This is a genomic window from Hydrogenophaga sp., assembly GCF_026125785.1.
GTDB lineage: Bacteria > Pseudomonadota > Gammaproteobacteria > Burkholderiales > Burkholderiaceae_C > Hydrogenophaga.
In genome coordinates, this window is sequence record NZ_JAHCKL010000004.1 from 169219 (window position 1) to 224694 (window position 55476).

The 55476-nt window shown below is 65.7% G+C and carries 55 protein-coding genes and 1 pseudogene (2 of these 56 cut by a window edge); 29 read left to right on the forward strand and 27 right to left on the reverse strand.

From position 1 onward, the window contains the following. Positions 1–245, reverse strand: the 5' portion of a protein-coding gene (locus KIT53_RS06465; RefSeq protein ID WP_297749652.1) for a pitrilysin family protein. It extends 1048 nt beyond the left edge of the window; the window shows 245 of its 1293 coding nt (coding positions 1–245); the start codon lies at positions 243–245; its stop codon lies beyond the left edge, outside the window. Between the two features lie 86 nt (positions 246–331). Further along, on the reverse strand, positions 332–1639 hold the full coding sequence (locus KIT53_RS06470) for a pitrilysin family protein (RefSeq protein ID WP_297749436.1): 1308 nt from the start codon (positions 1637–1639) through the stop codon (positions 332–334). A gap of 176 nt (positions 1640–1815) precedes the next feature. On the opposite strand from KIT53_RS06470, the gene ftsY reads away from it, so the two are divergent. Continuing rightward, positions 1816–2823 carry a signal recognition particle-docking protein FtsY gene (gene ftsY / locus KIT53_RS06475; protein ID WP_297749439.1) on the forward strand — a complete coding sequence of 336 codons (1008 nt, stop codon included), beginning with the start codon at positions 1816–1818 and terminating at the stop codon, positions 2821–2823. A gap of 7 nt (positions 2824–2830) precedes the next feature. Here the strand turns inward: ftsY and KIT53_RS06480 are convergent, their stop codons facing one another. Both KIT53_RS06480 and KIT53_RS06485 read right to left on the reverse strand, forming a co-directional pair. Next, positions 2831–3040 (reverse strand): zf-HC2 domain-containing protein, encoded by a 210-nt coding sequence (locus KIT53_RS06480; RefSeq protein ID WP_297749442.1) that lies wholly within the window; start codon positions 3038–3040, stop codon positions 2831–2833. Continuing rightward, positions 3037–3615 (reverse strand): sigma-70 family RNA polymerase sigma factor, encoded by a 579-nt coding sequence (locus KIT53_RS06485; RefSeq protein WP_297749443.1) that lies wholly within the window; start codon positions 3613–3615, stop codon positions 3037–3039. The genes KIT53_RS06480 and KIT53_RS06485 overlap by 4 nt, the downstream gene beginning before the upstream one ends. 187 nt (positions 3616–3802) lie before the next feature. Here KIT53_RS06485 and KIT53_RS06490 point away from each other — a divergent pair, with 187 nt between their 5' ends. The 7 genes from KIT53_RS06490 (at position 3803) to KIT53_RS06520 (ending at position 8834) form a co-directional block, all read left to right on the forward strand. Continuing rightward, a complete protein-coding gene (locus tag KIT53_RS06490) occupies positions 3803–4084 on the forward strand; it encodes a DUF2282 domain-containing protein (protein WP_297749446.1) in 282 nt (93 codons plus the stop codon). A gap of 23 nt (positions 4085–4107) precedes the next feature. After that, positions 4108–5034 (forward strand): DUF692 domain-containing protein, encoded by a 927-nt coding sequence (locus KIT53_RS06495; RefSeq protein ID WP_297749449.1) that lies wholly within the window; start codon positions 4108–4110, stop codon positions 5032–5034. Then, positions 5031–5849, forward strand: a complete 819-nt coding sequence (locus KIT53_RS06500; protein ID WP_297749452.1) for a DNA-binding domain-containing protein — start codon at positions 5031–5033, stop codon at positions 5847–5849. Before KIT53_RS06495 ends, KIT53_RS06500 begins: the two co-directional genes overlap by 4 nt. Continuing rightward, positions 5846–6325: a DoxX family protein gene (locus KIT53_RS06505; RefSeq protein ID WP_297749455.1), complete on the forward strand. Its 480-nt coding sequence runs from the start codon at positions 5846–5848 to the stop codon at positions 6323–6325. Before KIT53_RS06500 ends, KIT53_RS06505 begins: the two co-directional genes overlap by 4 nt. Positions 6326–6385: 60 nt before the next feature. Then, the gene (locus KIT53_RS06510) at positions 6386–7225 is read left to right on the forward strand and encodes an undecaprenyl-diphosphate phosphatase (protein ID WP_297749458.1); all 840 of its coding nucleotides are present in this window, start codon (positions 6386–6388) and stop codon (positions 7223–7225) included. A 139-nt stretch (positions 7226–7364) separates the two neighbouring features. After that, a complete protein-coding gene (locus KIT53_RS06515; protein WP_297749460.1) occupies positions 7365–7982 on the forward strand; it encodes a hypothetical protein in 618 nt (205 codons plus the stop codon). Positions 7983–8024: 42 nt separating this feature from the next. Further along, complete coding sequence (locus tag KIT53_RS06520) at positions 8025–8834, forward strand: DUF4399 domain-containing protein (protein ID WP_297749463.1); 810 nt, start codon at positions 8025–8027, stop codon at positions 8832–8834. A gap of 6 nt (positions 8835–8840) precedes the next feature. Here KIT53_RS06520 and KIT53_RS06525 read toward each other — a convergent pair whose 3' ends face one another. The 3 genes from KIT53_RS06525 to KIT53_RS06535 form a co-directional block, all read right to left on the reverse strand. Further along, a complete protein-coding gene (locus tag KIT53_RS06525) occupies positions 8841–9230 on the reverse strand; it encodes a RidA family protein (protein WP_297749465.1) in 390 nt (129 codons plus the stop codon). 11 nt (positions 9231–9241) lie between these two features. Further along, a complete protein-coding gene (gene selD, locus KIT53_RS06530) occupies positions 9242–10324 on the reverse strand; it encodes a selenide, water dikinase SelD (RefSeq protein WP_297749468.1) in 1083 nt (360 codons plus the stop codon). Between the two features lie 77 nt (positions 10325–10401). Further along, positions 10402–11499: a PQQ-dependent sugar dehydrogenase gene (locus KIT53_RS06535; protein WP_297749655.1), complete on the reverse strand. Its 1098-nt coding sequence runs from the start codon at positions 11497–11499 to the stop codon at positions 10402–10404. Positions 11500–11651: 152 nt separating this feature from the next. Here KIT53_RS06535 and KIT53_RS06540 point away from each other — a divergent pair, with 152 nt between their 5' ends. Together KIT53_RS06540 and KIT53_RS06545 are read left to right on the forward strand one after the other, a co-directional pair. After that, a complete protein-coding gene (locus KIT53_RS06540) occupies positions 11652–12878 on the forward strand; it encodes a CoA transferase (RefSeq protein ID WP_297749471.1) in 1227 nt (408 codons plus the stop codon). A gap of 5 nt (positions 12879–12883) precedes the next feature. After that, positions 12884–13570, forward strand: a complete 687-nt coding sequence (locus KIT53_RS06545) for a TetR/AcrR family transcriptional regulator (protein WP_297749474.1) — start codon at positions 12884–12886, stop codon at positions 13568–13570. A gap of 15 nt (positions 13571–13585) precedes the next feature. On the opposite strand, the gene KIT53_RS06550 is transcribed toward KIT53_RS06545, so the two are convergent. Continuing rightward, positions 13586–14716, reverse strand: a complete 1131-nt coding sequence (locus tag KIT53_RS06550) for an acyl-CoA dehydrogenase family protein (RefSeq protein WP_297749478.1) — start codon at positions 14714–14716, stop codon at positions 13586–13588. A gap of 201 nt (positions 14717–14917) precedes the next feature. Between KIT53_RS06550 and KIT53_RS06555 the strand changes: the two genes are divergently transcribed. The 5 genes from KIT53_RS06555 to rpoH all read left to right on the forward strand — a co-directional run bounded on the left by KIT53_RS06555 (position 14918) and on the right by rpoH (position 20906). Next, complete coding sequence (locus KIT53_RS06555) at positions 14918–16381, forward strand: benzaldehyde dehydrogenase (RefSeq protein WP_297749481.1); 1464 nt, start codon at positions 14918–14920, stop codon at positions 16379–16381. Between the two features lie 47 nt (positions 16382–16428). Continuing rightward, entirely contained in the window at positions 16429–17421 is a 993-nt protein-coding gene (locus KIT53_RS06560; RefSeq protein WP_297749484.1) for a tripartite tricarboxylate transporter substrate-binding protein, read from the forward strand. A gap of 28 nt (positions 17422–17449) precedes the next feature. Continuing rightward, a complete protein-coding gene (locus KIT53_RS06565) occupies positions 17450–18625 on the forward strand; it encodes an enolase C-terminal domain-like protein (protein ID WP_297749487.1) in 1176 nt (391 codons plus the stop codon). Further along, positions 18622–19785: a CaiB/BaiF CoA-transferase family protein gene (locus tag KIT53_RS06570; protein WP_297749490.1), complete on the forward strand. Its 1164-nt coding sequence runs from the start codon at positions 18622–18624 to the stop codon at positions 19783–19785. The genes KIT53_RS06565 and KIT53_RS06570 overlap by 4 nt, the downstream gene beginning before the upstream one ends. A gap of 173 nt (positions 19786–19958) precedes the next feature. Then, positions 19959–20906 (forward strand): RNA polymerase sigma factor RpoH, encoded by a 948-nt coding sequence (gene rpoH / locus KIT53_RS06575; protein WP_297749493.1) that lies wholly within the window; start codon positions 19959–19961, stop codon positions 20904–20906. 46 nt (positions 20907–20952) lie between these two features. On the opposite strand, the gene lysS is transcribed toward rpoH, so the two are convergent. The 9 genes from lysS to KIT53_RS06620 all read right to left on the reverse strand — a co-directional run bounded on the left by lysS (position 20953) and on the right by KIT53_RS06620 (position 31489). Further along, positions 20953–22491: a lysine--tRNA ligase gene (lysS, locus tag KIT53_RS06580; protein ID WP_297749495.1), complete on the reverse strand. Its 1539-nt coding sequence runs from the start codon at positions 22489–22491 to the stop codon at positions 20953–20955. Positions 22492–22582: 91 nt separating this feature from the next. Continuing rightward, entirely contained in the window at positions 22583–23299 is a 717-nt protein-coding gene (locus tag KIT53_RS06585) for an ABC transporter ATP-binding protein (RefSeq protein ID WP_297749498.1), read from the reverse strand. Positions 23300–23315: 16 nt separating this feature from the next. Further along, entirely contained in the window at positions 23316–24086 is a 771-nt protein-coding gene (locus KIT53_RS06590; protein ID WP_297749502.1) for an ABC transporter ATP-binding protein, read from the reverse strand. A gap of 14 nt (positions 24087–24100) precedes the next feature. Then, a complete protein-coding gene (locus tag KIT53_RS06595) occupies positions 24101–25186 on the reverse strand; it encodes an ABC transporter ATP-binding protein (protein WP_297749505.1) in 1086 nt (361 codons plus the stop codon). A gap of 18 nt (positions 25187–25204) precedes the next feature. Continuing rightward, on the reverse strand, positions 25205–26134 hold the full coding sequence (locus tag KIT53_RS06600; RefSeq protein WP_297749508.1) for a branched-chain amino acid ABC transporter permease: 930 nt from the start codon (positions 26132–26134) through the stop codon (positions 25205–25207). 230 nt (positions 26135–26364) lie between these two features. Beyond that, a complete protein-coding gene (locus KIT53_RS06605) occupies positions 26365–27663 on the reverse strand; it encodes a replication-associated recombination protein A (protein ID WP_297749511.1) in 1299 nt (432 codons plus the stop codon). A gap of 21 nt (positions 27664–27684) precedes the next feature. Continuing rightward, a complete protein-coding gene (gene lolA / locus KIT53_RS06610) occupies positions 27685–28323 on the reverse strand; it encodes an outer membrane lipoprotein chaperone LolA (RefSeq protein ID WP_297749514.1) in 639 nt (212 codons plus the stop codon). Positions 28324–28373: 50 nt separating this feature from the next. After that, positions 28374–30722, reverse strand: coding sequence for a DNA translocase FtsK (locus KIT53_RS06615; RefSeq protein WP_297749517.1), 2349 nt, complete (start codon positions 30720–30722; stop codon positions 28374–28376). A gap of 92 nt (positions 30723–30814) precedes the next feature. Next, positions 30815–31489, reverse strand: a complete 675-nt coding sequence (locus KIT53_RS06620; RefSeq protein ID WP_297749519.1) for a Crp/Fnr family transcriptional regulator — start codon at positions 31487–31489, stop codon at positions 30815–30817. Between the two features lie 156 nt (positions 31490–31645). Between KIT53_RS06620 and trxB the strand changes: the two genes are divergently transcribed. The 3 genes from trxB (at position 31646) to rpmG (ending at position 33216) form a co-directional block, all read left to right on the forward strand. After that, positions 31646–32593, forward strand: a complete 948-nt coding sequence (gene trxB / locus KIT53_RS06625; RefSeq protein WP_297749522.1) for a thioredoxin-disulfide reductase — start codon at positions 31646–31648, stop codon at positions 32591–32593. 206 nt (positions 32594–32799) lie between these two features. Then, positions 32800–33033 carry a 50S ribosomal protein L28 gene (gene rpmB, locus KIT53_RS06630; protein ID WP_056269541.1) on the forward strand — a complete coding sequence of 78 codons (234 nt, stop codon included), beginning with the start codon at positions 32800–32802 and terminating at the stop codon, positions 33031–33033. A 12-nt stretch (positions 33034–33045) separates the two neighbouring features. After that, the gene (rpmG, locus tag KIT53_RS06635) at positions 33046–33216 is read left to right on the forward strand and encodes a 50S ribosomal protein L33 (RefSeq protein ID WP_066268084.1); all 171 of its coding nucleotides are present in this window, start codon (positions 33046–33048) and stop codon (positions 33214–33216) included. Positions 33217–33348: 132 nt separating this feature from the next. Here the strand turns inward: rpmG and KIT53_RS06640 are convergent, their stop codons facing one another. Both KIT53_RS06640 and KIT53_RS06645 read right to left on the reverse strand, forming a co-directional pair. After that, positions 33349–34575 (reverse strand): fatty acid desaturase, encoded by a 1227-nt coding sequence (locus tag KIT53_RS06640; RefSeq protein WP_297749528.1) that lies wholly within the window; start codon positions 34573–34575, stop codon positions 33349–33351. 163 nt (positions 34576–34738) lie between these two features. Further along, entirely contained in the window at positions 34739–36007 is a 1269-nt protein-coding gene (locus KIT53_RS06645; protein ID WP_297749658.1) for an RsmB/NOP family class I SAM-dependent RNA methyltransferase, read from the reverse strand. A gap of 34 nt (positions 36008–36041) precedes the next feature. On the opposite strand from KIT53_RS06645, the gene KIT53_RS06650 reads away from it, so the two are divergent. Beyond that, positions 36042–37661 (forward strand): peptide chain release factor 3, encoded by a 1620-nt coding sequence (locus KIT53_RS06650; RefSeq protein WP_297749531.1) that lies wholly within the window; start codon positions 36042–36044, stop codon positions 37659–37661. A 24-nt stretch (positions 37662–37685) separates the two neighbouring features. On the opposite strand, the gene purN is transcribed toward KIT53_RS06650, so the two are convergent. Beyond that, positions 37686–38279 carry a phosphoribosylglycinamide formyltransferase gene (gene purN, locus KIT53_RS06655; RefSeq protein ID WP_297749534.1) on the reverse strand — a complete coding sequence of 198 codons (594 nt, stop codon included), beginning with the start codon at positions 38277–38279 and terminating at the stop codon, positions 37686–37688. 26 nt (positions 38280–38305) lie between these two features. On the opposite strand from purN, the pseudogene KIT53_RS06660 reads away from it, so the two are divergent. The 3 genes and pseudogenes from KIT53_RS06660 (at position 38306) to KIT53_RS06670 (ending at position 41413) form a co-directional block, all read left to right on the forward strand. Further along, a pseudogene (locus KIT53_RS06660) lies at positions 38306–39012 on the forward strand (YceH family protein). A gap of 90 nt (positions 39013–39102) precedes the next feature. Further along, a complete protein-coding gene (locus tag KIT53_RS06665; RefSeq protein ID WP_297749538.1) occupies positions 39103–40284 on the forward strand; it encodes an acyl-CoA dehydrogenase family protein in 1182 nt (393 codons plus the stop codon). Positions 40285–40294: 10 nt separating this feature from the next. After that, positions 40295–41413, forward strand: a complete 1119-nt coding sequence (locus tag KIT53_RS06670; RefSeq protein ID WP_297749542.1) for an acyl-CoA dehydrogenase family protein — start codon at positions 40295–40297, stop codon at positions 41411–41413. Positions 41414–41435: 22 nt separating this feature from the next. Here KIT53_RS06670 and KIT53_RS06675 read toward each other — a convergent pair whose 3' ends face one another. Continuing rightward, positions 41436–41993 carry an HNH endonuclease gene (locus KIT53_RS06675; RefSeq protein ID WP_297749545.1) on the reverse strand — a complete coding sequence of 186 codons (558 nt, stop codon included), beginning with the start codon at positions 41991–41993 and terminating at the stop codon, positions 41436–41438. Between the two features lie 146 nt (positions 41994–42139). Between KIT53_RS06675 and KIT53_RS06680 the strand changes: the two genes are divergently transcribed. The 5 genes from KIT53_RS06680 (at position 42140) to KIT53_RS06700 (ending at position 49687) form a co-directional block, all read left to right on the forward strand. Next, a complete protein-coding gene (locus KIT53_RS06680) occupies positions 42140–43219 on the forward strand; it encodes a bifunctional riboflavin kinase/FAD synthetase (RefSeq protein ID WP_297749547.1) in 1080 nt (359 codons plus the stop codon). A 117-nt stretch (positions 43220–43336) separates the two neighbouring features. Continuing rightward, positions 43337–46204: an isoleucine--tRNA ligase gene (ileS, locus tag KIT53_RS06685; protein WP_297749550.1), complete on the forward strand. Its 2868-nt coding sequence runs from the start codon at positions 43337–43339 to the stop codon at positions 46202–46204. A gap of 2 nt (positions 46205–46206) precedes the next feature. Further along, complete coding sequence (lspA, locus tag KIT53_RS06690; RefSeq protein WP_297749553.1) at positions 46207–46722, forward strand: signal peptidase II; 516 nt, start codon at positions 46207–46209, stop codon at positions 46720–46722. Between the two features lie 70 nt (positions 46723–46792). Then, the gene (locus KIT53_RS06695) at positions 46793–48463 is read left to right on the forward strand and encodes a Na/Pi cotransporter family protein (RefSeq protein WP_297749556.1); all 1671 of its coding nucleotides are present in this window, start codon (positions 46793–46795) and stop codon (positions 48461–48463) included. Positions 48464–48538: 75 nt separating this feature from the next. Continuing rightward, positions 48539–49687, forward strand: a complete 1149-nt coding sequence (locus KIT53_RS06700; protein WP_297749559.1) for an aminotransferase class V-fold PLP-dependent enzyme — start codon at positions 48539–48541, stop codon at positions 49685–49687. A 12-nt stretch (positions 49688–49699) separates the two neighbouring features. Here KIT53_RS06700 and KIT53_RS06705 read toward each other — a convergent pair whose 3' ends face one another. Genes KIT53_RS06705 through KIT53_RS06725 form a run of 5 tightly spaced genes read right to left on the reverse strand, consistent with a single transcriptional unit; the run spans position 49700 to position 53609 of the window. Next, positions 49700–50269 (reverse strand): nuclear transport factor 2 family protein, encoded by a 570-nt coding sequence (locus tag KIT53_RS06705; RefSeq protein ID WP_297749562.1) that lies wholly within the window; start codon positions 50267–50269, stop codon positions 49700–49702. Positions 50270–50318: 49 nt separating this feature from the next. Further along, the gene (locus KIT53_RS06710) at positions 50319–51287 is read right to left on the reverse strand and encodes a tripartite tricarboxylate transporter substrate binding protein (protein WP_297749565.1); all 969 of its coding nucleotides are present in this window, start codon (positions 51285–51287) and stop codon (positions 50319–50321) included. 27 nt (positions 51288–51314) lie between these two features. Continuing rightward, positions 51315–51725, reverse strand: a complete 411-nt coding sequence (locus tag KIT53_RS06715) for an OB-fold domain-containing protein (protein WP_297749568.1) — start codon at positions 51723–51725, stop codon at positions 51315–51317. Further along, positions 51722–52906 (reverse strand): thiolase family protein, encoded by a 1185-nt coding sequence (locus tag KIT53_RS06720; protein WP_297749571.1) that lies wholly within the window; start codon positions 52904–52906, stop codon positions 51722–51724. Before KIT53_RS06720 ends, KIT53_RS06715 begins: the two co-directional genes overlap by 4 nt. A gap of 10 nt (positions 52907–52916) precedes the next feature. Continuing rightward, positions 52917–53609: a nitroreductase gene (locus KIT53_RS06725; protein WP_297749574.1), complete on the reverse strand. Its 693-nt coding sequence runs from the start codon at positions 53607–53609 to the stop codon at positions 52917–52919. 115 nt (positions 53610–53724) lie between these two features. On the opposite strand from KIT53_RS06725, the gene KIT53_RS06730 reads away from it, so the two are divergent. Then, the gene (locus KIT53_RS06730) at positions 53725–54042 is read left to right on the forward strand and encodes an NIPSNAP family protein (RefSeq protein ID WP_297749578.1); all 318 of its coding nucleotides are present in this window, start codon (positions 53725–53727) and stop codon (positions 54040–54042) included. A gap of 49 nt (positions 54043–54091) precedes the next feature. Beyond that, on the forward strand, positions 54092–55087 hold the full coding sequence (locus KIT53_RS06735; protein WP_297749581.1) for a tripartite tricarboxylate transporter substrate binding protein: 996 nt from the start codon (positions 54092–54094) through the stop codon (positions 55085–55087). 44 nt (positions 55088–55131) lie between these two features. On the opposite strand, the gene KIT53_RS06740 is transcribed toward KIT53_RS06735, so the two are convergent. Beyond that, positions 55132–55476, reverse strand: the 3' portion of a protein-coding gene (locus KIT53_RS06740) for a DUF2889 domain-containing protein (RefSeq protein WP_297749584.1). 252 nt of this gene lie beyond the right edge of the window; the window shows 345 of its 597 coding nt (coding positions 253–597); the start codon falls outside the window, past its right edge; the stop codon is at positions 55132–55134.

The following is a 55476-nucleotide window of genomic DNA, read 5'->3' on the forward strand; positions in this document are numbered from 1 at the left end:
AGCTGGTTTTCGTCCAGGGCGGGCAACCTGCCCTGTGCATTCACACCCGCTCCCGACAGCAGGCCGGCGGTGGCGCTGGCCAGGCCGGCCTGGGCGGGTGGATCGCGCCGGCTGCCGCCGTCGAAATCCAGTTGCACGTCGAGCATGGGAATCTGCGGACTTTCGACAAGGTAGACGCGCGCACCACTGGCATGCGTCCAGTGCGCAATGGGAATGGCGGCCTGCGCCAGGGCGCAGAAGAACATGGAGAGGGCAGCAACGCTCCAGATGCACCATCTGGGCTGGGCAAAACGGTGGTGGGTTGGCATGGGGTTCATCGGCAAGGCATTCATCAATGCCGGCTGAGTGCGGGCCTCGCGCCGGCAGGGCGCGTCGGCGATGCGTCGCGCCTGGAGGCATCGGGCACCAGCACCGCGGTCGTGAGCTGTTCGTCGGAGAAATGGCGCTGCGCCACGGCCTGTACCTGCTCCGCCGTGACCGCGCGCAAACGGGCCATGAGCCGAGCCGCGGCATCCAGCCCCAGTCCATTGACCCAGTAGCTGCCCAGTTCGCGCGCCTGGTTCACCACGGAGTCCAGCTTGTACACCTCACCAGCCGTCCATTGCGTCTTCACGCGCCGCAGCTCGGCCTCGCTGATCCCGTCGCGGGCGATCCGCTGCACTTCGGCCTTGAGGGCCGCCTCGGCGGCAGCGGCACTCAGTCCACGCGCCGGCACGGCGCTGAGCGTGAAAACCTGCGGACCACGGCCCATCAGGCCATAGGAGGCGCTGGCACTGTCCGCCACGCGCGGTCCGCCGCCCTCACCCTGAACCAGCGCGCGGTCCAGGCGCGCGCCACTGTAGCCGTCCAGCACGGCCGCGAGTACCGTGAGCGCCAGGGCGTCCTGGTTGTCGCGGTCTTCATCGGCCAGTCCGGTCCAGCGCGGCACCTTGTAGACCAGCGCCACCATCGCCTGCTCGGCCACGGCACGGTACTCCATGCGGCGCGGCCCGGCCTGCGCGGGCTCCTCGCGCGGCTTGCGCGGCGGCAGGGCCCGTGCGGGAATCACGCCGTAGTACTTGCGGGCGAGGGCCAGCACCTTGTCCACATCCACATCTCCCGCCACCACCAGGGCGGCATTGGCCGGCGTGTACCAGCGCTGATGAAAGGCCCGCACGTCGTCAGGCGTCATCGCGTCGAGATCGCTCATCCAACCAACGATGGGGCGGCGGTAAGGGTGGGCCTGGAACACCATGGCATTGAGCGCTTCGTACATGCGCGCACGCGGGGACTCCTCGGTCCGCTGCCGGCGCTCTTCCTTGACCACTTCGATCTCGCGGCGGAACTCCTCGTCTGCCCACTGGTTTCGCGCAAAACGATCGGCCTCCAGTTTCATCACGTCCTCCAGGCGCTCGGCGGGCACCTGCTGGTGGTAGGCCGTGGCATCGCGGCTGGTGAACGCGTTTTCGCGACCGCCCAGTGCCGCCACACGGCGAGAGAACTCGCCGGGCGCCACATCGGGCGTGCCCTTGAACATCATGTGCTCCAGCGCGTGCGCCACGCCCGACGTGCCATCCACCTCGTCCATGGCCCCCACGCGCACCCACAGCATGTGCACAGCCGTGGGTGCGCGGTGGTCGGGCCGCACGATCACGGTCATGCCGTTGTCCAGCGTGAAGGATTGGACCCGCTCCGAAGTCTCCCGGCCCTGCGCCAGGCCCGCCACCGGCCACAAAAGAGCCCAGGAAAGCAAAAGGAAAAGGAGGGTCCCCAGACGGGTGAGGGGCGGGCTGGGGTCGCGTTTCATAGAATGCAATGGATTCTAGAGATTCCCAAATGTTCTCTTTCTTCCGAAAAAAGACTCCCTCCCCGCCCCCCCCTGCCGATCCCGCGCCAACGGCGGTTGCTGCGGCACCGGCACCCGCCGCGAACGAGACACCGGCCACGCGCCAGGGCTGGCTGGACCGCCTCAAGGCCGGCCTGCGAAAAACCGGCTCGGGCATTGCCACGGTGTTCACAGGCACGCAGATCGACGAAGCCCTGTACGAAGAACTGGAAGCGGCACTGCTCATGGCCGACACTGGCGTGAAAGCGACCACGCACCTGCTGGACGACCTGCGCCGCCGAGTGAAAGAGAGCAAGGCCACCGAGCCGGCCGCCGTCAAAGGCTTGCTGGCCGATGCCATCGCCGATCTGCTCCAGCCGCTGCAGAAACCGTTGGTGATTGGCGAGCACCGACCCACTGTGATCATGGTGGCCGGTGTCAACGGCGCCGGCAAGACCACGTCCATCGGCAAACTCACACGCCATCTGGCCGACGAAGGTGCCTCGGTGCTGCTGGCCGCGGCAGACACCTTCCGCGCCGCCGCGCGCGAGCAGCTCGCGGTCTGGGCCGACCGCAACACGGTGGAGATCGTGACCCAGCAAGGTGGCGACCCCGCCGCGGTGAGCTTCGATGCCGTCACGGCCGGCAAGGCGCGCGGACGCGACGTCGTGCTGGTGGACACGGCGGGCAGACTGCCCACACAGCTCCATCTGATGGAGGAATTGCGCAAGATCAAGCGGGTGGTGCAGAAGGCCGACCTCACGGCCCCGCACGAAGTCCTGCTGGTGATCGACGGCAACACCGGACAGAACGCGCTGAACCAGGTCAAGGCCTTCGACGATGCCTTGCAACTTACGGGGTTGATCGTCACCAAGCTGGACGGCACGGCCAAGGGCGGTGTGCTGTGCGCCATTGCGCGCGAAAAACCGGTGCCCGTCTACTTCATCGGGGTGGGTGAAAAACTCGAGGACCTGGAAACCTTTGACGCGCGCGAGTTCGCGCAAGCCCTGTTGGCCTGAGCCCGTCTCAGAGTTCTTCGTCGCTGTAGCGGCGCCACTGCCCCATGGCGCTGCGCATGAGCTGAAGCTGGCGCTCGAACCGGGGGCACGCAGCGCATACCGCCAGGTGCAGCCGCAAAGCCAGGCGATCCAGAATGGGCAAGGCACGGTCCTCCCTGGCAATCAGCAGGGCGCTGACTTCCTTGCAGGTACGGCGCAGCGGATAGCGGGCTTTCATGGTGTGCGGGCAAACCAGTGCAGTTCCAGACACTCGCGCAGGCGCAGGCGCGCGCGGTGCAGTTGCACGTAGAGATTGGTCGGCGTGAGAGACAGTTCCTTACATATTTCTTCGCTGGACAACTCCAGCCACTCACGCATGAGAAACAGACGCCCTTGGACCGCAGGAAGTTTTTCTGCACAGGCCTCCAGCACGGCGAAGAACTGACGGCGGCCCAGATCCTGTTCGGGATTGCCCCAGTCGGCGGGCGGTTCGATGTAGTGCCCGTCCGCGTGGAAAGCCATGTCTTCGAGCGGATCGGCACGCTCATCCTCGCCATCCCCCGGCGCTTGCACCTCGCGGCGGTGCTGGCGCAGCGCATCGATGATCTTGTGCTTGAGGATGCCGACCATCCAGGTCTTGAGTTGGGAGCGCTGAGCGAACCCCTGCGGTTTCGCGAGCGCCGCCAGCAGGGCCTCGGACACCGCATCCTCGGCCCAGGTCTCGTTGCGCAACTGCAGGCGAGCGAACTTCAACAGGTAGCCGCGCAGGTCGGCGACTTGCTGTTCAAAGGATCCGGCCTCGGAAGTCGACATGCGGGCTGAGTGTAATGAAGGTGCGCTCGCCACACGCAGCGACCTTTTCTTTTTTTGCTCAGCGTAAGAAAACGCGGCTGCGCCAGACCAATGTTCAACCCGCGAGGCTTGGTGGCTCCGCCGTCATGGCCACGGGTTGATGTTTCCCTCTGTCCACTTCTTCTTTCCAACCCAACCGGAGCTCTCCATGAACCAACGTCAACTGATCGCCGCCGCCGCCACCTCCCTGATGTCGATGGCCTTGCTTTCCTCACCCGCCCTGGCGCAGAACGCCGCCAAAGAGAAGTGTTATGGCATCGCCAAAGCCGGGCAGAACGATTGCGCCAACCTCGCCGGAACCCACTCCTGTGCAGGCCAGGCCAAGATGGACCACGACCAGGGCGACTGGAAATACGTGCCTGCAGGCACCTGCAAGCAGATGAAGGGCATGACGCAGGACGAAGCCAAGATGGGCATGAAGAAGTCCTGAGCGCGCGCGCGGATGCACCAGCCATGACCGCCGATACCCCCGCATTCGCCCACGGGACGGTCAGCCCAGTCGGCATAGGCTGGCGGCATCCGCACTATGCAGATCTGCTGGAGAACCCATCGGGACTGGACTTCATCGAAGTCCACAGCGAGAACTTCTTTGCCGAAGGCGGCGCCGCACGCGCCGTGTTGCGGCAAGGCCGCGAGCAGTTGCCTGTGAGCCTGCATGGCGTGGGCCTTGCACTGGGGTCCGCCCTGGGCATTGACGACGGGCACCTGGATCGGCTCGCCCGCCTAGTGACCGACGTCGAACCCGTGCGCGTGAGTGACCACGCCTGTTTTGCGCGTGGCCCTCTGCAGCCCGACAGGGTGGGCGCCACCGCAGTCCACGCCGCCGACCTGCTGCCCATTCCCTTCACCTTCGAAGCCCTCGACGTGCTGTGCGCCAATGTGCAGCGCGTGCAGGACCGCCTGCGCCGCTCCATCCTGGTGGAGAACCTCTCCGCCTATGTGCACTGGCGCGATCAGGAGATGGACGAGGTCGAGTTCCTCGTTGAACTGGTGCGCCGCAGCGGTTGCTCGGTGCTGCTTGACGTAAACAACCTGTTCGTCAATGCGCTGAACCACCAGAGAGCAGGCCTGGGAGGGGATCCGCTGGCGGCTTGCATGCGTTGGCTGGATGCACTGCCCCGGGACAGCGTGTCGGAGATACATCTGGCCGGCCATCGCGACTGTGAGGACATCGTCATCGACGACCACGGCAGCCGCGTGGCCGCACCCGTCTGGCGGCTCTATCACCACGCCCTGAGGCGGCTGGGACCGATCCCTACGCTCATCGAATGGGATACCGATCTTCCACCCTATGAAGTCCTGCTGGAAGAAGCCGCTCTCGCGCGCCGGCATGCCGCAGACGCCGCTTCCCGCGCGCAGCGCCAGGAGACAACGACGTGAACACGCCCCTGACATCTCAGGGACGCCTGGCCCAGCAGCAGTCTCTTCTGCTGCACGCACTGTTCTCGCCCCCATCCCGGAGCGAATCCACACCGTGGCTGCGAGCCCCGAGCGAGCGGGGCCTGCAGGCCTACCGGGCGAACGCCGGCGTGCTGGCCGAGCGAGCCCTGCGCGCGGCCTACCCGGTGGTGGCCAGCCTGCTGGGCGAACGCAACTTCGCGCCGCTGGCGCGCGAACATTGGCGCGAGCATCCACCCGTACAAGGCGATCTCGCCCTATGGGGCGCGGCGCTGCCCGAAGGGCTGCGACACCACCCTCAACTGGTCACGCTGCCCTATCTGGCCGATGTGGCCCGTGTCGAATGGGCCATGCATAAAGCGGCCGGTGCGGCAGACCTGACGCTGGACGCCGACAGCTTCGGACACCTCACACGGGACGACGCCGACACATGGGGCCTGCGCCTGGCACCCGGCACGGCCCTGGTCTCCAGCCCATGGCCGGTGGTCAGCCTGATCCAGGCCCACACATCGGGCTCACCCTCCCTGGACGATGTTGCGCAGCGAATCCAGCAACGCGAGGCGCAGTGCGCGCTCGTCTGGCGCGCGGGCATGCGTACCACGGTGGCGGCCTGCACGCCGGCGGAGTGCGCGTTTCTGCAGGCCCTCGCCGAAGGCAAAGCCCTGTCCCATGCCTTGACGCTGGCGGTCGACGGCGGCGAGGACTTTGCCCTGGTGGAATGGCTGCAACAGGCCGTCATGCGGGGCCTGGTGCTGGGCGCCGTACCCGCCCTACCCGACAACGAGGCATTTTCATGACGCACCCTCCCTTGCTGCAGCGCATTCAATCACTCTGGACCCCGATCGCCCGCCTGCTCGATCTCATGCGGCCTGCTGCCGTGCTGGGCGCGCGCCTCTATGTGGCACAGGTGTTCGTGCTCTCGGGCCTGACCAAGTTGCGGGACTGGGACACCACGTTGCTGCTTTTCACCGAGGAATACCACGTGCCTCTGCTGCCCCCCGCGGTGGCGGCGGTCGCGGGTACTGCAGGCGAACTGGCGTTGCCCGTGTTGCTGACGTTGGGCCTGGCGGGCCGCTTCGCCGCACTGGGCCTGTCGGTGGTCAATGGAGTCGCCGTGCTGAGCCTGGCAGAGATCGCCCCGGCGGCACTGCAGTTGCACGTCACCTGGGGCGTGCTGCTGGGGGCGCTGGTCTTCCACGGCATGGACCGGTGGTCGCTGGACCACCGGCTTGCGCTCAGCCGACGACCGGGGTCCTGCCTGACGGCTTCTTAAGAATGGCGCAGGGACGCGTCTCTATACTCGGCGCACCATGCAAAGACACCCACACTTGCCATGAGCCCAGCCACCGCCTGGCTCGAAGCCGCCTTCCTGGGGTTGATCCAGGGCCTCACCGAATTTCTTCCTGTCTCGTCCAGCGCCCATCTGCGCATCATCGGGCCCCTGTTGCCTTCGGGCGGTGACCCGGGCGCGGCCTTCACCGCGATCACCCAGATCGGCACCGAGGCCGCCGTGCTGCTGTATTTCCGGCACGATATCGTGCGCATCTTTCTGGCGTGGTGGGCTTCCTTGACCCAGCCTGCCCGGCGCTCGGACCCCGATGCGCGGATGGGCTGGCTGATCATCATCGGTTCCGTGCCCATCGTGGTGCTGGGGCTGCTGTTCAAGGACGCGATCGAGGGTTCGCTGCGCAACCTGTACATCACCGCGACCATGCTGATTCTGTTTGCGCTGGTCCTGGCCGCGGCCGACCGGTTCAGCCGGCGTGAGCGCACGCTGGACCGGCTCACCTGGGGCCATGGCCTGCTGTTCGGGCTGGCGCAGGCCATGGCGCTGATACCCGGCGTCTCCCGCTCGGGCGGCACCATCACTGCGGGCCTGCTCATGGGCTACACACGTGAAGCGGCTGCTCGCTACTCCTTCCTGCTGGCCATACCCGCCGTGATGGGCTCGGGCTTCTACCAGCTCTTCCGCAGCTGGCAGCACGGCAGCCCGGTGGCACCTGGTCCCACGGCGCTGGCTACGTTGATCGCCTTTGGCGTCGGTTACGGCGTGATCGTGCTGTTCCTGCGCCTGGTCTCCACGCGCAGCTACATGCCCTTCGTCTATTACCGCGTTGCGCTGGGCCTGCTGGTGCTGGGTCTGCTGGGAGCCGGCCTGCTCTCCCCCCTGTAACCCATCGACCGCCGCTCCCCAGGCAAATACCTCGGGGGGGGTTGTCGCATCCCTGCGACAAACTGAGGGCTGGCATCACGCTTGCTACAGTTTTTCATGCCAAGATGCACGCCGCTTCTCGTTTCCCGGCCCGCTTGACATGGTGTACACGCTGCTCGTCTTCACCCACCTGATCGCCACCTGCGCAGCGATCGGCACCATCGTGATCACGGATCTGCGGCTGATTGCCCGGGCCATGGGCTACCGGGTGGTGATTCCGCCCCCAGAGCGCTTCGAGACACGCATCGTGGCGCTGGCATTGACGGTGCTGTACCTCAGCGGGGGGGCCATCATCGCCATGGGACTGCAAGGCAACCCTGAGTTGCTGAACAACCCCAAGCTGCAGGCCAAACTGGTGCTGGTGGCGGTGCTGACCCTCAACGCCCTTCTGCTGCACCGGCTGGCGTTTCCCATCCTGGGGCGTTCACGACCTGTCTCGGACTGGAACCGGCGGGAGTGGCTCACGATAGCGACCACGGTCTCGATCTCCAACAGCATCTGGTTCTACTGTGCCTTCCTGGGCGTGGCCCGCCACTGGAACGGCACGGTATCTCTCGGCCATGTGCTGATGGTGGCCCTGGTCGCGGGTGTGGCGGTGTTCACGGTGGTGAACGTCTTGCTGGCCCTGGCGTCCCGAGACACCCCCAAGGCCAGACCGGATTGGATAGACTCCCTGAAAGCCTCTCTGAGCGACTTTTCCGAGCTGCGAGACCGTTGAGACAGCGCAGCGCCGGCCTCTGTCCACCCTCTCCCCTATGCCATGAACGCCACACCCAGCCGACTCGCCGCGCTTCTGATCATGGCCGCCGCGCTGGCCACACCGGCATTCGCGCAGACAACGGCAGCGAACCCCAAGCTCCATCCCTGGCAGGTACCACCGCCCCGACTGAACTCCGAGGCCTACTTCACCAACCTCAAGGACGGTGACCGCATCGAAACCCCCTACCTGCTCAAGTTCGGCTTGTCCGGTGGCTGGGGGCTTGCCCCCATCACACAACCGGGACGCGCGCGCAGCGGCCACCACCACCTGTTGGTGAACCGCGATCTGCCGTTGAACTTCAAGGAAGCACTGCCGTTCAACGACCAGTACATCCACTTCGGCAAGGGGCAGATGGAGACGGTGCTCACGCTGGCGCCAGGTACCTATACGCTGCGCATGCTGCTGGCCGATCAGAAGCACCTGCCGCACTTCGTGTACAGCAAGCCCGCCACCATCACGGTCACGAAAAAGAACGACGTCGACCCCAAAAGCCTGTCGGTCAAGGGCCTGAGCCTGGGCCTGGAGGGGTCGGAGGTGAAGGTGCCGTTCCGCATCCAGTTCCACGCCTCGGCGCTGAATGTCGCGCACCAGGCGCAGAAAATTCCCGACACCGGGCACTTCCGCCTGACCGTCACCCCTGCCACCGGCAACGCCACACCCGTGGTGATGGACTTCGCTGAGGGCCAGACCGAGGTCTGGCTGTCGCCGCCCACGGGCAGCTACGCGCTGCGCCTGGAGATGGTGGACAACATGGACCCCTCCAAGCGCATGGCCGACCCGGTCAATGCCAGCGTGCGCGTCGAGCCCTGATCGGCCTCAACGCTGAGGCCGCAGCGCGGTGACCTCGATCTCGATCTTCATGCGCGGGTCCAGCAGACCGGCGGAGATCATCATGGCCGTCGGGCGCGCCCGGCCGAAGTAGCGCCTCAGCACCGGCCAGCACGGCTCGAACAACGAGGCATCGGGCAAGACATAGGTCACGCGGACCACGTCGTCCAGGCTGGCGCCCGCCTGCTCCAGAGCGGCCTGGATGTTGCGCAGGCACTGTTCCGCCTGCTCGACCACGTCGTCAGAGATCGTCATGCTGCGGTAGTCGTAGCCGGTGGTGCCGGAGACAAAGACCCAGTCCCCCGCGACCACCGCTCTGGAATAACCTATCTGCTCCTCGAACGGGGAGCCAGAACTGATGAGCCGCCGTTCGGTCATGTGCAAGCCCCTCAGTCCACCTGCAGGCGCACGCCATCCGCCCGCGCCTCGACCACTTCCCCGATCTCCGCCGCAGCCTCGAAGCCGTGCCGCTGGAACGTGGCCAGCACCTCGGACACGGCCCGCGGATCGCAGGCCACCAGCAGGCCGCCGCTGGTCTGAGGGTCGGTTAGCAACGCCCGGTCCACCGCCTGCAAGCGCTCATGCAGACGGACCTCGTGCCCGTAGGCCGCCCAGTTGCGACCGGATGCGCCAGTCACCATGCCCGCCGCGGCCAACGCGCGGACGCCGTCGATGAGCGGCACGCGCGCCAAGTCCAAGCGCACCGTGGTGCCTGCACCGCGTGCCATCTCCAGGGCATGCCCCGCCAGCCCGAACCCGGTGACATCGGTCAACGCGTGCACGCCGGCCATCGCGGCGAGGTCGGGGCCCGGCGTGTTCAGGCGTGTGGTGTGGGCGATCATGCGCGCATAGCCCTCAGCGGGCAGAGCCTCCTTCTTGAGGGCCGCGGACAGCACACCCACTCCCAGCGGCTTGCCCAGGATCAGCCGGTCACCCACCCGGGCGTCGGCGTTGCGCCGGATCCGCTCCGGATGCGCCAGCCCCAGCGCGACCAGGCCATAGATGGGTTCGACCGAGTCGATGGTGTGGCCGCCCGCTACCGGTATGCCGGCTTCGCGGCAGACACTCTGGCCGCCTTCGAGAATGCGGCCTATGGTGGCGGTGGACAGCACCTGGATGGGCATGCCCACCAGCGCGAGCGCCATGATGGGCGTGCCGCCCATGGCGTAGACGTCGCTGATGGCGTTGGTCGCCGCGATGCGCCCGAAGTCGAACGGGTCGTCGACGATGGGCATGAAGAAGTCGGTGGTGGCGATCAACGCCTGCTGGTCGTTGAGCCGGTAGACGGCGGCGTCGTCCGCGGTCTCGATGCCGACCAGCAACTCCGGCGGCAGCGGCATGGCCGCCGTGCCCTTGAGGATGTCGCTGAGCACGCCCGGAGCGATCTTGCAACCGCAGCCACCACCATGGGACAGGCTGGTCAGACGGGGTTCGCGGGCAACGGCGGCGGTATCGGTGGAGGGTGGGCTCATGGGTTGTAGGGCGTGTTCAACAAGACGCCGAAGCGGCGGCGGCGCACCCATTGTGCCGCCTCACCAAGGCACCGGCATCAGTCCGCGGGTCGCAGGCGCAACAACTGGCCGTTGCGGTCATCGGTCACCAGGTAGACATAACCGTCCGGCCCCTCTCGCACGTCCCGCACACGCTGGCCCAGGTCGGGCAGCAGCTTCTCCTCCCGCACCACCTTGCCGTCCTCGAGCACCAGGCGGGCCAGGTAGCGGAACTTCAGCGAACCGACCAGCAGGCTGCCCTGCCAATCCGCGCCATAGCGCGCGCTTGTAACGAAGGCCATGCCCGAAGGAGCGATAGATGGCGTCCAGTGCAGCAGGGGCTGCTCCATGCCGTCCTGAGCGGTGATACCGGCGCCGATCTTGCCGCCGCCGTAGTTCTCGCCATAGGTGATGACTGGCCAACCGTAGTTCTTGCCCGCATCGGTGCGGTTGAGTTCATCGCCCCCCTGCGGGCCGTGCTCAATGGTCCACAGCCTGCCGTCCGGCCCCAGCGTCGCACCCTGCAGGTTGCGGTGCCCCAGGCTCCATATCTCGGGCAGGGCGCCCTCACGTCCGACAAAGGGGTTGTCGGACGGCACCGATCCATCGGGCCGCACGCGCACCACCTTGCCATGGTGGTTATCCAGCGTCTGGGCGTCGGCCATGCGCTGGAAACGGTCACCCAACGCCAGGAACAGGCTGCCGTCAGCGGCTTGCGCGATGCGGCAGCCGAAGTGCAACCGGCTGCTCACCTTGGGCTGCTGACTGAATATCACCTTGACCGACTCCAGCGAACGCGCGTCGGCCGACAGCCTGGCGCTGGCCATCGCCGTGGAGTTGCGCATACCCATCATGCCCGGCTCGGCGAAACAGAAGTACAGGGTGCGGTTGCGGGCAAAGTCACGATCGGTCACCAGGTCCAGCAAACCACCCTGCCCCACCGCATCCACCTCCGGTACACCCGCGAGCGGCTCCCCGACCTTGCCATCGGCCTCCACCACCCGCATCCGCCCGGGTCGCTCGGTCACCAACATGCGACCCTCTCCGATGAAGGCCACCGCCCATGGGTTCTGCAAGCCGCTGACCACCACCTCGGTGCGCACCGTGCCGGCGAGCGCCTGCGTGGCACAGGCCAGAAGCCCCAGGGTGGAGATCATCAGAAGGCGGAAAGGCGCGGAGCGGTAGTGCATAGGCATGTAGCGGATGGAACAGTCCGATTGGTGCGCACGCGAGCGTGTCGGTTCCCCAAACGCGTACCAGCATGCTCGCAGTACAATCAACCAACTGATTGGTTGAAAATGGAGCATCCATGCCGCTCACACGAGGCGCCCTCAAGGGCATACGCATTCTGGACCTGACCCATGCGCTGGCGGGCCCATTCTGTTCCCAGGTCTTGGCGGACCATGGGGCTGACGTCATCAAGGTGGAGCCGCTCGAGGGCGACTTCTTCCGCCGGGTAGGCCCGTTCCGCGACGACGACCAGCAGCATCACTACGGCGGCCTGTTCCAGGCCTGCAACCGCAACAAACGCTCGATCGCGATCAACCTCAAGCACCCGGACGGCCAGGCCACGCTGAAGACGCTGGTGGGCCAGGCGGATGCGCTGGTGGAGAACTACCGCGCCGGCGTGCTCGACAAGCTCGGCCTGGGCTACGAATCGCTGCGCGCGATCCGGCCCGCGCTGGTGTACACGTCGGTGCGGGGGTTCGGCGACCGCAGCGGCGGCGCGAGTCCCTACATGGACTGGCCGGCCTTCGACATCGTGGCCCAGGCCATGGGGGGCTGGATGGGCATCACGGGTGAGGACGCGCAGCACCCGGTCAAGGTGGGCGGCGGTGCCGGAGACACGGTGTCCGGCCTGTTCGCCGCCTTCGGCACCATGGCCGCGCTCTGGCACGCCCGCGACACCGGCGAGGGCCAGTACGTGGACGTGGCCATGACCGACAGCATCCTGGCCCTGTCCGAAATGGTGGTCAGCCAGTTCAGCTACCGCGGCGTCTCGCCCAGGCCCGCCGGCAACGGCATCCCTGGCCTGGCTCCCTTCGGCACGATACGGGTCAAGGACGGCATCATCGCGATCGCGGCACCCCACGATCCGCAGTTCCGCCTGCTGTGCGAGCTCATCGGCATGCCAGGCCTGCTGACCGATCCGCGCTTCACCACCGAGTCCCTGCGCTGGGAGAACAACGATGCGCTGCGCGCACTCATCGAAAGCTTCACCGGCACCCGCACCAAACTCGAACTGCGCGAGCTCTTCGGCGGCAGGATCCCCTTCAGCCCGATCTACGAGGCCGCCGAGATCTTTGCCGACCCCCACTTCACGATCCGCGGCATGCTGCCGCAGGTCGAGCACCCCGGCAGCAGCACGCCGGTGGCAGTGCCCGGCGTGCCGGTGAAGCTCTCGCGCACGCCCGGCGGCGTGCGCCACCGCGCGCCCCTACTAGGCGAGCACACCCGGGACGTGCTGAGCGAAGCGGGCCTGGACACCGAGCGCATCGAGGCCCTGATCGGCGGCGGTGCCATTTCGGCACAATGACGGCTATGACCGACAAGCCGTCCAATACCACGTCTCGCCCGCCACACCAGCGCGTGGCCGCCAAGTCGGCCAGGGCAACCACCTCGCGCCGCAAGCCCGGCCCGGCCGCCACCGCCCGCCACGACGACAAGCTCACCGCCATCCTGCGCACGGCGGCCCAGCAGTTCGCTTCGCGCGGCTACGAGGCCACCTCGCTGGACATGATTGCCGACCAACTCGGCATGCACAAGGCCACGCTCTACCACTACGTCAACAACAAGGAGAGCATCCTCTACCAGTGCCTGGTCAAGTCCTTTGGGGACCTGGACCGCATCATGGACCGCATGCACGACCGCAGCATTCCCGTGCAGGACCGTCTGCGCGAGTTCGTGCGCAGCCTCGCTGCCGCCCAGAACAACGACTTCGGGCGCTGCCAGGTGCTGGTGGGCTCCCGACCGCTGGACACGTCCGCCGGCGCGGAGATCCAACAGTTCAAGCGCCGGCTGGACCACACGGTGCGCGACCTGGTCACCGAGGGCATCGCCGATGGCACCTTCCGCCCCTGCCATCCGGGCATGGTGTCGGCGATGCTCTTCGGCGCCCTGAACTGGGTACCGCGCTGGTACAGCGAACAGGGCAAGTTCAGCATCCAGGACGTGGCCGACAACTTCCTGGACACGCTGGTCAACGGCATCGCCGGCACGCGCCGCTGACGCGCGCCGGCGCGCTCACATACCCCGGGCGATGACGTCCTTGAGGGTTTCGTTGGAGCCGCCGTAGATGCGGGCCACCCGCGCATCCATGTAGAGCTGGGCGATCGGGTACTCACACACATAGCCGTAGCCGCCAAAGAGCTGCAGGCAACGGTCGATGATCTGGCACTGCTTTTCCGAACCCCACCACTTGGCCATCATGGCGTCGTTGGGCTGCAAGGGTTTGCCGTCGACGATGTCCTTGACGATCTGATCGATGAAGACCCTGCCCACGCGCGCGTCGGTCAGGCATTCGACCAGCGTGAAACGCGTGTTCTGGAAGTCCCACAGCGTCTGCCCCAGCATCTTGCGGTTCTTCGCGTGTTCGACGGTCAGCTCGATGGCGCGCTCGGCACAGGCGATGCCGACGATGCCGATGGACAGGCGCTCGCGCGTGAAGACGTCCATGAGCTGAAAGAAGCCCTTGCCCTCGACGCCGCCGATGAGGTTCTCGGCCGGGACCCGCGCATCCTCAAGAAAGATCTCCGCCGTGTTCAACGCGTTCTGGCCAATCTTGTCCAGCACCTTGTTGACCTTGAAACCGGGCGTCTTCGCGGTCTCGATCATGAACAGGGAGATGCCCTTGGCACCGGAGCCGGCGCCGCCGGTGCGCGCGGCCACCAGCGCCAGGTCGGCCTGCTGTCCCAGCGTGATGAAGATCTTGTTGCCGTTGAGCACGTACTCGTCGCCCTCCCGGCGCGCCGTGGTGCGCATGGCCTTGACGTCGGTGCCCGCGTCCGGCTCGGTGATGCAGACGCACAGCACCTGACGACCCGAGGCGATGCCTGGCATCCAGCGCTGCAACTGCTCATGCGAAGCGGTGCCGTGAAAGAAGGCGGGGCCGTTCAACGCGCCGGGGATGAAGCCGAACGTGGTGTCGCAGATGCGCGCCTGCTCCTCCATCACGACCACCTCGTGCGCAAAGCTGGCGCCCTGCCCTCCGTACTGCTCGGGAATGCTCATGCACAGCAGGCCCAGATCGCCCGCTTTCTCCCACACATCGCGGTCGATGTGGTGCTGGCGGCGGAATTTCTCCGCCCTGGGGGCGACCTCGTCCTCGAAGAAGCGGCGCGCCGTGGTGCGCAGCATGTCAAGTTCGTCGGTCATCCAGGGAGAGCGGTAGCTTGAATTCATCGGTGTCTTGCCTTGATCGTGATCGGTGTTGCCAGGAAAAGCCCGCATTCTGTGGATCGCCTTCCATTTTGTCAACCAACTAGTTGGTTGACAAAATGGAAGGCTGGGAATACAGTGCGCCCACTCGGCAGGATTGCCAGTTTCAAAACATGCCAGCACACAACCAGGAGCAACATGAGCAACAGCCTCTTGTCAAACAATGAGTGGATTGGAAAAGCCTTTGGGCAGGGTTGGAAGAACCTGCGCGGCGGCAGCATCGACGTGGTGGAACCCGCGACGGGGCGGGTGCTCTCGCGCGTGGCCAAGGCCAATGCGCACGACATCCGCAACGCCTGCCAGTCGGCCCGCCTGGCCCAGAAGGGCTGGAGCGCCCTGCCCTACCAGGCACGTGCCGCCATATTTCGCCAAGCCGCCGCACTGCTGGAGACCAATCGCAGCGAGTTCGCCAGTTGGATCGTCCGCGAGACCGGCGGCATCACGCCCAAGGCGATGTTCGAGATCGATTCGGTGCTGCACCACCTGCATGAGGCGGCTGCCATGCTGACCCAGCCCAGAGGCCTGGTACTGCCCAGCGCGGACGGCGTCACCAGCCTGGCTCGCCGCGTGCCGCATGGCGTGGTCGGCGTCATTTCCCCCTTCAACTTTCCTTTCCTGCTGACCAGCCGCGCCGCACTGCCGGCCCTGGCCTGTGGCAATGCGGTGGTGCTCAAGCCCGACCCGCGTACACCCGTCAGCGGCGGCGTGCTGCTGGCTTTGCTGCTGCAGGCCGCGGGCCTGCCGGAGGGGGTGCTGCACATGCTGCCGGGTGAAGCGGAAGCGGGCGAGGCCCTGGTGACCGACCCCGATGTGGCCATGATCTCCTTCACCGGATCGACCGCCGTGGGCCGCCGTGTGGGCGAGCTGGCGGGACGGCACCTCAAGAAAGTGGCGCTGGAGCTGGGCGGCAAGAACGCCCTGATCGTGCTGGACGACGCCGACCTGGATCTGGCGGTGTGCGGTGCGACCTGGGCGTCCTATCTGCACCAGGGCCAGATCTGCATGAGCGCAGGCCGCCACCTCGTGCACCAGAGCCTGCTGGAATCGTACGGCCAGCGCATGGCCGAGAAGGCACGTGCCCTGCCCGTGGGCAATCCCCATACGGACCCCGTGGCCCTGGGGCCGCTCATCACCGCCAAGCAGGTTGAACGCGTGCAGCGGCTGGTGGACGAATCCGTGCGTCTGGGAGCCGTGCTGCTGGCTGGAGGCAAGCCCAATGGCCTGTTCTACCCGGCCACCGTGCTGGCACAGGTAACACCGAAGATGCCCGTGTTCCAGGAAGAAATTTTCGGCCCGGTCATCGCCATCACCGGCTTTGCAACCGACGACGAGGCCGTGGCGCTCGCCAACGACACCGAGTACGGCCTCTCGGCAGGCATACACACCGCCAACGTCGGCCGGGGCATGGCCCTCGCCGAACGCCTGCACGTGGGTCTCGTGCACGTCAACGACCAGACGGTCAACGACGACGGCACCATGCCCATGGGCGGGCGCGGCGCCTCCGGCAACGGTTCGCGCCACGGCGGGCCAGCCAACTGGGACGAATTCACCCAGTGGCAATGGACGACGGTGCGCAACACGGCACCGGCCTATCCGCTCTGAACACGCCGATACCGGCGCCCAGACGCTTCAACCCCTTGGAGACAACCATGATGCGCAAGACTTCCTTCCTCGCCCGCCTGCTGCAGAAGACTTTGCTGGGCACCGCCGCGACCGTTGCGGGCCTGGGCCTGCCCGCCGCGCAGGCCCAGGACAAGCCCCTGGTCCGCGTCCTCGTCGGCTTTCCGCCGGGCGTGGGCACCGACAACCTCGCCCGCATGTACGCCGAGGCCCTATCGGAATCGCTGGGCGTGAGCACCGTGGTGGAGAACCGGCCGGGCGCCGGCGGTCAACTGGCCGCGCAGGCCCTGCGGCAGGCCACGCCGGAAAGCAACACACTCATGTTCACGGTGGACCACCAGGTCGTCATGCTGCCGTTGATCATGAAAAGCCCGGGTTTCGACGTGAAGAAGGACATGCAGCCGGTGGCGCGCCTGGTCAACTTCTACACCTGCCTGGCGGTACCCGCGTCGTCGACGGTCAAGGACCTCGCCGGCTTCGTCGAGGCGGCGCGCAAGACGCCGGACCAGGGCAACGTAGCCATTCCCGCGCCAGGCTCACAGCCCCACTTCCTCACCTACGTGCTGCAGCAGAAGTACGGCGTCGATCTGCGCGCGGTGCCCTACCGGGGTGCCGCGCCGGCCATCGTCGATCTGGTGGGCGGCCAGATCGCCTCGGCCATCGTGCCCTGCGACGCGCTCGTGCAATACCGCCAGGGCGGCAAAGTGCGCATCCTCGCGGTGGCCTCCGAGAAGCGCTACAAGCCCATGGCCGACGTACCAACCTTCGGCGAGCTCGGTTTCAAGATGCCCGCGGACAGCTTCCTGGGTGTCTACGCGGCGGCGAGCATGAAGCCCGAACTGGTGCGCCAGATCTCCGGGGCGACCCGCCGCATGTTCGATTCCCCCAAGGTAGTGGAGAAGTTCGCCAGCACGCTCATGGAACCGGCCTACGCCGGGCCCGACGAGCTGCGCAGCATCGTCGAGAAGAACACCGAGTTCTGGGGCGAGCAGGTCCGCAAATCCAACTTCCAGGCCCAGTAACACCCCTTCACGTCTGCTCCACGACCCCATGACCAAGATCGTCCAAGTCGAATGCATCCCGGTATCGACGCCGCTGAAAAAGCCGGTGATCATGCCCAACACGCGCATCACCTCCATCGACAGCGTCGTGCTCAAACTCACTTGCGAGGACGGCACCGTCGGCTTCAGCGACTCTGGAGACACCTCGTCCTGGTACCGGGGCGAACTGCAAGAGTCCATCATCGGCATGATCGCCAACGTGATCGCGCCGCGCATCCTGCTGGGCGAGGATCCGCGCAAGATCGAAAAGATCGTCGGCAAGATGGACCTGCTGGTGCGCGACAACAACCAGGCCAAGGCCACGGTGGACTTCGCGCTGCACGACCTCAAGGGCAAGTTGCTGGGCGTGCCCGTCTACGAGTTGCTGGGCGGCCGCACGATCGAGGCAGCGCGCCAGGGCTGGGTGCTCTCGGCCGGCAAGCCCGAAGACGTGGCGGCCGAAGCCCGCAAGGCCAAGGACACGGGCTTTGCCCTGTTCAAGATGAAGATCGGCTACGGCTCGCTGCAGGACGACATCGACATGGTCCATGCGGTGCGCGACACCGTGGGCTCCGATGCCTATCTGACCATCGACGCCAACGGCTTCTGGAGCTACGAGAAAGCCCTGCACATCATCCGCAGGATCGACTCGGCCGGCCTCGACCTCATCGAGCAGCCGCTGCCGCACTGGGACATCGAGGGCATGGCCCGCCTGCGGGCCGCGGTGCGCACGCCCATCTACGCGGACGAATCTGCCCAGGAACTGCACAACCTCAAGGAAATCATCGACCGCCGCGCCGCCGACGGCCTGTTCATCAAGCTCCAGAAAGCCGGCGGCATCCTCAAGTCGCAGCGCTGGCTCACCCTGGCACGCCTGGCGGGCCTGCCCGTGCATTGCGGCTGCATGATCGGCTCGGGTCTGGAACACAGCCCCTCGGCCCACCTGTGGACCGCCAACGACTGGGCCACGCAAGGCCTCAACGAATCGATCGGGCCGCTGATGATCCACGGCACCATGGAAAGCCACCACATCGAACCCGGCACAGACATCGCCTTGAACATTCCCCGGTTCGAAGGCGGCCTGTGCTATCCCAATGAAGGTCCGGGTTTCGGCATCGAACTCAACGACGACTTCATCACCCGCAACCAGACGCCGGGGAAGTCGGGCTGCCTGGTCAAAGCATGACGGCACGCCAGGGCCCACTGAGCCACCTCACGGTGGTGGAGTTCGCCGGCCTGGGCCCTTGCCCCTTCGCCGGCATGATGCTGGCAGACCAGGGCGCGCGCGTCATCCGCATCGATCGCCCGCCCCGCCCCGGCAAACCGGACGGGATGGCCGCCCTGACAGCGAGATCCAGCGACGTGCTGTCCCGCGGCAGGGAGTCGATCGCGCTGGACCTGAAGACGCCGCAGGCACGAGAGATCGCCCTGCGGCTCATTGCCCGGGCCGACATCCTGATCGAAGGCTTTCGCCCCGGGGTGATGGAATCGCTCGGACTGGGGCCCGAGGTGTGCCTGCGGGCACGCCCCGATCTGGTCTACGGGCGTGTGACCGGCTGGGGGCAAAACGGCCCTCTCGCCCAGGCCGCCGGACACGATATCAACTACATCGCACTGACCGGCGCACTGCATTCAACCGCTCGCAAAGCCCAGCCCCCAACCCCGACGCCAGGGCTTATCGGCGACTTCGGCGGCGGTGGCATGTTGCTGGCCTTTGGCGTCCTGGCCGCGCTGTCGAATGCCCAGCGCACAGGAAAAGGTCAGGTGGTGGACGCAGCCATCACCGACGGCTCGGCGCTGCTGACCGCCTTGATCCAGGGCTGGCATTCGGCCAGCCTCTGGCATGGACAGGCCGGCACCAACAACGGCGACGGCGGCGCGCATTTCTACGACGTCTACACCTGCGCCGATGGCAAGTACATTTCCATCGGTGCCATGGAGCCCCCGTTCTATGCGCTCCTGCGCAAGCATTGCGGCCTGCAGGATCCAGCCTTCGACGCCCAGTGGGATCCCAAAACCTGGCCGGACCTCAAGGAGCGGCTGGCGCTCGTCTTCCGGCAGAAAAGCCGTGACCAGTGGTGCGCCTTGCTGGAAGGCACGGACGCCTGTTTTGCCCCAGTGCTTGATCTCGCGGAAGCGCCCCGACATCCCCACAACGCATCCAGGCAAACCTTCGTGACGGTCGACGGCATCACCCAGCCCAGCCCGGCCCCTCGGTTCAGCCAGACCCCGCAGGGCCCATGCGGGCGGGTCGGCCCAGTGGCCTCTCACACCGACGCCCTGCTCGCAGAGCTGGGCTACGACCAGGATGAAATGGCGGCCCTGCGCCGGTCAGCAGCCCCCTGACGAAAAAAACCTTTGTAAATCAAACATTTACACAATAACCACACGCACCCTCCTCACGCCAACCCCCACGACAAAAGTGCCCTCGCCGACCTCATGGCCAATGGAACTTTCGCCTTAGCACTCACTCAGAGAGAGTGCTAATATCTTTGGCACATCACCTGAGGAGGGTTCACATGTCCCATTCGCTTGCCCCCGTTGCCGCCACCGCCAGCCACTCGCTTGCGGTGACCAACCCTTGGGCGCTGGTGCCGCCGCTGGGTAACCTGGACGCCTACATCTCCGCCGTCAACCGGCTGCCGTTGCTCACCCTGGAGCAGGAGCAGCAGGCCGCCCGCCGCCTGCGTGACGACAACGACCTGGAAGCCGCCAGCCAACTGGTGCTGTCCCATCTCCGTCTGGTGGTGTCCATTTCGCGCCAGTACCTGGGTTACGGCCTGCCGCATGGCGACCTGATCCAGGAGGGCAACGTGGGCCTGATGAAGGCGGTCAAGCGTTTCGACCCTGACCAGGGCGTGCGCCTGGTCAGCTACGCCATGCACTGGATCAAGGCCGAGATCCACGAGTACGTGCTCAAGAACTGGCGCATGGTCAAACTGGCCACCACCAAAGCTCAGCGCAAGCTGTTCTTCAACCTGCGCTCGCGCAAGCAGGACTTCAAGGCCGACGCGTTGGAGGGGGATACCTATAGAGACGTCCTGTCCGACGGGCAGGTGAACCTCCTGGCCCACGAACTCCAGGTCAAGCCCGAGGAAGTGCGCGAGATGGAAACCCGCCTCTCCGGCGGTGATGTCGTGCTCGACCCTGGTCCGAGCGAGGACGGCGAGGAGGGTTTCGGCCCCATCGCTTACCTGGCGGACGCCTCGCACGAGCCCACGGCGGTGCTCGAGTCCGCGCAACGCGACATGCTGGCCACGGAAGGCATCGCCCAGGCGATGAGCGAGCTGGATGACCGTTCCCGCCGCATCGTCAGCGAGCGCTGGCTCAAGGTGAACGACGATGGATCGGGCGGCATGACGCTGCATGAACTGGCCGCCGAGTACGGGGTCAGCGCCGAGCGCGTGCGCCAGATCGAGGTCGCCGCCATGAAGAAAATGCGCAAGGCGCTCGCGGCCTACGCCTGATCCTGCGTCTCGCGGAACCGGCTTCACCGGTCCCGCGAAGCTGCGCTCAACTCTCGCGGCGAAGCGCGGGGAACAGAATCACGTCGCGGATGCTGGGGCTGTCGGTGAGCAGCATCATGAGGCGGTCGATCCCGATGCCACAACCGCCCGCCGGCGGCATGCCGTACTCCAGTGCCCGAATGTAGTCGGCGTCGTAGTACATGGCCTCCTCGTCGCCTCCGTCCTTGGCCGACGCCTGGGCCTGGAAGCGCGCGGCCTGGTCTTCCGCGTCGTTGAGCTCCGAGAAGGCATTGCCGAATTCACGGCCGGTGATGTAAAGCTCAAAGCGCTCGGTCACTTCCGGGTGGCTGTCGTTGGCCCGGGCCAGCGGGGAAATCTCCGTGGGGTGGTCCATGATGAAGGTCGGGTTCCAGAGCTTGTCCTCCACCTTCTCTTCGAAATAGAGCACCTGCAGCCCCGGCAGGCTGCGACCCGCCAGTTGGTGCTTCTCTTCAGTAAGCCCCAGCTTTCTCAACTGGCCCACCAGCCACGCCGGATCATCGACCTGATCACCTGCATCGGTGTACTTGCGGATAGCGTCCCGGATGGTGAGGCGCTCGAAGGGCGACTGCACGTCCACCGCCTGCCCCTGGTAGGTCAGCGGCCCATCGCCCCGGACCTGCCGCACCACGTGGCGGATGAGCTGCTCGTTGAAGTCCATCAGGTCCTGGTAATTCCAGTACGCCGCGTAGAACTCCATCATCGTGAACTCGGGGTTGTGGCGTACGCTGATGCCCTCGTTGCGGAAATTGCGGTTGATCTCGAACACACGGTCAAACCCGCCCACCAGCAACCGCTTGAGATACAACTCGGGGGCGATGCGCAGGAACATTTCCTGGTCCAGCGCGTTGTGGTGGGTCTTGAACGGCCGGGCGTTGGCCCCTCCCGGGATGGGATGGAGCATCGGCGTCTCCACTTCCAGGAAACCATGCCCGACCATGAAGTCCCGAATCGACGCCAGGGCCTTGCTGCGGATCACGAAGCGCTTGCGCGTCGCCTCGTCGGTGATGAGGTCCACATAGCGCTGACGGTACTTGAGCTCCTGGTCGTGAATGCCGTGGAACTTGTCTGGCAATGGCCGCAGGCTCTTGGTGATCAAGCGGATACGGCTGGCCTGGATGGTCAGTTCACCCGTGCGGGTCCGCATCAGTGTGCCCTCGACCCCCAGAATGTCGCCCAGGTCCCAGTGCTTGAAGGCCCCATACACGTCTTCGCCCACCGCATCCCGACTGATGTAGACCTGAATGCGACCCGATGCGTCCTGCAGGGTGGCGAAACTGGCCTTGCCCATGACGCGCTTGAGCATCATGCGGCCGCCGATGCTGGTGCGAACCGGTTGCGCCTCCAGCGCCTCACCAGTGGTCTCGCCATAGCGCATCAGCAGATCTTCCGCCTTGTCCGCCGGCTTGAAGTCGTTGGGAAATGCCACCCCCTCACCTCGCTGCTGGGCCTCGCGCAGCGCCTTGAGCTTCTCGCGCCGTTCGGCAATAAGCTGGTTGTCGTCTTGCGCGGGTGCGCTGGTCTCGGGGTGTTGGGCTTGGCTCATGAATGAAAAATGGGTTGGGCACCGAGGTGCGCAACCCATCATTGTAGTTTTTGGGGCGGACACCCCTTCCCAAGGCCTCGGCGCCGACGCCTTACTCGCCGAGATAGGCGGCACGCACCTTGGGATCGTCCAGCATGTCACGGCCCATGCCGGTCATGATGATCTCGCCGGAATCCATGACATAGCCACGGTCGGCGATCTGCAAAGCGCGCCGGGCGTTCTGCTCCACCAGCAGGATGGTCACACCTTGCGAAGACACGTCGCGCACGACTTCGAAAATCTTGTCCACCATGATGGGCGACAGGCCCATGGACGGCTCGTCGAGCAGCAAGACCTTGGGCTGGCTCATCAAGGCCCTCGCCATGGCCAGCATTTGCTGTTCGCCACCGCTCATGGTGCCGGCAAGCTGGTCCTTGCGTTCGCGCAAGCGGGGAAAGATGCCGAACATGCGTTCGATGTCCTGCGCGATGCCCGCCTTGTCGCGCCGGATGTAGGCACCCATCTGGAGGTTTTCGGTGATGGTCATGCGGGTGAACACGCCACGGCCTTCCGGCACCATGGCCAGCCCCTGCTTGACCAGGTCCCAGGCCCCCTTGCCTTTGATGCTCTGCCCCAGGTACTCGATGTCACCGGCCTCGTACGCCAGGGAGCCGGTGATGGCTTTCATGGTCGTGGTCTTGCCTGCGCCGTTGGAGCCGATCAGGGAGATCAGTTCGCCCTCGCGCACTTCCAGGTCGACGCCTTTGACGGCCTTGATGCCGCCATAGGACACCTTGAGGCCACTGACTTTGAGGAGTGTGTTTGCCATTTGCATGAATCCTTGTTCAGTGGCCGCCCGTGCCGAGGTAGGCCTCGATCACCTTGGGGTCCTTCTGTACATCCGCCGGAGAGCCGGACGCCAACTGCTTGCCGTAATCGAGCACGGTGACGCGATCACACAGGCCCATGACCAGCTTCACGTCATGCTCGATCAGCAGGATGGTGCGGTTGTCTGCCCGGATACGGTCGATGAGTTCACGCAACTGCACCTTTTCCGTGGCGTTCATCCCGGCGGCCGGCTCGTCCAGCGCGATCAGTTGAGGATCGGTCGCCAGGGCACGGGCGATCTCCAGCCTGCGCTGATCGCCGTAGCTGAGCGTGCGCGACTTGTAGTCGGCGAACTTCTCGATACCGACATAGGCCAGCAGTTCGCGTGCCCGGGCCGTGATGGCGGCTTCTTCCCGCTTGAAGCCCGGGGTGCGCAACACGGCGCCGATCAGGCCCGAATGCGTGCGCACGTGGCGGCCGACCATCACGTTCTCCAGCGCCGTCATTTCGGCGAACAGGCGGATGTTCTGGAAGGTCCGCGCAATGCCGGCCTTGGCCACTTCGTGCACCGCGGTCGGCGTGTAAGGCTTTCCGGCGAGTTCGAAAGAACCGCTGTCGGGCGTGTAGAGACCCGTGAGCACATTGAAGAACGTGGTCTTTCCCGCACCGTTGGGACCGATCAGGCCATAGACCTGGCCGCGCTGGATTTCGATACCCACGTCGCTCAGGGCCTGCAGGCCGCCGAAGCGCTTGGAGACGTTGGCTACCTTGAGAATGGTGTCGCTCATGTGTTCTTCTCCGCTCACTTGCTCAAGGACTTGCCGTGTTCAGGCGCAGGCCACAAGCCCTTCGGCCGGATGAGCATGATGACGACCATGGCCAGGGCGATCAGCAACTGGCGCAGTATCTCGGGCGCGAGACGCCCGTCGGTCATGGCGGTCAGCGGATGCGCGACATGCCGCAGCAGTTCCGGCAACCCTGCCAACAGCAGCGCCCCCAGGATCACGCCGGGAATGTGCCCGATACCGCCAAGCACCACCATGGCCACGACCATCACCGACTCCATGAGGGAGAAGGACTCGGGCGAAACGAAGCGCTGGAAGGACGCAAACAAGACGCCGGAAATGCCACCGAAGGAGGCCCCCATGCCAAAGGCCAGCAGCTTGAGGTTGCGGGTATTCAGGCCCATGGCCTTGGCAGCGATCTCATCCTCGCGAATCGCCATCCAGGCGCGGCCGATGCGCGAGTCCTGCAGGCGGTAGGAGATGATCACCGAGAGGACCACGAAAAACAGGAAGAGGTAGTAGTACAGCGTGACCGGCTGGAACGTGAAGTCCCCGATGGTCAGGCGCTTGCCCAGATCGAGGCCGAATACCGAGATGGTGTCGATCTGGCTGATGCCCTTGGGACCGTTGGTGATGTTCAACGGACGGTCCATGTTCAGCAGGAAGATGCGGATGATTTCGCCAAAGCCCAGCGTGATGATCGCCAGGTAGTCGCCGCGCAGCTTGAGCGTCGGTGCGCCCAGGATCATGCCGACCACGCCAGCGACGACGGCCGCGAGGATCATCACCCACCAGATGCTGTAGTGGAGCCCTTCCGGGAACATCGCCTGGATGGCCGGGAAAGTGTTGGCCAGGTGAGGCGACCCCAGCAGGGCGAAGATGTAGGCCCCGACAGCGAAGAAGGCGATGTAGCCCAGATCCAGCAGGCCGGCGTAGCCCACCACGATGTTCAGCCCCAGAGCGAGCAGCACATAGAGCAGGGCGATGTCGACGATGCGCACCCAGGAGTTGCTCCCGGTGGATTGCAGGACGATGGGCAGCAGCAGCAAGGCAGCGGCCGCGATCAGGAAGGTGATGAGCTTGCCGGTTTTCGTGTTCAGCATGGTGCTTCTCCCTTGCGGTCAGGCGCGATCCGCCACACGTTCACCCAGCAGGCCCGAAGGACGCAGCGTGAGCACGATGGCCAGCACGATGAAAGCAAAGATGTCGGTGTACTGGCTGCCCAGAACGCCGCCGGTGAGCTTGCCCAGGTAGCCGGCACCGAGCGACTCGATCAGGCCCAGAGCGATGCCTCCCACCACGGCGCCAGCCAGGTTGCCGATGCCGCCCATGACCGCCGCCACGAAGGCCTTGAGGCCCGGCATGAAACCCATGGCGTGCTGGACCGTGCCGTAGTTGGACGCCCACATGATGCCGGCAATGGCAGCCAGCATGGCGCCGATGATGAAGGTGGCGGAAATCACCACGTCGGGCTTGATGCCCATCAGCGCCGCGACGCGCGGGTTCTCCGCCGTGGCCCGCATGGCGCGGCCCAGGTTGGTGCGGTTGACCAGCCACATCAGGAAAGCCAGCGTGATCGCGGTGGTGGCCAGGATGACGACCTGCGTCACCGAGACCACCGCGCCGGCGAACTCGATGGGCTCGCGCGACAGCATGGAGGGGTAGGACTTCGGGTTCGGCGCCCAGATGATCATCGCGAAGGTCTGCAACAGCAGCGACATGCCGATGGCCGTGATGAGGGGTGCCAGCCGGTTCGAGTTCCGCAGGGGGCGGTAGGCCAGTTTCTCGATGGAGAAGTTCAGGATGGCGCAAACGACCATCGCAATCATGGTCGCGAACAACAGGACCAGCCATGTCGGAAGCCCTGTGGAGGCCTCCATCATCCAGCCGATGACGGTCCAGCTGGTGAGTGCCCCGACCATGAGCACGTCGCCGTGGGCGAAGTTGATCAGCCCGATGATGCCGTAGACCATGGTGTATCCCAGGGCCACGAGCGCATACATGCTGCCCAGCACCAGACCATTGATGATCTGCTGTAGCAAGACTTCCATAGAGGTTTCTCCGTGTGTGTGAACAGCCAGAGACGCTTGTGACGCTGGCCTGCTTCAACCTAGCAAAAAACCCGCCAGACCTGACCCTTATAGAGGGCAGCCTGCGGGTTGGTGGGCGGATTGTAGCGACGGGCTTTGGGGGTCCCCATGCGTGTAAGCCCTTAGCGGACGCGGGTTTACCCTGAAATCACCCACCCGGGCAGGGCTGCATCAATGTGTTTGGCGATTCATTAGGAATTTTGATTATTGCGGGCTCTGAGCTCGCGCAACTTATCCGCGATGCGGATTTCCAGGCCACGGTCCACAGGTTCGTAGAAGCCCGGGTCGCCCATGCCGTCCGGGAGGTACCGCTCACCTGCGGCGAAGCCGCCAGCTTCGTCGTGCGCGTACCGATACCCTTTGCCGTAGTCGAGCGACTTCATCAACTGGGTCGGGGCATTGCGCAGGTGCATGGGCACGGGTCGGGTGCCGTCCTTCTTCACGAAGGCCTTGGCCGCGTTGAAAGCCTTGTAGACCGCGTTGGATTTGGGTGCGACCGCCAGGTAGACGGTGCATTGCGCCAACGCGAGTTCGCCCTCGGGGCTCCCTAATCGCTCGTAGGTCTCGGCTGCGTCGAGCGCCAGTCGAAGGGCCCGTGGATCGGCGAGCCCGATGTCCTCGCTGGCCATCCGAATCAGGCGCCGGGCCATGTAGCGAGGGTCCGCGCCACCATCGAGCATGCGCACCAGCCAGTAGAGTGCCGCGTCCGGGTCCGAGCCGCGCACGCTCTTGTGCAAGGCACTGATGGTGTCGTAGAACTGTTCTCCCCCCTTGTCGTAGCGACGCATGCGCTCGCCCAGCACCTTGAGCAACCAGGCATCGCTGACGCGTTCCAGCTTCTCGCGGGAGGCGGAGACCGCCAGCGTTTCCAGCGTATTGAGCAGGCGGCGTGCGTCTCCATCGGCGTAGGCGATCAGGCGGTCGATCGCGACGTCCTCCATCTCGGGCACCGCGTCGATAGCGCGAGCCTTGGCCACGATCTGCCGCAGATCGTCTTCGTTCAGCGGCTGAAGCACGTAGACCACGGCACGTGACAGCAATGCGGAGTTCACCTCGAACGAGGGGTTTTCGGTGGTGGCGCCGATGAAGGTGAACAGCCCGCTTTCCACGTGGGGCAGAAACGCATCCTGCTGGCTTTTGTTGAAGCGGTGCACCTCGTCCACGAACAGAATGGTGCGCTGGGGCGCGAGGCCGTTGCGCGCCGCTTCGGCACGCTCCACGGCCTCCCGTATGTCCTTCACCCCTCCGAGCACGGCGCTGATGGTGATGAACTGGGCGTCAAAGGCATCGGCCATCAACCGGGCGATGGTGGTTTTCCCCACACCGGGTGGTCCCCAGAGAATGCAGCTGTGCGGCTGCCCGGACTCGAACGCCAGGCGCAACGCCATGCCTTCGCCCAACATGTGCCGCTGGCCGATCACGTCGCCCAATGTGCGTGGCCGCAGGCGTTCAGCCAGGGGGATATGGGTCCCGGGGGAGGGCGCTGGCATGCCGTCAGAACCGATGGTGGGTCAAGGCTTGAGCACCGAGGCGCCGGGCGGCGGCTGGAAGCGGAAATCCCCCGTCTTCAGGGGCGCGTTGTCCTGCCAGTCGCTGAACGTGAGGACCGAGCGTTGACCCAGGCTGTCTTCGATATCCAGCACCGACAGCTTGCCCTGCCGAAAACCGACGCGCACCACCTGCAGTTGTCCGTTGCGGTCCTTGGGCCGCGCCTCCAGCCACTCAAGCCCCTCCCGGGCTGGCGCCGCCTTGAGGTCAAAGGACTCGGAAAGACCTTTGAGGTCGGTGCCTGCGGCAATCAGAGCGGCTGGCGTGCTTCCCAGCGCTTCCTTCTGCGAACGCGAAGTGACCTGGTTCAGGTCCACATCGTGGAGCCAGAGTGTCTGACCGTCGGCCACGATGGTCTGCTCGAACGGCCGGGCGTACTCGAAGCGAAAGAGGTTGGGTCGCAGGAACTGAAAGCGGCCGCTGGACGTCTTGGTGCGCGCCACGGTTTCACCAGACCGCTTGGGCGAGGTCACGACCTGCGTGAAGCTGGCCTTGGCACTGTTGACGTCGCGGAGGAACTTGTCCAGATCCTGCAACCCATCGGCACGAGCCTGAAAAGCGGCGAGAGCCAGGGCCCCCATCAGAAGCAAGGTGGTTTTCATGGTGTATCCGATCCGCGAAACGCCGCAGGGTTTCCTGGTACAGGGAGCCGTCAGTCGCCGCGCGACGGAACCAGGATGTCGCGCTGTCCGCTGGAGGTGAGCGCACTCACCAGACCCGCCTTCTCCATGTCTTCCAGCAGCCGCGCAGCACGGTTGTAGCCAATCTTGAGCTTGCGCTGCACGTAGGAAATGCTGGCCTTGCGGTCCTTCAGCACGATCTCAACCGCCTGGTCGTACAACGCGTCTTTCTCCCCATTGCCCTCGCCACCTTCGCCGAACAGGTCACCCCCCTCGCCATCACCGGTACCGCCTTCGAGCACGCCATCGATGTAGTTGGGTTCGCCCCCTTGCTCCTTGAGGTAGGCCACCACACGGTGTACCTCGTCGTCGCTCACGAAGGCACCATGGACCCGGGTGGGGAAGCCGGTACCCGAGGGCAGGTAGAGCATGTCACCCATGCCCAGCAGGCTCTCTGCACCCATCTGGTCCAGGATGGTGCGGCTGTCGATCTTGCTGCTGACCTGGAACGACAACCGGGTGGGGATGTTGGCCTTGATGAGCCCCGTGATCACATCCACGCTGGGCCGCTGCGTGGCCAGGATAAGGTGGATGCCGGCCGCGCGCGCTTTCTGGGCCAGGCGTGCGATGAGTTCCTCTATCTTCTTGCCGACCACCATCATGAGGTCGGCCAGCTCGTCGATCACCACCACGATGTAGGGCAGCCGCTCCAGCGGCTCCGGCTGCTCCGGCGTCAAGCTGAACGGGTTGCCGATGGACTCACCGCGCGCAGCGGCTTCGTCGATCTTGCTGTTGAAGCCCGCAAGATTGCGCACCCCCATCTTGCTCATGAGCTTGTAGCGTTTCTCCATCTCGGCAACGCACCAATTCAGGCCATTGGCGGCATGCTTCATGTCGGTCACGACCGGCGCCAGCAGGTGCGGGATGCCTTCGTAGACGCTCATCTCCAGCATCTTGGGATCGATCAGCAGCAGCCTCACGTCACGCGCATCGGCCTTGTACAACAGCGACAGAATCATCGCGTTGATACCCACCGACTTGCCCGAACCGGTGGTACCGGCCACCAGGCAATGCGGCATCTTGGCCAAGTCGGCCACCACGGGCTGCCCGCCGATGTCCTTGCCCAGCCCCATGGTGAGCAGCGACTTGGCGTCGTTGTACACCTGCGACCCCAGGATCTCGCTCAGGCGGATCATCTGCCGCTTCGCGTTCGGCAACTCCAGCGCCATCAGGTTCTTGCCAGGAATGGTCTCGATCACCCGGATGGACACCAGCGACAGGGAGCGGGCCAGGTCACGGCTGAGGTTGACAATCTGCGACCCCTTCACCCCGGTGGCCGGCTCGATCTCGTAGCGCGTGATCACCGGCCCCGGCGCAGCCGCCACCACGCGGACCTCCACGCCGAAGTCTTTGAGCTTCTTCTCGATCAACCGGCTGGTCATCTCCAGGGTCTGACTGTCCACCCCCAATTGGTGCGTGGGAGCACCATCCAGCAGGTCCACCTGCGGCAGCTTGCTGTCCGGCAACTCGGAGAACAAGGGCTTCTGGCGCTCCTTGGCCACCCGCTCGCTCTTGGGCACATCCACCAGCGTGGGCTCGATCACCACCGGCGTGGGATGAAGCTCCTCGATTTCCACGCGTTCGACCTTGACGACCTCTTCTCGCTCACGCGCCGCCCGCTCGCCGATGCGCTGATCCTCCACCGCCTCGCGCTTTTCCCTGCGTGCCTCGAACCAACCATCCAAAGTCTGTCCAACCACCTCGGCCCAATGCCCCCAGGAAAAACGGAAAACCAGAGGCAGGCTGGCCAGCAACAGCGCCAGCATCGCCAGTGCCGCGCCATTGAATCCCAACCAGCGCACAGCAATCGGCCCCAACGCCTGACCGAGAACACCGCCCGCGTGGTCCGGCAACAGCGCCTCCAGGCGGTACAGGCGACTCCACTCCAGCACCGTGCTGGCCGACAGGAGCAACAGCAAGGCCACCACGTAGAGCAGACGGCGTGGTCCGGGTCTCTGCCAGGGTTTGAGTTCTGCAAGCTCCTGTGCCGATGGGCCAGGCGTGCCACGGATCCAGCGTGCCAGCGCCGACAGCCAGGCACGCACACCCGCAAGAAAGCACCACCACACCGAAAAGCCCAGCAGGTAGTAACTCCAGTCCGACAGCAACGCGCCCAGGCGGCCACCCCAGTTGCCGACGTCCGAGCCCGTGCCCGTGGTGCTCCATGCCGGGTCGGCAAGCGAATGGCTGAGCAGCGCCAAGGACCAGAAGATCAGCGCTGCAGCGCCCAGCACCAGGACAATCTCCTGAGCGAAACGGGACACACCAGCGACAGGCGCCGAGTTTCTGTCGGCGTTCAAGGTGTTCAAGGAATAGGTCATGGGCCTCGCGGTTTTCCTGCCGCAAGCTTACCCCATGCACACCGGGAAAAAGTCATGGCGCCGACGGCGCGCCGGTCCCTCTTCCGTCTCTATCAGCCCAGAGAGGTCAGGCGCTCCTTGATCACGGTGCTGCCGTTCTCCGCGAGCTCGATGAAACCACGATCTTCCAGGTCCTTCATGACCCGGCTCACCATTTCACGCGAGGCACCGATCATCTTGGCCACATCCTGACGCGAAACACGGTCCTTGATGACCAATTGGCCATCCTTGTCCGGACGCGCAAACTCCAGCAGGGCTCGGGCCACACGCCCGTAGACGTCCATCAGCGCCAGGGACTCGATCTTGCGATCGGCATGGCGCAGACGCTGCACCAGTCCCTTCATCACCGCATAGGCCATCGAGGTGTTCTCGGGCAGGCAGCGGGCAAACTCCGTGCGCCCCAGAATGAGCACGTCCGTCTGCACCTCCGCCTTGACGGTGGCCGAGTGCGGCTGGTTGTCGATAAGGCTCATCTCGCCCACGTAGTCGCCTGGGTTCATGGTCGCCAGGATCACCTCCCGGCCACGAGAGTCGGTCGTCACCACACGCGCACGCCCGGTGAGCACGATGGCCAGGCAGTTGGACTTCTTGCCTTGTTCCACGATGCACTCACCCCGCTTGAAGCGGCGCTTGACCACCGAGTCAGCCACCGCCTCGGCCTGCGCTTGTGTGAGAGTGGAAAAGAGCGGAACCCGGCGGATCAGGTCGAGATTGGACAGAAGCGACATGCGTGTATTCCTTGGTTCAACCAGCGCCCACGGCGCTCTTTCATACAATGACTTGCACACACAGGGCCCGCTTCGGTGCTGGATTTTCAGCTGCCTGAGCCCACATAACACCGTCTACTCTAAACCACTTGGCTCCCGAACCGGGCTGCTTGAATCATGAAACACGCGAAAGTACTCATCCTGGGTTCGGGCCCTGCCGGCTACACCGCTGCTGTCTATGCCGCACGCGCCAACCTCAATCCCGTGCTCATCACCGGCATCGCCCAAGGCGGGCAACTCATGACCACCACCGAGGTGGACAACTGGCCCGCCGACGCCGATGGCGTGCAAGGGCCTGAGCTGATGCAGCGCTTCCTTGCGCACGCCGAACGCTTCAAGACCGAGATCGTCTTCGACCACATCAACAAGGTCGACTTCTCCAAACGTCCGTTCACCCTCACCGGCGACAGTGGCTCCTACACCTGTGACGCGCTCATCATCGCGACAGGCGCCTCAGCCAAGTACCTGGGCCTGCCTTCGGAAGAAGCCTTCATGGGCAAAGGCGTGAGCGCTTGTGCCACATGCGACGGATTCTTCTATCGGGGCCAGACCACCTGCGTGATCGGCGGCGGCAACACCGCGGTCGAAGAAGCGCTGTACCTCTCCAACATCGCCAGCAAGGTCTATCTGGTCCATCGCCGCGACAAATTCCGTGCCGAGCCCATTCTGGTGGACAAGGTCATGGAGAAAGTCCAGGAAGGCAAGATCGAGCTCAAGCTCTTCAAGACCCTGGACGAGGTGCTCGGCGACGCCAGCGGCGTGACCGGCATCCGGCTCAAGGACACCCAGACGGGTGCCAGCGAAGACATCCTCCTCCAGGGTTGCTTCATCGCCATCGGCCATCAACCCAACACCGAGATATTCCAGGGCCAGTTGGAGATGAAAGATGGCTACATCGTCACCCGATCCGGCCTCGGCGGCATGGCCACCATGACCAGCGTGCCCGGGGTGTTCGCCGCTGGCGACGTGCAGGATCACGTCTACCGGCAGGCCATCACCAGCGCGGGGACCGGCTGCATGGCCGCGCTGGACGCCCAACGCTTCCTGGAACAGAACCCAGCCTGACGAACGGCTCACCGAAAATTCGCTCCCGGGAATCGATAGGCTATAATCGACGGCTTTGCTGAGTTTGCCTGGCAGTCTTGCGGGCGCAAAGAAGCAGATCGGGGTTACCGCCACCCTCAACTGGCGAGGTGAGGCTGTCGAGCCGCCATGGAGACCATCACCATGGCCCAGGCCGGCGGCTGTTTGAAATAGATCGGAGTGTCCTCATGGCACGCGTCTGCGACGTCACGGGCAAGAAGCCCATGGTCGGGAACAACGTTTCCCACGCCAACAACAAAACCAAGCGCCGGTTCCTGCCGAACCTGCAATACCGCCGTTTCTGGGTCGAAAGCGAAAACCGCTGGGTGCGCCTGCGCGTTTCCGGCGCAGCCCTGCGCCTGATCGACAAGAATGGCATTGACGCCGTGCTCGCCGACCTGCGTGCACGCGGCCAGGCTTAAGGAGTCAAGAACATGGCAACCAAAGGCGCACGCGAGAAGATCAAGCTGGAATCCACGGCGGGTACCGGTCACTTCTACACCACCACCAAGAACAAGAAGACCACGCCGGACAAGATGCTGATCAAGAAGTTTGATCCCAAGGCCCGCAAGCATGTGGACTACAAGGAAATCAAGCTGAAGTAAGCCCACCCCGCGCCGCGCCTGCGGCGCATCACCCCCTCAAGGGGAACAAAAAAGCCCGCTGTTTGCACAGCGGGCTTTTTGCATTGGATCCCAGGTCGTAGCGGCGCCGGCCTTGCCGGACGACCGCCCCTTTCAAGCGTGCGCAGAGCGCAAGCGAATCGAGAAATCGCGCAATGCGGCAATGCCGCTTTCCTCGGCGCGGCGGCACCAAGCCTGCAGATCGCTGGCCAGTTGCTCGCGGGTCGCGTTGGTGCTGGACCACAAGGCACGCAACTCCTCCCGCATGGTGACCATCTTGTCCAACACGGGGTGTTCTGCCCGAACCTGGGCCAGTTGCGGTCGCACGGCAACAGGCACCTTGTCGTCGTCACGGTGCAGCCAGCGCTTGGCCGCCTTGAGGACCGAAGCGTCGGCCTGCTTGGCCTTGAGGGTCGCAATTTCGGTCTTGCAGGCTTCCCGCAATTCGCGGGCGTAGCCAGCCATCACCTCATAGCGGTTGGCGATGATGGCCTCCAGCGTCTTCTCGTCTGCGACAGGCCGCACTGCTCCAAAAGCCATCTTGGGCGGCACCTTCTTCACTTTGGCCAGACCGACCGCTTGCAGGATGCTGATGTACATCCAGCCGATGTCGAACTCATAAGGCTTGACCGACAGCTTGGCCGAAGTCGGGTAGGTGTGGTGGTTGTTGTGCAGTTCCTCGCCGCCGATGATGATCCCCCACGGAGAGATGTTGGTGCTGGCGTCTGCGGCTTCAAAATTGCGGTAACCCCACCAGTGGCCGATCCCGTTGATGATGCCGGCGGCCGTCACCGGAATCCATGCCATCTGGATGGCCCAGACCATAAGACCCAGGGCCCCGAAAAGAACCACGTCGATGATGAGCATGAGGCTCACACCCAGGGCCGAGAAGCGCGAATAGACATTGCGCTCCATCCAGTCGTCCGGCGTGTTGTGGCCGTAGCGCTCCATGGTCTCGCTGTTCTTGGCTTCGGTGCGGTAGAGCTCGGCGCCCTCCCAGAACACCTTCTTGATGCCGAAGATTTGCGGGCTGTGCGGGTCACCCTCGTGCTCGCACTTGGCGTGGTGCTTGCGGTGGATGGCCGTCCACTCCTTGGTGACCATGCCGGTGGTCATCCAGAGCCAGAAGCGGAAAAAGTGCGAGGCCAGCGGATGAAGGTCCAAGGCGCGGTGCGCCGAATGGCGGTGCAGATAGATGGTAACGCTGGCGATGGTGATATGCGTCATCACAAGCGCCAGCAACAACACCTGCCACCAGGAAGCCCCTGTCAGGCCTTGGCTCAGGAGCTGAACCAGCCCATCCCACAAGGACAGAAACGTATCGGAAACGGAAGAAGCCATTGAATTCCTAAAGGACCGCCCGAAAACGTCCAGAGCGAAAAGCCAGCCTCGGGCGTGGAGCTGGCTGAGTTGTTCCAATTTTAAGGTCTGGGGTGCAATTCACCAACCCGGAAAGCGCACCATGTGGAAAACACGGATGCAGATCGGGCTGCAGCACCCGATTTCAAGCTTTTTTCCGCCAGATAGCCGCAAAAAAGCCATCAGTTGCATGCCGATGAGGCCATAAACGCAGCCATTGACCCGCGTTTCCAGAGCAAAGCGCGTCGGCACCCGGTACACGAAGATCACTCAGGAGGCCGAGAGCCGGAACGGGTTCGAGGTCTGGGCGGCTGAGTGAAAAAGCGTCGGCCACGGCCTCATTCTCGACCTGGAGCAGACTGCAGGTGGCATACACCAACCTGCCGCCCGGCTTGAGCAGCCGTACCGCGCTGTCCAGAATGGCCCGCTGCAGCAACGCTTTGGCGGCCACGGTATCGGGCGTCTCGCGCCACTTCAGGTCGGGGTTGCGGCGCAGCGTGCCCAATCCCGAACACGGGGCATCGACCAGCACCCGGTCGATCTTGCCGGCCAGCCGCTTGATGCGGTCGTCGCGCTCGTGTGCGATCGCCACCGGGTGTACGTTGGACAGGCCGCTGCGCGCGAGACGGGGTTTGAGGGCATCCAGCCGGTGACCGGAGGTGTCGAAGGCGTAAAGGCGGCCACTGTTGCGCATGGCAGCGCCGATGGCCAAGGTCTTGCCTCCCGCGCCGGCGCAGAAATCCACCACCATCTCGCCGCGCCTGGCATCGAGCAACAGGGCCAACAGCTGGGAACCCTCGTCCTGAACCTCCACCTCACCCTGCACGAAGGCGGGCACCTTGGCCAGGGACGGTTTGCCTTGCAACCGAATGCCCAGCGGGGCGTAAGGCGTAGGTTCTGCTGACAGTCCCGCCTGACGAAGCGAAGCGAGCACCGGCTCACGTTTGGATTTGAGCGCATTCACGCGCAAGTCCAAGGGGGCGGGCTGGTTCAGACTGGCGGCCAGGCTGTCGAACTCGTCACCCACCTGCTCGCGCAGCGCCTGGGCCAACCAGTCCGGCAGGTTGTGCCGGTGTTGCGGCAACAGGTCGGCGGCGGCCACCTTGTCGCAGTGGTCGAGCCAGGTTTTTTCAGCTTCGGTCAGAGCGCTCTTGAGAAAGTCGCGATCACCCGGGAAAGCCAGGATGGCGAGCCTGCGCCACTTCGAGCCACTGCCCGAGCGGGCCAGCCACTCAAGCTTCAGGCGCTCGCGCAGGATGGCGTAGACAGCGTCGGACAGTGTGGCGCGTTCGCGCGGCCCCAGCGACCGGTTCTCGCGGAAATGGCGGGCCACGACGGCGTCCGCCGGGTGTTCGAAGCGAAACACCTGTTCGATCAGGCGGGCGCTTTCGTCCAGAAGGGCTTTGGGATGCATGGGGCGTATTGTCCACCGGGGATAATCGTGGGCTATGTCCGAAATCTCCGAACAGGTGCGTCGGCGCCGCACCTTCGCCATCATTTCCCACCCCGACGCGGGCAAGACCACCCTCACCGAAAAGCTGCTGCTGTTTTCTGGTGCGATCAACATCGCCGGCAGCGTGAAGGCCCGCAAGGCCGCGCGCCATGCCACCAGCGACTGGATGGAAATCGAGAAGCAGCGCGGCATCTCGGTGGCCTCGTCGGTCATGCAGATGGAGTACCGGGACTGCGTGATCAACCTGCTGGACACGCCGGGCCACCAGGACTTTTCGGAAGACACCTACCGCGTGCTCACGGCAGTGGATGCAGCGCTGATGGTGATCGACGCGGGCAATGGCGTGGAGCCGCAGACGCGGCGCCTGCTGCAGGTCTGCCGCGCGCGCAACACCCCCATCCTGACCTTCGTGAACAAGATGGACCGCGAAGTCCAGGCGCCACTGGACCTCATGGACGAGATCGAGCGTGAGCTGGGCATGACTGTGGTGCCTTTCACCTGGCCAGTGGGCATGGGCAAGACCTTCCGCGGCGTGTTCGACCGCCGGACCGATCAGATGCGCGTGTTCGCCGCCGGCGAGGATCGCCGCGGCGGCGACGAGGAGGTTCTGGTGGGTCTGGACAACCCGGAAAGCCTCAAGCGATTTGGTGCCGAGTTCGAACAGGCCCGCGACGAACTGGAACTGGTGGCGGGCGCTTCACCGGCGTTTGAAGAGGCCCAGTTCCTGGCAGGACAACAAACGCCCATGCTGTTTGGCTCCGCCGTGAACAACTTCGGCGTGCGCGAGGTGCTCGATGCCTTGGTGGATCTGGCACCGCCGCCGGGCGAACGACCCGCCCTTCAACGCACGGTCAAACCCGAGGAGCCGAAGTTCACCGGCGTGGTGTTCAAGATCCAGGCCAACATGGACCCCGCGCACCGCGACCGCATTGCCTTCGTGCGCATGGCCAGCGGCCACTTCGAACGCGGCATGAAATTGCGCGTGGTGCGTTCCGGCAAGGACCTGCGGCCCAACACCGTGGTGAGTTTTCTGTCGCAACGGCGCGAACTTCTCGACGAGGCCTTTGCCGGCGACATCATCGGGATCCCCAACCATGGCGTGCTGCAGTTGGGGGACACCCTCACCGAGGGAGAGAACCTCCAGTTCACCGGCCTGCCTTTCTTCGCACCCGAGATCATCCGCAGCGTGGAGGTCGCCGATCCGCTGCGCAGCAAGCAACTGCGCGCCGGCTTGACCCAGTTGGGCGAAGAGGGCGCGATCCAGGTGTTCCGTCCCGTGGCTGGCTCGGTGCTGCTGCTGGGCGCCGTCGGTCAACTGCAGTTCGAAGTGGTTGCCCACCGGCTGGAACACGAATACGGCGTCAAGGCCCGCATCATGAACAGCCCCTACCAGGTGGCGCGCTGGGTGACCTGCGCCCCGGAGGATGGCGGTGAGATCGAACTCAAGCGCTTCATCGACGCCAACAGCCACCGCGTGGCCCTGGACGCCGTGGACGCGCCCACGCTGCTCGTCGATCACGCGGCCACGCTGCGCGCGGTGGAGGCGAACTGGCCAAAGATCAAGTTCCACGCCATGCGGGAGCACGCAGGGCTGGTGTTTGCGAAATCGATGTGACCGCGCCCGGAGGGCTCGCAGGGATCAGGCCGTCTGCAGCAACGCTTCAATGGCCCGAGGGTAGATGACGTGCTCCTGCGTGAGCACGCGCGCCGCCAGCGTCTCGGCGGTATCGCCGCGCAACACCGGCACCACCGCCTGCTCCAGGATTTCCCCATGGTCCAGTTCGTCGGTGACGCGGTGCACCGTGGCGCCAGCGAAGCGGCACCCCATATCGATGGCGCGCTGGTGCGTTTTCAGGCCCGTAAAGGCGGGCAACAGGCTCGGATGGATGTTGACGATGCGGCCCGCATAGTGCCTGACGAAGCCGGGCGTGAGGATGCGCATGAAACCGGCCAAAACCACGAGCGTCGGCGTGAAACGGTCGATCTCGACCATCAGGGCGGCATCGAAAGCTTCGCGGCTGCCATAGGCCGCATGGTCCAGCACGGCGGTGTCGACGCCCTGCTCTCTCGCCCAGGCCAGGCCGGGGGCTGCGGCCTTGTTGCTCACCACGGCCGCGATGCGCGCACCAAACCGGGCCTGCCAGCGGCGTACCCTGGCCGCCTCGACGATGGCAGCCATGTTGGAACCGCTGCCAGAGATCAGAATCACGATGTTTTTGTTCACGCCAGACATGGCCGGGAAGTGTAATGACCTCAGACCTGCAGACCCCCTCCGCCGCCGGCCGCCCCCGCGGCCACGACTTCAGCCAGCGCCCGCTCACCCTGGTGGAGGCACGGGTGCTCGGCACCCTCATGGAAAAAGCCCGAACCGTTCCCGACAGCTACCCGATGTCGCTCAATGCGCTGGTCACCGGCTGCAACCAGAAGTCCAGTCGGGAGCCGGTCATGAACCTGGCCGAGGCGCAAGTCCTGGACGCACTGGATACCCTGCTGCGCAGCATCTGGTGCTGGAGAGCAGCGGCAACCGCGTGACCCGTTTCGAGCACAACCTCCTGCGCGCCGTGGGCGTGCCGGAGCAATCCGCCGTGCTGCTGGGCATGCTCATGCTGCGCGGTCCGCAGACCGCCGGTGAGCTGCGACTGAACACCGAACGCTGGTACCGCTTCCTCGACATCGCCTCGGTCGATGGTTTCCTGGAGGAAATGCAGGAGCGCAGTGAGGACAAGGGCGGGCCCTTGGTGGTCAAGCTGCCGCGCGCGCCCGGCGCGCGCGAGCAGCGCTGGGCGCACTTGCTCACAGGCCCCGTGGACATGGAGGCCACCGCCCCGCCGACCGCCCGCGCCAGCGCGACCGACGATGAGTTGATCGCCCTCACACGCCGGGTCGCGGCGCTGGAGGACACGGTCGCCACGCTGCAGGCGCAATGTCGGAGCCTGCACGAACAACTCGGCTTGTCGCAGCCCTGACAGACTGAAAACGAACGGTCGTGCGAAACTAAGCCCATCATTGCAGTTCAACCGCCGCGTCTCCGCGATGCGGCCCTCAGGAGACATCCCATGGACCTGGCTTTCACGCCTGAAGAACAGGCGTTCCGTGAAGACATCCGCACCTGGGTCAAAGCGCATCTGCCGCCCGAGATATCGCACAAGGTCCACAACGCCCTGCGCCTCACCCGCGACGACATGCAGCGCTGGGCCAAGATACTGGGCAAGCAGGGCTGGCTGGGCTGGGGCTGGCCCAAGGCCTTCGGTGGCCCCGGATGGAACGCGGTGCAGAAGCACCTGTTCGAAGAAGAATGCGCGCTGGCAGGTGCGCCGCGCGTGGTGCCTTTCGGCCCGGTGATGGTCGCACCGGTGATCATGGCCTTCGGCAACAAGGCACAACAGGAGCGCTTTCTCCCGGGTATTGCCAGCGGCGAGGTGTGGTGGAGCCAGGGCTACAGCGAACCGGGTTCCGGCTCGGATCTGGCGTCGGTCAAGACCCGGGCCGAACGCCAGGGCGACAAGTACATCGTCAATGGCCAGAAGACCTGGACCACACTGGGCCAGTACGGCGAGTGGATCTTCTGCCTCGTGCGCACCAGCAACGAAGGCAAGCCGCAGACCGGCATCTCTTTCCTCCTGATCGACATGAAGTCGCCCGGGGTCACGGTGCGCCCCATCAAGCTGCTGGACGGTGAATGCGAAGTCAACGAGGTCTGGTTCGACAACGTCGAGGTGCCTGCCGAGAATCTGATCGGCGAGGAAAACAAGGGCTGGACCTATGCCAAGCACCTGCTCAGCCATGAGCGCACCAACATAGCTGACGTGAACCGCGCCAAGCGCGAGCTGGAGCGGCTCAAGCGCATCGCCAAGACCGAAGGCGTGTGGGACGACCTGCGCTTTCGCGACCAGATCGCGCTGCTGGAGGTGGACGTGGTGGCGCTGGAAATGCTGGTGCTGCGTGTGCTCTCGGCCGAGAAGTCCGGCAAGAACCCCCTGGACATCGCCGGCCTGCTCAAGATCCGCGGCAGTGAAATCCAGCAGCGCTACAGCGAGCTGATGATGCTGGCCGCCGGTCCCTACAGCCTGCCCTTCATCGAAGAGGCCATGGAAGCCGGCTGGCAGGGCAACTTCCCCGGCGGTGTGGCGGCCAATGCGCCGCTGGCTTCCACCTACTTCAACATGCGCAAGACCACCATCTACGGTGGCAGCAACGAAGTGCAACGCAATATCGTCGCGCAGACGGTGCTCGGCTGAGGAGACACAGATGGACTTCGACTTTTCCGATGACCAGGTTGCCCTGCGCGACGCGGTCCAGAAATGGGTGGAAAAAGGCTACGGCTTCGAGCGTCGGCGCGCCATCGTGGCGGCAGGCGGCTTCGACCGCGCGGCCTACGGTGAACTCGCTGAACTTGGGCTGACGGGTCTCTATGTGAGCGAGGCGCATGGAGGATTGGGCATGGGCCCGGTGGAAGGCATGGTGGTGCTGGAAGAACTGGGCCAAGGCATCGTGCTCGAACCCCTGGCGCAGACATTGCTGACCTCCGCGCTGCTTGGCGCGTGGGCGCCCGCAGAACTGCAGAAGGACTGGCTGCCGCGCATGGCATCAGGACAGGCGGTGGTGGTGCTTGCCCACCAGGAACGTGGCGCCCGCTACCGGCTGGACGCCTGCAGCGCCACCGCAACGCCTTCCGCCAACGGCGGCTGGCACCTGTCCGGCACCAAGAACCTCGTCCCCGTGGCCGATCAGGCCGACGCCTTCGTCGTGCCCGCCCAGGCCGATGGCCGGCTGGCGCTGTTTCTCGTGGAGCGTGGTGCGCGCGGCGTTGCCACCACCGGGCACCTGACGCAGGACGGTAGCCGGGCCGGCGATGTGGTGCTCAAGGACGCGCCCGCCCGGCTCATCACCACCGACGGCCTGGCGGCGCTGGAGCACGGCGCTGACATCGGCGTGGCCGCCGCCTGCGCCGAAGCGGTAGGCGCCATGGACAGGACCCTGGCCGTGACCGTGGAGTACATGAACACGCGCAAGCAATTCGGCGTGGCGATTGCCAGCTTCCAGGCGCTTCGCCACCGCGTGGCCGACATGAAGATGCAGCTGGAACTGGCGCGCTCCATGAGCTACTACGCCAGCCTCAAGCTCAACAGCCCGGCGCCCGAGCGCCGCGCCGCCATGGCGCGCGCCAAAGTGCAACTCGGCCAGTCCATGCGCTTCGTGGGGCAGCAGGCGGTTCAACTGCACGGCGGCATCGGCGTGACGGACGAATACATCGTCAGCCACTACTTCAAGCGCCTCACCCAGCTGGAAATGGGCTTTGGAGACACGCTTCACCACCTGGGCGAAGTGTCCGCAAGGATGCAGGACACCGCGGGCGTTTTCTCCTGAAGCCCCGCCCGGCCTGGACCTCTCAGGCGTGCAGGCGGGAGGTCTTGGGCAGGTGGGACATCAGGAACTCCATCTGGTCCGCCAGGATGCGGCGGTTGCGCAGGATGAAGTCTTCCCACAGGCTGGGCACGTAGGGGGCATAGAGCAGGTCCATGTGCGCCTGCTCAGGCGTGCGGTTGCCCTTGCGGTGGTTGCAGGACCGGCAGGCCGTCACCACGTTCATCCACATGTCGCGCCCGTTCTGCCCGAGCGGCACGATGTGCTCACGGGTGAGCTCGTCCTCGTGGAAGTGGTCACCACAGTAGGCGCACACGTTGCGATCGCGAGCAAACAGCTTGCTGTTGGTCAGCGTGGGCCGCAGATCGAAGGGGTTGATGCGTGGCACACCCTGGGTGCCGATGATGGAATTGACCGTGATGATGGACTGGCGCCCGGTGATTGCGTTGTGCCCCCCGTGGAACACCGCGATCTCGGCACCCATCTCCCAGCGCACCTCGTCGGCCGCGTAGTGCAGCACGGCTTCCTCGAGGCTGATCCAGGACTGCGGCAGACCCTGGGCGGAGAGCTTCAAGACCTTCAAGACGGGCTCCTTCACGTGAACAAGTCAGCAGGAAGGGCGGCTCCGGAGAGCCGTCCGGCGCCAGCAGGCGAGGCCGGCGGCGCATATGATCGTGTGCCAATATAGCAAGCTTTCAAGAAACGGCCGTGAGGCCATGAATTCCCGGCATGAAGATCTTTCGCGGCCTGCACAGCCTCCCTGATGGCGCCGAAGCCTTTCCCACCCGGGGCTGTGCGCTGACCATCGGCAACTTCGACGGCGTGCACCGTGGCCACCAGGCCATGCTGGCCCTGCTCAACAACGAAGCCCACCACCGCGGTCTGCCCAGCTGCGTGATGACCTTCGAGCCACATCCGCGCGACTACTTCGCCGCCCTGCACCAGAAACCCGAACTGGCGCCGGCACGCGTGGCCACCCTGCGTGACAAGCTCGAAGAGCTGGCGCGCTGCGGTGTGGACCACTGCGTGGTGATGCCGTTCAACGCCCGTCTGGCCAATCTCGCGCCGGAGGCCTTCATCCAGGACATCCTTCAGCGCAAGCTGGGCGTCAGGTACGTGCTCGTCGGCGACGACTTCCGCTTCGGCGCCCGGCGCGCGGGCGACTACGCCATGCTCGACGAGGCCGGCGCCCGCCTGGGCTTCGACGTGGCCCGCATGCAGAGCTATGAGGTGCATGGCCTGCGGGTATCCAGTTCGGCGGTGCGCGAGGCCCTGGGCGCGGGCCGCATGGACGACGTCAAGGCGCTGCTGGGGCGCCCCTACAGCATCAGCGGCCACGTGGTGCACGGGCGCAAGCTGGGTCGCCAACTGGCCGAGAGCAGCCCGGGCAAGGGCGACGGTTTTCGCACCATCAACCTGCGGTTTTCCCATTGGAAGCCGGCGGCCAGCGGCATCTTCGCCGTCCAGGTGCATGGCCTGGGCCCGCAGGCGGACTCGCCACCCCTGCCTGGCGTGGCCAACCTGGGCGTGCGGCCTTCGCTGGATCCGAACGACGTCAACGGCGGACGGGTGCTGCTGGAGACCCATTGCCTGGAGTGGCCGGCAGAACTGGCCGCCAGCCTGCCTGGCGGGGAGGCCTACGGTAAAATCGTGCGCGTGGAACTCCTGCACAAACTGCACGACGAGCTCAAGTACGACAGTCTCGATGCCCTGACCCGTGGCATCGCCAAGGACTGCGACGACGCGCGTGCGTTCTTCGCCTCGCTGCACACCCAGACCCACCGGCAGACCACGCGCGACCGAATTTAACGGTGCTCGCGTCCGGTCGCCGCCCCTCGACAGGCTCAGGGCGAACGGGTTTCATTCTTCCTTCCCGCCTTGCCCGTCCGGGCTGAGCTTGTCGAAGACACATCGGAAACACCCCCAATGTCCGACGATACGACCACCGACTACCGCAGCACCCTCAACCTGCCCGACACGCCCTTCCCCATGCGCGGCGACCTGCCCAAGCGCGAGCCGGGCTGGGTGGCGGCCTGGAACGGCGAGGGCCTGTACCAGCGCCTGCGCGTGGCACGTGCCGGCGCCCCGCTGTTCGTGCTGCACGACGGCCCGCCGTACGCCAATGGCCAGATCCACATGGGCCATGCGGTCAACAAGGTGCTCAAGGACATGATCGTCAAGAGCCGCCAACTGGCCGGCTTCGACGCCCAGTACATCCCCGGCTGGGACTGCCATGGCCTGCCGATCGAGAACGCGATCGAGAAGAAGCACGGCCGCAATCTCAGCCGCGACGACATGCAGGCCAGGAGCCGCGCCTATGCGACGGAACAGATCGGCCTGCAGCGCGAGGACTTCAAGCGCCTGGGCATTCTGGGTGACTGGGAGCGCCCCTACCGCACGATGGATTTCGCCAACGAGGCGGGCGAAATACGCGCCTTCAAGCGCGTGATCGAGCGCGGCTTCGTCTACCGCGGCCTCAAGCCGGTCTATTGGTGTTTCGACTGCGGCTCCTCGCTGGCCGAATTCGAGATCGAGTACGCGGACAAGAAGAGCGACACACTGGACGTGGCATTCGAAACCGACGACGGCGCCCGGCTGGCCGCCGCCTTCGGCCTGCAGGGCTTGCCCGAAGGGCGCAGCGCCTTCGCCGTGATCTGGACCACCACGGCCTGGACCATCCCGGCCAACCAGGCGCTCAACGCCCACCCGGAGCTGTCCTACGCATTGGTGGACACGCCGCGGGGCGTGCTGCTGCTGGCCGAGTCGCTGGTGGACAAATGCCTGGAGCGCTTCCAGCTCGAAGGCCGCGTCCTGGCCACCGCCAAGGGCGAAGTGCTGCGCGGCCTGAACTTCCGCCACCCGCTGTACGACGCCGATGCCGGCTACCGGCGCCTGTCACCGATGTACCTGGCCGACTACGTGAGCGACAGCGACGGCACCGGCATCGTGCATTCCGCGCCGGCCTATGGCCTGGACGACTTCAACTCCTGCGTGGCCAATGGTCTGGCCTACGACCAGATCCTCAACCCGGTGCAGGGCAATGGCACCTATGCGGCCGACTTCCCGCTGTTCGGCGGGCTGCACATCTGGAAAGCCGTGCCCACCATCCTGGCCGCGCTCAAGGCCGCCGGCCGCCTGCTGGCCACCCAGGGCATCACCCACAGCTACCCGCACTGCTGGCGCCACAAGACGCCGGTGATCTACCGCGCGGCCGCGCAGTGGTTCATCCGCATGGACGAAGGCGAAGGTGTCTTCACCAAGGACAAGGCGCCGCGCACGCTGCGCCAGACCGCGCTGGAGGCGATCGAGCACACCCACTTCTTCCCCGAGAACGGCAAGGCGCGCCTGCACGACATGATCGCCAACCGCCCCGACTGGTGCATCTCGCGCCAGCGCAGCTGGGGCGTGCCCATCCCCTTCTTCCTGCACAAGGACAGCGGCGAACTGCACCCGCGCACCATGGAGATCCTCGACCAGGCGGCCGACATCGTGGAGAAGGGCGGCATCGAGGCCTGGAGCCGCGTGACCGCCGAGGAGATTCTCGGCCCGCAGGATGCACCCAGCTACACCAAGAGCCAGGACATACTGGAGGTCTGGTTCGACTCGGGCTCGACCTTCGAGCATGTGCTGCGCGGCAGCCACGCCACGGCCTATGCCAACGGCGCTTTCCACCAGGAGGGCCCGGAGGCCGACCTGTACCTCGAAGGCCACGACCAGCACCGCGGCTGGTTCCACTCCTCGCTGCTCCTGGGCTGCGCGCTGCACGACCGCGCGCCCTACCGCGGCCTGCTCACGCACGGCTTCACCGTGGACAGCCAGGGCCGCAAGATGAGCAAGTCCCTGGGCAACGGCATCGACCCGCAGGACGTGACGAAGAAGCTCGGCGCCGAGATCATCCGCCTGTGGGTGGCCGCCAGCGACTACTCGGGCGACATCGCCGGTGACGACAAGATCCTCGCGCGCGTGGTCGATGCCTACCGGCGCATCCGCAACACGCTGCGCTTCCTGCTGGCCAACATCAGCGACTTCGATGCCGAGAAAGATGCGGTTCCGCACGACCAGATGCTGGAGATCGACCGCTACGCCCTGGCGCGCGCCGCCGAGTTCCAGGCCGAGATCCTGGCCCACTACAAGGTCTACGAGTTCCACCCGGTGGTGGCCAAGCTGCAGGTGTACTGCTCGGAGGACCTGGGCGCGTTCTACCTCGACGTGCTCAAGGACCGGCTCTACACCACGGCCCCCGGCAGCCTGGCACGGCGCAGCGCGCAGACCGCGCTGCACCAGATCACCCATGCCATGCTACGCTGGATGGCGCCCTTCCTGAGCTTCACCGCCGAGGAAGCCTGGCCGGTCATCGCGGGTGCGCGCAACCAGGGCTCGATCTTCTTCGAGACCTTCGCCGAACTGCCCAGTCCCAACGAGGCTCTGCTGGCGAAATGGGCGCGCATCTGCGAGGTCCGCGAGCTGGTCAACAAGGAAATCGAGACGGTGCGCGGCACGGGCCAGGTGGGTTCATCCCTGCAGGCCACGGTGCGACTGAGCGCGCCACCGGAAGACCATGCGCTGCTGGCCAGCCTGGGCGAGGACCTCAAGTTCGTGCTCATCGTCTCCGCCGTGGAGCTGCAGGCGGGCGGCGATACGCTGGCCGTGCAGGTCACTCCTGCCACCGCCCCCAAGTGCGAGCGCTGCTGGCACTACCGCGAAGAGGTGGGCCAGGACGCGGCGCATCCGACGCTGTGCGGCCGCTGCACCAGCAACCTGTTTGGCGCGGGTGAAACCCGTGCCGTGGCCTGAGCATGGACGGCACCGCCAACTCCGGACGCCTCTGGCCCTGGCTCGCCCTGGCGGCGCTGGTGCTGCTGGCCGACCAGCTCAGCAAGCAGATCATCCTGGCCACCTACCAGCTCGGCGACAGCACCTACGTCACCGGCTTCTTCAACGTCGTGCGCGTGCACAACACCGGCGCGGCTTTCTCCTTCCTGGCCGGGGCCGGGGGCTGGCAACGCTGGTTCTTCACCGCCGTGGGCGTGGGGGCTGCGGTCTTCATCGTCTGGATGCTGCGCTCACACTCAGGGCAGAAGCTGTTTGGCTTCGCACTCGCCTGCATCCTGGGCGGTGCGCTGGGCAACGTGATCGACCGCCTCTGGCACGGCTACGTGGTGGACTGGCTGGACTTCCACTGGCCATTCCTGGCCGGCATGTTCCCCGGCGGGCACTTTCCGTCGTTCAACCTCGCGGACGTGGGCATCTCCGTTGGCGCGGCGGCGTTGATCCTGGACGAGATCCTGCGCGTGCGCCGCAACCGCCGCTGAAACCCTGGCGGACCCCGTGGGTCCGCGAGGCCTGCGAGGCCCACGCGCCGCGCGTATAGTTTCGAGGCTCATGAAGCATCTTCTGGATCTCCTGGCCGCCGTGGCCTTGCTGGTGTGGGGCACGCATCTGGTGCGAACCGGCGTGCTGCGCGTCTTCGGCAGCAACCTGCGCCAGATCCTGGCCACCAGCACGGGCAACCGGTTCGCCGCCGCCCTCTCGGGCCTGGGCGTGACCGCCCTGGTGCAGTCCAGCACCGCCACCGCGCTGATCACGGGCTCGTTCGTCGGCCGCGGCCTGATCGCCCTGCCGGCAGCCCTCGCGGTGATGCTGGGGGCGGACATAGGCACCAGCTTGATGGCGGTGGTCTTCCATTTCGACCTCTCCTGGCTCTCACCGCTGTTCATCTTCATCGGTGTCACGCTCTTCATCTCGCGCCAGGGCACGCAGGTGGGCGATGTCGGCCGCGTGCTGATCGGCCTGGGGTTGATGCTGCTGGCGCTGCGCCTGGTCTCGGTGTCCACCAGTGTGCTGACGCAGAACCCCGCGGTGCAATTCATGCTGGAGTCGCTCGGCAGCGATCTGCTGCTGGAAATCCTGGTGGGCGCCACGCTGGCGGTGCTGTCCTACTCAAGCCTGGCGGTGGTGCTGTTGTCGGCCACGCTGGCGCTGCAGGTGGTGGGGCTGGACGTGGCGCTGGGTCTGGTGCTCGGCGCCAACCTGGGCAGCGGCATGCTCGCGGTCATCACCACCGCGCGCTCGGGCCTGGCCACGCGGCAGGTGCCACTGGGCAACCTGCTGTTCAAGTTGCTGGGCGTGCTCGTCGCGCCGCTGCTGATCCCGTTCTGGCTGCGGCTGGTGCAGCCCCTCATACAGGACCCGGCCACGCTCACGGTGCTGTTCCACCTGAGCTTCAACCTGATGGTGGGCCTGGTGTTCATCGGCCTGACCCGCCCCGTGGCGGCGCTGGTGAACCGCCTCCTGCCGTTGCAGCCGGGTGGCGGCCCGCTGGACCGGCCCAACCACCTCGACCCCTCCGCGCTGGCCACGCCTTCTCTGGCCATCTCCTGCGCGGCGCGCGAGGCCATGCACCAGGCCGACGTGGTGGAGACCATGCTGCGTGGCGTGGTCACGGTGATCCGCAACAACGACGCCAAGCTCTCGCAGGACCTGCGCAAGCTCGACGACACGGTCGACGGCCTGTACTCGTCGATCAAGTACTACCTCACCAAGATCTCGCGCCAGCAGCTCAGCGAAGAAGAGAGCCGGCGCTGGACGGACATCATCAGCTTCACCATCAACATGGAGCAGATCGGCGACACCGTCGAGCGCGTGCTGCTGGACATCGAGGACAAGAAGATCCGCAAAGGCCGGGATTTTTCCGAGGCCGGCATGGCCGAGATCACCGAGCTGCACACACGCCTGATCGACAACCTGCGCCTGGGCATGAGCGTCTTCCTCAACGGCAACGTGCGCGACGCTCAGCGGCTTCTGGAGGAAAAGGTGCGGTTCCGGGACATGGAGCGCGAGTACGCGGCCACCCACCTGGACCGTCTTTCGGACAAGAGTCCGCAGAGCATAGACACGAGCGCGCTGCACCTGGACCTGATCAGCGACCTCAAGCGGATCAACTCGCACATCTGCTCCATCGCCTACCCCATCCTGGACTCCGCCGGCGTGCTGGCGCCCAGCCGGCTGCGTGCCCAGGCCGCAGGTCCGGTGGCGGGCGGCGATCACCCCTGAGCGGGACCGCGGCACAGCCCCTGTGCTACCCTGGCGGGCCGTCCCGAGGGACGCGCCAAGCCACAGGAGACCACCATGCCCGGACTGCTGCCCCACGTCGATCCCGACGGCCTGCTCGAATTCTCGGTCGTCTACACCGACCGCGCACTCAACCACATGTCGCGCCGCTTTCAAGGCGTGATGACCGACATCTCCACCATGCTCAAGCGCGTCTACGGCGCGCGCTCGGCCGTGCTGGTACCCGGCAGCGGCACTTTCGGCATGGAGTCGGTGGCGCGCCAGTTCGCCCACGGCAAGCACGTGCTGGTGATCCGCAACGGCTGGTTCAGCTACCGCTGGACGCAGATCTTCGACATGGGCGCCATACCCTCCAGCCACACCGTCATGAAGGCGCGCCGCGCGGGCACATCCGCCCAGGCCCCATGGACGCCCGCTCCCATCGCGGAGGTGGTGGAAACCATCGCCCGTGAAAAACCTGCGCTGGTGTTCGCGCCGCACGTGGAGACCGCTGCCGGCATGATGCTGCCTGACGACTACCTGCGTGCCGTGGCCGATGCCGTGCATGCGGTCGGCGGACTCTTCGTGCTGGACTGCATCGCATCCGGCGCCATGTGGGTGGACATGCAGGCCACCGGTGTGGACATTCTCATCAGCGCACCGCAGAAGGGCTGGAGCAGCTCGCCGTGCTGCGCCATGGTCATGCTCAGCGAACGCGCCCGCGCCGCCATCGACGCCACCCAGAGCACCACCTTCGCCATGGACCTGAAGAAGTGGCTGCAGATCATGGAGACCTACGAAGGTGGCGGCCATGCCTACCACAGCACCCTGCCCACCGATGCCCTGCAGCGGCTGCGCGACACCATGAAGGAAACCGAGGCCTATGGCTTCGAACGGGTGCGCCAGGAGCAGATCGCCCTGGGAGGCCAGGTCCGCGCGCTGCTGGAACGCCACGGTTTTCCCAGCGTGGCCGCCAAAGGCTTCCAGGCCCCGGGTGTGGTGGTGAGCTACACCACGGATGCGGACATCCAGTCCAGCAAGAAGTTTCTCGCCGCCGGCTTGCAGACGGCCGCCGGCGTGCCGCTGCAGTGCGACGAGGGTGCGGACTTCAAGACCTTCCGCATCGGGCTGTTCGGGCTGGACAAGTGGCACGACGTGCCCGGCACGCTGCGGCACCTGGAGCGCGCACTGGCCGAGGTCGCGCCCGGGGTGGCACAGCCAGCCTGAACGCCGTAGGCCTCAGGCCAGGCCCAGCGCCTTGCGCTCCCGGAACACGAAGTCTTCCTGGTTGCGCTGCCCGGACTCCCAGCCCGGCACCGGCTTGGGCGCGTCGGGCGGCACCGGCACCACCTGCTTCCAGTCGGCCACCAGGGTGCGTTTGAGAATGCGCCACTCGCCGTTGCGCCGCTCGAAGCGGTCCACGTAGCGCGAGCTGGTCAGCAGGTCCATGGCGCCGTCGGGCGCTTTGCCTCCCGCGAGCTGGGCCAGCGCCTGCGCGGCCTCTTTCGGGTACCGCTGCGTGGTGCGCACATAGCTCTCGACCAGCGCCAGATCGGGGCCGGCGAATTCGATCAGCATGTTGCTCACGGCGTGCATGGAGAACGGGATGTCACGGTGCCGGTTGCGGATCCAGTCCATCAGGCCGTCCACGCCGCCGTTGTAGGCGCCGTGGATGTCCACCGCATCCGGGTGGAACGCGGTCTTCATCAGCTCGAAGTCCAGCCGGTCCACGCTGCGGCACCAGCGGTACATGCAGTCCTGGATCTGCATCCGGTCCGCGATGCGTTCAGGTGAGTAATCGTTGTTCATTGAGAAGCTTCTTGGTCCATGCGTGCGCCCATGGGGCGCGAGAAGTGGCTCACTCCGGTTGCAGGTTGGCCTGCTGCATCACCTTCGTCCAGATCGTCTGGTCGTTGGCCCACATGTCGGCAAACGCCTTCGCTGGGCTGGGCTTGGGCGTCATTCCCAGGCCGGCCAGCTTGGTCTGCAAGGCTGGTTCGGACACGGCCTGGTTCACCGCGCCATTGAGGCGTGCCAGCACGTCGGCCGGTGTACCGGCCGGTGCGGCCAGGCCAAACCAGGCCAGCACGTTGAAACCCGGCAGCGTTTCCGCGATGGCGGGGATATTGGGCAGCAGCGGGCTGCGCTGCGGAGAGGTCACGCCCAGCATCTTCAGGCGACCGGTGGCCACCAGCCCGTTGATGGCGTCGGATGGCGTGGTGATGACCATCTTCACCTCGCCGGTCAGCGCGGCATTGGTGGCCTGAGACGAGCCCTGGTAGGGCACGTAGACCATCTCCAGGCCGGCCATCTGGTTGAACAGTTCGTTGGTGAGGTGGCCCAGCGAGCCGCGACCGGCCGAGGCGTATTCCAGACCGCGCGGGCGTGCCTTGGCGTAGGCGATCAGTTCGGCCACGTTGTTGGCGGGGATGACCGGGTTGGTGAGCAGCACCATGGGCGTGGTGGCGACCAGGGCCACCGAGGCGAAGTCCTTGATCGGGTCGTAGCCGGCGTTCTTGCGCATGAGCGCGGTGGTCACCGTGGAGTTGCCGACCTGCAGCAGCGTATGGCCGTCGGGTGCGGCGTTCTTGACGTACTGGGTCCCCACGGTACCGCCCGCGCCCAGGCGGTTCTCCACCACGATGGGCTGGCCCAGGAGCCGCTGCAGCGGCTCCTGGAGGTTGCGGCAAAGCACGTCACCGGTGCCGCCTGCGGCGAAGGGCACGACCAGATGGACCTGCTTGCTGGGAAAGCCCTGCCCCCAGGCGGCACCCAGAGGCAGGGTCGAAAGGGCGGATGCGCCCAGCAGATGGCGTCGGGAAATCATGCTTGTCTCCTGTGTTTGACTTGAGCTTCAAAGTGGGCCGGCGCTGCCGCCGACTGGTCGGAATGCGGGAAAGGACAGCGCCTGGCCGTCCTCCTCCCAGGTGATCTCCACCGCCTGGCCGATGGCCAGTTGTTCGCAAGGCGCGAGCACACGCGCCAGCATGCGCGGCCCCTCCTCCAGTTGCACCAGCGCCAGCGCGTACGGCACCCGCTCGGCCAGCGCGGGCGGTGCCACGCGGCTTTGGGTGAGCGCCAGAATGCTGCCGCGCCCGCTGGCCTGGCGCCATTGCACGCCGGCCTCGCTGTAGAGGCTCAGCGGGCGGGGGTAGAACTGTGCGCGGCCGCTCGCGGCGTCCACTTGCAGCATCAGGCGGCGCTCGCGCACGCCTTGCCAGAACGGTTCGGCCACGTCGCTGGTGTCGATGTGCTGCGGGTTCAAGATCCACGCTCCAGCAGCATCACGCTGCTCGTGCCCCAGTTGCGGGCGTAGGGAATCACGCCAATGCCGCTGAGCATGGCGTTGCCGTGGCGCTTCACCTGGCGCGCGCCGGCCTCGCCGAACATCTGGCGCAGGCATTCCACCAGGTTCACGCCGCCACCGGCCAGGCCGGGCTGGCCGGCGGATATCTGGCCGCCTCCGGTGTTCAGTGGCAGTTCGCCGTCGTAGGCCATGTCGTGCGAGAGCACGAAGTCGCCGCCCTCGCCCGGCCCGCAGAAACCGGTCTGCTCCAGTTGCAGGATGAGCGCGATGAGAAAGTCGTCGTACCAGTGCAGCATGTGCACGTCGCGCGGCGTCATGCCGGCGGCCTTGAAAGCACGTGGGCCGACCTCGTTGAAGCCGCTGCGCAAGAGGTCCGCGCCCTGCTCTTCCCGGGGGTCGAAGTTGATGCGCTCGGCATACGCGATGGGGTGCACCATGTGCTCGAAGCCCAGTTCACGTGCCTTGCGCGTGGACATCACCAGCACCGCGCTGGCGCCGTCGCAGCGCATCACGCAGTCCAGGATGCGCAGCGGGTCGGAGACGATCTTCGATTCCAGGTAGTCGCGTTCGGTCAGCGGTTTGCGCAGCACTTCGCAGGCGTTGTCGTTGAGCAGCGCGCCACGCCGCTGCGTCACGGCCAGCCGCGCCAGAGCCTCGTGCGGCAGGCCATGGCGCTGGTCGTACACCGAACTCAGCAGCGCGAACGCGCTCAGCGGCCCCGCGTAACCGGCGGGATCGCAGAACTCGGTGCGATGGCCCGACTGCACGGTGCGGTCCTGGGTGGACACGGCGTCGGCCGCCAGGCAGAGCACGATCTCGCACTGCCCGGCCTCGATGGCCATGCCCGCGCGAATGAGGTTGCCCCCCGAGGAAGCACCGCCGATGTCGGTGGACTGGCACCAGGACACCGACAGGCCCAGGCCTTCGGCCAGCAGGTTGCTGTAGAAAGGATTGCCCGCTTCCGACATCGCCAGCGTGGTGGCGAAGCCGTCGATCTGGTGGCGTTCGATGCCGGTTTTCGCCAGCAGCGCGGCCACCGCCTCACCGGCCAGCGAGAGCGCGCTGCGGCCGCTGTGGCGCACCAGCTTGGTCTCGGCGTACCCGACGATGGCCAGCTCGCGCCGCTGCAGGAAGTTCATCGCCGGAACCTCAGTCGTTGACCCAGGTCACCACCTCGTCCAGGCCTGCACGGCTGGTGCGGTAGCTGTTGGCCGGGTGGCTGGTGTCCTCGTAGCCGAAGGAGATGCCGCAGACCACCTTGCGCGCGGGGTCTATGCCCAGCAGCGACTTGGCCAGTGCGCTGTGCGAGGCCAGCGCGGCCTGTGGAATGGCGGCGACGCCATGCGCCTGCATGGCCAGCAGCAGCACCTGCACGTAGCCACCCACGTCGACGGCACCGTACACATCCAGCCCCGGATCGCTGGTCAGGATGGCCACGTGCGGCGCACCGAACAGGCGGAAGTTCTCCAAGGCTTGGCGAGCGCCACCGGCCTTGTCACCGCGCTCCACGCCCACCGCGTTGTAAAGCTGGAAGCCGCATTCGCGGCGGCGAGCGAGATAAGGCCCGGTGTATTCCTTGGGAAAGGGGAAGTCGGCACCGCGTTGCGTGCCGTCGCGCGCGGCGTTGTACATCGCTTCGCGGAAACGCTCCACCGCCGCGCCTGAGGCAATGGCGACCTGCCAGGCCTGTGAATTGCACCAGGACGAGGCTTTCTGCGCCATCGCCAGAAAGCTCTTCTGCACGGCCACATCCACGGCCTGCGGGAGGAAGGCGCGGCAACTGTGCCGTTCGGACAGGAGCTTGTCGAGCGCGGCGGCTTCGCCAGTGGCGGAGGGGTTCATGCGATCCATGCGAAGGTGGGTCTCTTGATGTCTAATGGTTAGACCAATATAATGCACCCTCCAATCTCTGTCAATCTGCACCTGCCGCCGTACGGGGCCATCGAAAGGCACAGCCATGATCGTCGAAGAACGCTGCTACCTGCTGCGCATGCCCTGGGGACCGCAGGAGTACCTGGCGCTCTATGAGGCAGAAGGCCTGGCGGTGCAGCGCGACACGCTGGGCCGCCTGCTGGGTTACTTCCACACCGAAGTCGGCGGCCTCAACAGCATGGTCCACCTGTGGGGCTACGACAGCTTCGAGGACCGCATGCGCCGCCGCGCGGCACTGGCGGCGGACCCTCGCTGGCAGAGCTACCTGACGCGCATCCGGCCCATGATCGAGTCGATGAGCAACCGCCTGCTGGTGCCGACATCGTTTTCCCCCATTCGGTAACGGCCCGGCCGTTCCCGATCCTTCATCACCACCCACACTGGAGACACGCATGACACGACAAGACCCCAAGACCACACCGAACCGCCGCATGGTGCTGGCCGCGGGCCTGGGCGCCGCCGCGCTGGGCATGGCCCCCGCGCTGCGCGCGCAGGAGGTGTTCCCCAACAAACCCATCCGCATCCTGGTGGGCGCGGGAGCCGGCGGCTCGACCGACATCACTGCGCGCCTGGTGGGCACGGAACTGGCCAAGGTGCTTGGGCAGCCGGTGGTGATCGAGAACCGCCCCGGGGCCTCGGGCACGATCTCGGTGCAGCAGACTGTGCGCTCGCCGGCCGACGGCCACACGCTGGTGTGGGTGGGCAACAGCGTGATGGCGATCTCGCCCTTCCTGTACAAGGAGCCCGGCTACGACGTGAAGACGCTGATCCCGGTGAGCCTGGCCACGACCTCGTCCTTCGTGCTGATGGCATCGCCCGACTTCAAGGACCTCAAGCAGCTCATCGCCTATGGCAAGGCCAACCCGGGCAAACTGAGCTTCGGCTCCAACGGCGTGAACGGCAGCCTGCACCTGCTGGCCGAGCTGCTCAAGACCGAAGCAGGCTTCGACGCCCTGCACGTGCCGTACAAGGGCGGTGCCGAGTCGGCCAGCGCCGTCATGGGTGGACAGATCAACTTTTTCTTCGATGCCCTGTCCTCCAACCTGGCGCTGGCGCGCTCAGGCAAGCTCAATGCGTTGGCCGTGACCGGTTCGCGCCGCGAGAAGTCCCTGCCGGACACGCCCACCATGGCCGAGCTGGGCCTGCCGTCCATGACCACCGATGTCTTCTTCGGTCTGGTAGCGCCGCCCGGCACGCCGAGCCCTGTGGTCAACAAACTGGCCGATGCCATGAAAACCGTGCTGGCCATGCCGGCGCTGCGCGAAGCCCTCTCGGCCACGGGCAACGAGCCGCAGAGCAGCACGCCGGCGGAGTTCCGCGCCCTGGTGGACAAAGAGGCCGCACGCTTCCAGGCGCTGATCAAGGCCAAGGGCATCCAGCCGCAGTAAGAAGCGACCAGACAGATCGCCAGCCGGCGGGCTGGCAGATCTGCTCAGCGTTCTTCCGGTGGAACCTCGGCGCCGACCTGGGCGCCCCAGCGCATGATGGCGGGTTCACCGCCCCGGCGCAGGCCATGGCAGCTGTTGAGCAGCGCCGGACGCGGACCGTCGTCTCTCGGCGGCAAGCCCTGCAAATGGCGCTGCCGCTCCATGGCGGGCCGTATCGACTGCAGCGCCGTCGTGGCCATGGGGCCGAGCAGTTCGGTCAGGTGGGTGCAGCCCAGCACACCCCGGAAACGCGTCTTCACCGCCTGTGAGAAGCCGGCCTCGATGCGCAGGCCGACGAGTTGTTCATAGGTGGCGTTGATTTCCATGCAGTCCGCGTAGGGTGTCTGGTG

What these genes read in the sequence shown, in the direction of transcription:
- KIT53_RS06710 (WP_297749565.1), bottom strand. Translation starts at nt 51,287, where the DNA reads ATGATTTCCCGACGCCATCTGCTGGGCGCATCCGCCCTTTCGACCCTG.
- KIT53_RS06670 (WP_297749542.1), top strand. Translation starts at nt 40,295, where the DNA reads ATGGACTTCGACTTTTCCGATGACCAGGTTGCCCTGCGCGACGCGGTC.
- KIT53_RS06510 (WP_297749458.1), top strand. Translation starts at nt 6,386, where the DNA reads ATGAGCCCAGCCACCGCCTGGCTCGAAGCCGCCTTCCTGGGGTTGATC.
- KIT53_RS06480 (WP_297749442.1), bottom strand. Translation starts at nt 3,040, where the DNA reads ATGAAAGCCCGCTATCCGCTGCGCCGTACCTGCAAGGAAGTCAGCGCC.
- rpmG (WP_066268084.1), top strand. Translation starts at nt 33,046, where the DNA reads ATGGCAACCAAAGGCGCACGCGAGAAGATCAAGCTGGAATCCACGGCG.
- KIT53_RS06505 (WP_297749455.1), top strand. Translation starts at nt 5,846, where the DNA reads ATGACGCACCCTCCCTTGCTGCAGCGCATTCAATCACTCTGGACCCCG.
- KIT53_RS06595 (WP_297749505.1), bottom strand. Translation starts at nt 25,186, where the DNA reads ATGCTGAACACGAAAACCGGCAAGCTCATCACCTTCCTGATCGCGGCC.
- KIT53_RS06585 (WP_297749498.1), bottom strand. Translation starts at nt 23,299, where the DNA reads ATGGCAAACACACTCCTCAAAGTCAGTGGCCTCAAGGTGTCCTATGGC.
- KIT53_RS06485 (WP_297749443.1), bottom strand. Translation starts at nt 3,615, where the DNA reads ATGTCGACTTCCGAGGCCGGATCCTTTGAACAGCAAGTCGCCGACCTG.
- KIT53_RS06650 (WP_297749531.1), top strand. Translation starts at nt 36,042, where the DNA reads ATGTCCGAAATCTCCGAACAGGTGCGTCGGCGCCGCACCTTCGCCATC.
- KIT53_RS06540 (WP_297749471.1), top strand. Translation starts at nt 11,652, where the DNA reads ATGCCGCTCACACGAGGCGCCCTCAAGGGCATACGCATTCTGGACCTG.
- KIT53_RS06615 (WP_297749517.1), bottom strand. Translation starts at nt 30,722, where the DNA reads ATGACCTATTCCTTGAACACCTTGAACGCCGACAGAAACTCGGCGCCT.
- selD (WP_297749468.1), bottom strand. Translation starts at nt 10,324, where the DNA reads ATGAGCCCACCCTCCACCGATACCGCCGCCGTTGCCCGCGAACCCCGT.
- KIT53_RS06535 (WP_297749655.1), bottom strand. Translation starts at nt 11,499, where the DNA reads ATGATCTCCACCCTGGGGCTTCTGGCCTGTGCCACGCAGGCGCTCGCC.
- KIT53_RS06590 (WP_297749502.1), bottom strand. Translation starts at nt 24,086, where the DNA reads ATGAGCGACACCATTCTCAAGGTAGCCAACGTCTCCAAGCGCTTCGGC.
- KIT53_RS06550 (WP_297749478.1), bottom strand. Translation starts at nt 14,716, where the DNA reads ATGACCGACGAACTTGACATGCTGCGCACCACGGCGCGCCGCTTCTTC.
- KIT53_RS06680 (WP_297749547.1), top strand. Translation starts at nt 42,140, where the DNA reads ATGAAGATCTTTCGCGGCCTGCACAGCCTCCCTGATGGCGCCGAAGCC.
- purN (WP_297749534.1), bottom strand. Translation starts at nt 38,279, where the DNA reads ATGTCTGGCGTGAACAAAAACATCGTGATTCTGATCTCTGGCAGCGGT.
- KIT53_RS06605 (WP_297749511.1), bottom strand. Translation starts at nt 27,663, where the DNA reads ATGCCAGCGCCCTCCCCCGGGACCCATATCCCCCTGGCTGAACGCCTG.
- KIT53_RS06560 (WP_297749484.1), top strand. Translation starts at nt 16,429, where the DNA reads ATGATGCGCAAGACTTCCTTCCTCGCCCGCCTGCTGCAGAAGACTTTG.
- KIT53_RS06665 (WP_297749538.1), top strand. Translation starts at nt 39,103, where the DNA reads ATGGACCTGGCTTTCACGCCTGAAGAACAGGCGTTCCGTGAAGACATC.
- KIT53_RS06705 (WP_297749562.1), bottom strand. Translation starts at nt 50,269, where the DNA reads ATGAACAACGATTACTCACCTGAACGCATCGCGGACCGGATGCAGATC.
- KIT53_RS06490 (WP_297749446.1), top strand. Translation starts at nt 3,803, where the DNA reads ATGAACCAACGTCAACTGATCGCCGCCGCCGCCACCTCCCTGATGTCG.
- ileS (WP_297749550.1), top strand. Translation starts at nt 43,337, where the DNA reads ATGTCCGACGATACGACCACCGACTACCGCAGCACCCTCAACCTGCCC.
- lolA (WP_297749514.1), bottom strand. Translation starts at nt 28,323, where the DNA reads ATGAAAACCACCTTGCTTCTGATGGGGGCCCTGGCTCTCGCCGCTTTT.
- KIT53_RS06470 (WP_297749436.1), bottom strand. Translation starts at nt 1,639, where the DNA reads ATGACCGTGATCGTGCGGCCCGACCACCGCGCACCCACGGCTGTGCAC.
- KIT53_RS06640 (WP_297749528.1), bottom strand. Translation starts at nt 34,575, where the DNA reads ATGGCTTCTTCCGTTTCCGATACGTTTCTGTCCTTGTGGGATGGGCTG.
- KIT53_RS06570 (WP_297749490.1), top strand. Translation starts at nt 18,622, where the DNA reads ATGACGGCACGCCAGGGCCCACTGAGCCACCTCACGGTGGTGGAGTTC.
- rpoH (WP_297749493.1), top strand. Translation starts at nt 19,959, where the DNA reads ATGTCCCATTCGCTTGCCCCCGTTGCCGCCACCGCCAGCCACTCGCTT.
- KIT53_RS06545 (WP_297749474.1), top strand. Translation starts at nt 12,884, where the DNA reads ATGACCGACAAGCCGTCCAATACCACGTCTCGCCCGCCACACCAGCGC.
- KIT53_RS06600 (WP_297749508.1), bottom strand. Translation starts at nt 26,134, where the DNA reads ATGGAAGTCTTGCTACAGCAGATCATCAATGGTCTGGTGCTGGGCAGC.
- KIT53_RS06735 (WP_297749581.1), top strand. Translation starts at nt 54,092, where the DNA reads ATGACACGACAAGACCCCAAGACCACACCGAACCGCCGCATGGTGCTG.
- KIT53_RS06520 (WP_297749463.1), top strand. Translation starts at nt 8,025, where the DNA reads ATGAACGCCACACCCAGCCGACTCGCCGCGCTTCTGATCATGGCCGCC.
- KIT53_RS06730 (WP_297749578.1), top strand. Translation starts at nt 53,725, where the DNA reads ATGATCGTCGAAGAACGCTGCTACCTGCTGCGCATGCCCTGGGGACCG.
- KIT53_RS06495 (WP_297749449.1), top strand. Translation starts at nt 4,108, where the DNA reads ATGACCGCCGATACCCCCGCATTCGCCCACGGGACGGTCAGCCCAGTC.
- KIT53_RS06555 (WP_297749481.1), top strand. Translation starts at nt 14,918, where the DNA reads ATGAGCAACAGCCTCTTGTCAAACAATGAGTGGATTGGAAAAGCCTTT.
- rpmB (WP_056269541.1), top strand. Translation starts at nt 32,800, where the DNA reads ATGGCACGCGTCTGCGACGTCACGGGCAAGAAGCCCATGGTCGGGAAC.
- KIT53_RS06695 (WP_297749556.1), top strand. Translation starts at nt 46,793, where the DNA reads ATGAAGCATCTTCTGGATCTCCTGGCCGCCGTGGCCTTGCTGGTGTGG.
- KIT53_RS06645 (WP_297749658.1), bottom strand. Translation starts at nt 36,007, where the DNA reads ATGCATCCCAAAGCCCTTCTGGACGAAAGCGCCCGCCTGATCGAACAG.
- KIT53_RS06515 (WP_297749460.1), top strand. Translation starts at nt 7,365, where the DNA reads ATGGTGTACACGCTGCTCGTCTTCACCCACCTGATCGCCACCTGCGCA.
- KIT53_RS06700 (WP_297749559.1), top strand. Translation starts at nt 48,539, where the DNA reads ATGCCCGGACTGCTGCCCCACGTCGATCCCGACGGCCTGCTCGAATTC.
- ftsY (WP_297749439.1), top strand. Translation starts at nt 1,816, where the DNA reads ATGTTCTCTTTCTTCCGAAAAAAGACTCCCTCCCCGCCCCCCCCTGCC.
- KIT53_RS06620 (WP_297749519.1), bottom strand. Translation starts at nt 31,489, where the DNA reads ATGTCGCTTCTGTCCAATCTCGACCTGATCCGCCGGGTTCCGCTCTTT.
- KIT53_RS06525 (WP_297749465.1), bottom strand. Translation starts at nt 9,230, where the DNA reads ATGACCGAACGGCGGCTCATCAGTTCTGGCTCCCCGTTCGAGGAGCAG.
- KIT53_RS06725 (WP_297749574.1), bottom strand. Translation starts at nt 53,609, where the DNA reads ATGAACCCCTCCGCCACTGGCGAAGCCGCCGCGCTCGACAAGCTCCTG.
- trxB (WP_297749522.1), top strand. Translation starts at nt 31,646, where the DNA reads ATGAAACACGCGAAAGTACTCATCCTGGGTTCGGGCCCTGCCGGCTAC.
- lysS (WP_297749495.1), bottom strand. Translation starts at nt 22,491, where the DNA reads ATGAGCCAAGCCCAACACCCCGAGACCAGCGCACCCGCGCAAGACGAC.
- KIT53_RS06720 (WP_297749571.1), bottom strand. Translation starts at nt 52,906, where the DNA reads ATGAACTTCCTGCAGCGGCGCGAGCTGGCCATCGTCGGGTACGCCGAG.
- lspA (WP_297749553.1), top strand. Translation starts at nt 46,207, where the DNA reads ATGGACGGCACCGCCAACTCCGGACGCCTCTGGCCCTGGCTCGCCCTG.
- KIT53_RS06565 (WP_297749487.1), top strand. Translation starts at nt 17,450, where the DNA reads ATGACCAAGATCGTCCAAGTCGAATGCATCCCGGTATCGACGCCGCTG.